This is a genomic window from Bacillus cereus group sp. MYBK108-1 (genome assembly GCF_051917185.1).
GTDB lineage: Bacteria > Bacillota > Bacilli > Bacillales > Bacillaceae_G > Bacillus_A > Bacillus_A cereus.
On the sequence record NZ_JBQAHZ010000014.1, the window covers coordinates 57,672 to 115,342 of the forward strand.

Here is a 57,671-nt window from a genome sequence, read left to right on the forward strand (position 1 = left end):
AGTTCACTAGAATCACGAACATACCCATTCACAATAATTCCTGCTAGCTTTCTTTCTTCCGCAATAGCTGCCAAATTATCACCAAGTAACGCACAATTCGTAGACGCTCCTCCATCAACAACTAATACTGTTCCTTCTGGTAATGTTTGCAATCCTTCCTTCACTAGTACATTATCATCTTTCACTTTTACAGTTGCAATTTTCCCGTGGAATTGTTCTTTCTTCCCAAAAGACCGAAAAGACTGGCGACATATTTGTAATTCCTTTTCAAATTCATCACATAGATCAGTAGTTTTCCACATCTTGTTCCCTCTTTTCCTTTTTCTTTCTACATAACATATTCTTGGCTTATTATCGTTTCCCTGTCTAATATTGCAATAATTTGTACGTGCGGGAAAAGGATACAAAAACTATTGCCTTAAGAAGCTACCTTTATTATAATCTATTTCACAGATTAAATTCAGAATATTAAAAATTAACCAAGTGAAGAAGGAGGGATTTTATGCAAATACAAACTGAGGCAAAAAAACAACCTAGTAAACCAAAGTTTAAAATGCCTGATGCGTACGTACTGCTATTTTTTATTGCCTTACTTTGCGCCATTGCTACTTATTTCGTTCCTGCTGGAGAATTTAAAAGGGTTACAAACGGGACCGTTACAACGACAATACCAGGTAGCTACCATTCTGTTCCGCAATCACCTGTAGGATTTGTTTCTTTTTTTACCGCTATTGAAAAAGGAATGACACTTGCTGCTCCTATTATCTTTCTAATTTTATTTACAGGTGGAGCCATTGCAATTCTTGAAAAGACAGGTGCCCTTGACGGTTTAATCTATCATGTTATTAACAAATTTCGTAATCAGCAATTACTTTTCATATGTATTGTCGCCGCACTCTTTTCCATTCTCGGAACGACTGGCATTATCGTTAACTCAGTTATCGGCTTTATCCCTATCGGCATCATCGTTGCCCGCACATTAAAATGGGACGCTATCGTTGGCGTAGCAATTATTTATTTAGGCACTTATGCTGGTTTTAATGCTACTATTTTATCCCCCTCACCTTTAGGCATTTCACAAAAGATCGCAGAACTTCCGATGTTTTCGGGAATTGGTTTACGCACAGCAATTTATATATCTTTTTTACTTGCTACCATTCTATATATAAATTGGTATGTAAAGCGCTTGAAAAAATCGAATAAAGGAAGCATCCTTGGCGACAACTGGTTTCCAAGTAACGCTCTTTCAAGCGAAAAAGAAGCAGAGAAAAAGGAAGTTCCTTGGACGATACGTCATAAATTAATTTTACTCGTTTCAGCTTTATCATTAATTGCATTTTTAATAGGCGCTTTTCGTCTGCATTGGACGGACGCAGAAATGACCGCTACTTTTATTTTCATAGCAATTACAGCCGGAATAATAGGTGGCATGAAAGCAAACGATATCGCTTCTACTTTTCTAACTGGCTGCCAAAACCTTATCTATGGTGCTTTAATTGTCGGAATGGCTCGCTGTATTTCAGTCATTTTAGAACAAGGCAAATTACTTGATACTATCGTTAACCAGCTCGCACAGTCTCTTGAAGGACAAAGCCCTGTATTTGGCGTTATCGGTATGTACGTAAGTAGTGCTGCATTACATTTCCTTATTTCATCCGGGACAGGAGAATCGGTTATTTTTATTCCGATATTAGCTCCATTAGCTGATTTCATGCACATTACACGCCAAGTTACAGTACAGGCTGTTATGCTCGGAGAAGGTGTAGTAAACTGCTTAAATCCAACTTCCGGTGTTTTAATGGGCGTTCTCGCAGCAAGCGGGATTTCTTATGGAAAATGGATTCGTTTCATGGCTCCACTTGCACTCATTTGGTTTATCATTGGACTTGTTTTTCTTATTGTTGGGGTGAATATTGAGTGGGGACCTTACTAAATACTTAACTAGATAAATAAGTACTATCGTTCCATATAAATATCTATTCTATTTCCCTCACTAGTCCTATAAAAATCATTTATTCTAGTAAAAATATAAGAAGGGATTGATCATAATGATCAATCCCTTTTATCAAAATATAATACCTTTAAAAATCTTAGTTCCAGATTTTATTTACCCATTCTGGATGATCAATAAAGGGGTTGCGGTTATGTTGATATTTTGTAAAAATCACTTCATTACGCTTTCGCTCTAAATCATCGACCGGGTCTTGTTCATTCCATTTTAATAAGACAGATAGTTTCCCCATGTATGGATCTTTATTGTTATTCACTTTTTCATTTAGTTCTAAATCTATTTCGCCGTTGTCTCCCTCGTAACGAACAGCCATATAAAACAGCATTCTAGCAATATCTCCTTTTACACTATCACGAGGTTCCCAAGAATCACTATCATATTTACATTCTGTCGCTTCAGAATGATTTACACCACCGTTATCAAAATCTAGATTTCCACGTGAACTATTTACAGATACATCCGTCGCTCTTAAATGATGTAGATCTGTTCCAGGTCCTGCAGTCGTTCCAAAGTCACCGTGAGATTTTGCCCAAACATGCTCTCGGTTCCAGTTATTTACTCCTGATCCATTCGTAAGTTTCCCTTGCGAACGACCAGTATATAAGAGTATCACATTATTTTTATTATTTGGATCTTCATCAGTATCTCTTAACGCGTCCCAAACCGCACTGTATGATAACTTTGTATGATTATCAATAATATTATGCAATTCCTTCTTTAATTCTAACCCCGTTTTTCCTATTGCGTTATTATAATATGTATCGTCATAATTTTTTACAATAATCTCCTGTGCTGATGCAGGAACCACTTCACCGTGTATAGTATCTGTGAATGATAGAGATGCAGAACCTAAAATAAAAAATGAAGATAGTGTAACCATAGCAATCTTTGTATTTCGAAACTTCATATACCCATTCCCCTTTAAAATATAATTTAAAGCTATTAACTAAAAAGTGCTTTCTAACCCCCGAAACCTTTTAGAAACCCATTCCCCTTTTCTGTTTATTTAATACAAGACTCTATCCAGTCTGTATCACTTCTAAACTTTTTGTTTATTCACATTCCAAACAATTTCACTTTTTACAAGGAATATCCTTTTCTTATAAAGATTATTAACATATTCTTTACAACTAAAAAGTAGTTTAATATTAACTTATAAATTTAAATTTATTTATGCAATAATGCATATTTGATAATTTGTTCAAAAGCATTTAAAGAAAACTGTGCTCAAATATATAAAATTTAATATAGAAATTAAAAATCCGATGCTAATATGAATTCTTTTCTCTACAAATAAAAAAAGAATGTGTCTCACACATCCCTTTTTTCATTCCCATTTGTAAAAGGATTCTAAATCCCTTCAAGTCTCACTATTTACTTCGTTACCTCACCAAACTGCGCTCTCGTCACTTTCGCCAAGTCATCTACTTTAAGCTCAATTTGTATACCAATTTTCCCGCCACTTACTATCATCGTTTCAAGTGATTGGGCACTTTCATCAATACATGTAGAAAATAACTTCTTCATTCCGACTGGTGAACAACCACCACGAATATATCCTGACACTTTCGTAATATCTTTAACAGGAATCATTTCAATTTTCTTTTCACTTACTGCTTTTGCGGCAGCTTTTAAATTCAGTTCCTCATCTACCGGAATAATAAACACATGATAATTTTTACTATTTCCTTGAGCGATTAGCGTTTTATATACTTCTCTCACTTCTCGTCCAATTTTCTCGGCTACTGATACGCCATCAATTTTCCCATCATCTGGATCATATGACATCATCGAATATTCAATTTTTTCTTTATCTAATATTCGCATCGCATTTGTTTTATCTTTTTTCATAGTGATCTCCTTAAAAGGTTATTTCATATTATTAAGTTTTATTATACACCCTTTTCCATTTCTCCTACATAACTTCACGTATATTTCAAAACTAAAAATATTGATAATTCAAAAATCATCTGATATAATTTGGAAAAACTTACGTTAAGGAGAGATTTGCAATGCTAAATTTTAATACTTCTTTCCAACTTCATCATCATACGTAACGCCGTGTATCCGAAGAAAAATTTTTCTTCGTGGGTACAGGGCTTTTCCTGTTGACCCACGAAGCGTCCATAAAGCTATGTGGGTATTTTTATACCTGCATAGCTTTTTTTAATTTGAAAAAGGAGTGATTATGATGGAAATGAGAAATGTAAAGGGAACGAAAGACTATTTACCAGAGGAGCAAGTGCTGCGAAATAAAATTAAAAGAGCATGTGAGGATACGTTTGAACGTTATGGCTGTAAACCGTTAGAGACACCAACGTTAAATATGTATGAGCTTATGTCATACAAGTACGGCGGTGGTGATGAAATATTAAAAGAAATATATACACTTCAGGATCAAGGAAAACGCGAACTTGCCCTACGATACGATTTGACAATTCCATTCGCAAAAGTCGTGGCGATGAATCCAAATATTCGCCTCCCTTTTAAACGGTATGAAATTGGGAAAGTATTTCGAGATGGCCCTATTAAACAAGGAAGATTTCGTGAATTTATACAATGCGACGTTGATATAGTTGGTGTTGAGTCTGTCATGGCAGAAGCTGAGCTTATGAGTATGGCGTTTGAGCTGTTCCAAACGTTAAACTTAGAAGTAACGATCCAATATAATAACCGAAAATTATTAAACGGTATTCTCGAGTCTATTAACATCCCTACTGAGTTAACAAGTGACGTCATTTTATCATTAGATAAAATCGAAAAGATTGGGATTGATGGTGTACGAAAAGATGTATTAGAGCGCGGAATTTCTGAAGAAATGGCTGATACGATATGTAATACCGTATTATCTTGTCTAAAGCTTACTATCGCTGACTTTAAAGAAGCTTTCAATAATCCACTCGTTGCCGATGGAGTAAACGAACTACAACAATTACAGCAATATTTAATCGCCCTTGGAATAAATGAAAATACGATATTCAACCCGTTTTTAGCGCGAGGACTCACAATGTATACAGGTACTGTATATGAAATCTTTTTAAAAGATAGATCGATTACATCTAGCATCGGTAGCGGCGGCCGTTACGATAACATTATCGGAGCATTCCGTGGTGATAATATGAACTATCCAACAGTCGGTATTTCATTCGGTTTAGACGTTATTTATACAGCACTATCGCAGAAAGAAACAATCTCATCTACAGCGGATCTATTTATCATCCCACTCGGGACAGAGTTACAATGCTTACAAATTGCCCAGCAATTACGTTCTACCACTTCCTTAAAAGTCGAACTAGAACTAGCAGGACGCAAATTAAAACGTGCCCTTAATTATGCCAATAAAGAGAATATCCCTTATGTGCTTATTATTGGGGAAGACGAACTTAGTACAAACACTGTTGTGTTGCGGAATATGAAGGAAGGTAGTGAGGTGAAGGTTCCGATTTCTTCTTTAAGTAATTATTTATAATACGAACCACCCTCCTTTGGGTGGTTTTTCTATTTTATAGATACCTAACAATTAGTTTACATAAAATTATTATAATCTATTAAAAATACAAATAAACAATATCCAATTACCTATTATTTTTGGTAATATATAGATACGAATTGTTTTAGGAGGATTAACTTTGAAAACCTACATTCAAGCACTAAAGTGGACTACAGGGATCTATCATCTTTTATTACTTCCTTGTTATTATGTATTTCCAAGTCTTGTTAACCTATATGGGATACCTTTACTACTATTGATTGTTTTACATATCAATACTATTTTATTAGCTAAAAAAGAAGGCATGAATACGTCCCCTCATTATATCGGTATTATCGTTACTCTAGTTGCCTTTTTCCCTTATATAGAAATCGTTCTACATATGATAGCAGCCATTTTCCTTTTATTAGATGCTGCTTCTACGAATGCAAAAGAAGTGTATGATTCATAGATGGATAAAATGAAACTTTCATCCATTAAGTTTTGAAATAGGTCAGCAAAAAGGATTTACTTTTTAAGTAAATCCTTTTTTAAATTCCCCTCCTTACTCCAGAATAATAAAAGAATATTCTGTTTAACTTTTATAAATTTCTAAATATTTATAAAACATTCAAATTAACATACATTTTAGTTATGTAAAAAATCTAAGTTTTAAGGAGATGAATCCATGCTGAAAAAGTTGGTAGCAGGTGCATTATTAACTGTTTCGTCGTTAACTGGAGGACTGGGATCAGTATCAGCTAGTACCGAAAAAGATTATACGATTTCCTCTTTCGAATATGTAACTGTAGATGAAAAGACTGTTGATTCGTTTAACAAATTGAGTGCTCCATCAAAGGAAGACATAAAAATAACGTTAGTTCTACCGAAACAAAATCAAAATGGAGACTGGTTATCTTATGGATTTTCGAGCAAAGAAAGTTTAGAGTCTTTTATTGAAAAAGATAAACAAAGGTTGAATCATTCAATCACTCCCCTTGGTGTTGGAGGAAGCGGACCTGGTAGTACAGACTTCTATAAACTCACAAATCAAGGTAGCGAGTATTTTTCTCTAAGTAGCGGTTATAAAAACTTGTCTGCTAGTTGGCAAAATCAAATTGTTTCTGTACGTACAGCAGCTCCTACTGCTAGCTATTCAACAACACTATGGGAACGTACTTCAACTGACGGATATGGAAAAGGTGTTGTTTTTAAACATGCTGATTGGTATGGTCAAACTGCAAACTTAAATAACTTTCCAACTTCAGCAGTTGAAGTTAAAAAGTAAAAAACATAGATATAAAAGGTGTTTTCACGTATGGAAACACCTTTTATTTCTACAACTATTTCACATAACTCGTCTATACCAATTTCAACTCTTAACTATTATTTTTCGTATTCCTACTCTCCAAAACTTTCTCCATATTATGAGTTGCCCATTCCATCATTAATAGAATCACTGGACGTAGTGATTCACCAAGCTCAGTTAACGAATATTCAACTTTAGGTGGCACTTCACGGTATACTTCACGATGTATAATGCCATCAGCTTCAAGTTCTCTCAGCTGCAGTGTTAACATTCTTTGTGTGATATTTGGTTTTAATCTTTTTAATTCATTAAACCGCTTTGTACCATCTAATAAATGATACAAAATTACCCCTTTCCATTTCCCTCCAATCACCTCAACCATAGCTTCAACTGGACAAGAATATTTATTTAAAAATGGATAATTTATATTATTTTCGTTTGGACAATCCATAATAAATCCCTTCCCTTAACATTAGTATCTTTTTTGATACTATACCACATAAATGTGCGTACTTGTATCTATGTTACTTTAAAAATATAATTTACTTACAAAAATAAATTCATGAAAAGAGGAACTTTTATGACAAATACAAACGAAATTACAAAAGAAAAGATTATGGAGGCTTTTCATTTCAGACATGCATGTAAAGAATTCGATCCTATGCACAAAATTTCAGAAGAGGATTTTAAATTTATTTTAGAAACAGGCAGATTATCTCCTTCTTCTTTTGGATATGAGCCTTGGAAATTTATTGTCGTACAAAATAAAGAATTAAGAGAAAAACTACAACCGTATTCATGGGGCGCTGGTGGGCAACTTGCAACAGCTAGTCATTTTGTTATTGTTCTTTCAAGAAACATTAAAGATATGCATTATGATGCAGAGTATATTAAATATATGATGAACGATATTATTGGATTGCCTGAAGACACTCAAAAAATTAGATATGAATTCTTCAAAAAGTTCCAGGAAACAGATTTTAACTTATTACAATCCGATCGTGCTGTATTTGATTGGGCATCCAAGCAATCTTATATCGCTTTAGGTAATATGATGACGAGCGCAGCTCAAATCGGTATTGATTCTTGTCCAATAGAAGGATTTGATAAAGAGGAAGTAGATTCTTTACTTCGTCAAGAAGGCATTATACAAGGCGATAATCTTGAAGTATCAGTTATGGTTGCCTTTGGTTACCGTAAAGAAGAGCCAAAGCGTGATAAAACAAGACAGACTATGGATACAATTGTTGAATGGATTAAGTAATATAGCACAGACAAATAATGCTCCTAATAGCTGTATACTCATACTAAAGAAGAATGAATTGTTTTCTTACGTATGAATTTGGTTTTTCATGGAAAGATATGTTAGTATGTATACAGTTTGAGTGCTCTATTTTTTAGAGTCGAACAGGAGGAGAATGAATATGTCTGATATTGAAGTTGGCGAAGTGTTTACTCTTAGTGATGAGAATAACGAAGAGCAAGAAGTAGAAGTACTTGGAGCGATGGATGTCGAAGGTGCAGAATATATTGCAGTTGCCTTTGTTGAAGATATCCAAACAGAAACTGAGGAAGACATTGATATTTTCTTTTTAAAAGTAGAAGAAGATAATGAGTTTTCATACATTGAAAATGATGAAGAGTTTGATAAAGTATCTGCTGCGTTTGAAAAGATTTTGGATGAGCAAGAGCAAGAATAGTATGAATGAAAAACACGAGGGCGGATGCATATCCGCCCTCGTGTTTTTATTCATCACTCATTCAGTGATTTATGCAGTAACTCCAGTACATCTTTCATCGCAAAAGGTCCATCTTTTTTAACATGTTCCGCAAATTCTGAAACGAGACGTAATGTTCTCACACTTTCGATTGGATGTTCTCCTGATGCACTTTCAGCTGAAAGCATAACTGCATTCGTCCCGTCCAGTACAGCTTGAAACACATCAGTCACCTCTGCCCTTGTTGGAATAGAATGATCTACCATAGATTGAAGCATTTGTGTTGCTGTAATGACATATGTATTCGTTCGATTACATTCCTGAATCATCATTTTCTGTAAAAGCGGAATGCATTGATACGGTAACTCTACTCCTAAATCGCCCCTTGCAATCATAATTCCATCTGCTTCTTTACATATATCTTGAAAATTCTCGATTGCTTCCATCGTTTCTATTTTTGCAATTACATTAGGTGACGTTTCTTTATACTGTTGTATAAAATCTCGTATTTCTTTTATATGACTAGGTTTTCTTACGAAAGAACACGCGATAAAATCAACATTCTCCTCTAAAAGAAACTGAATATCTTTTTTATCTTTCTCTGTAATAGCTGGTAAACGAACAGCCGCATCTGGTAAATTAACTCCTTTATGAGATGAGATATTGCCACCTGTTTTTACCTTCGTTTCTATTTTGTCCGTACTTATCTTTTCAACAATTAATTCAACTTCTCCATCATTAATTAAAATTCTACTGCCTGCTTTCACATCATTCGCAATTCCTTCATAATCAACACTCGCTTCTGTATTACTCCCTGTAACTGGTTGTGTATGTAAAATAAAAGAATCTCCTGCCTGAAGTGTAATTTGCTCTCCCTTCACTTCACCTAATCTTATTTTAGGACCTTGTACATCACCCAAAAATTTAATAGAGTCATCTAATGATTTCACTAAACGAATGATGTCTTTATGACTTTCATGCGTGCCATGCGATAAATTCAGTCGAACAATTTTCATACCATTCTTTATTAACTGTGCTAATGTTTCTTTATTATTACTTGCGGGTCCAATTGTACAAATTCGATCGATTGTCATTTTTGTCACCATCCTTTTTTTAATAAGTTTCCCATATGAACTTAAAAATAACAGAGATTCTGACATGAATAGATTTAAATTTACATGAATTTCATAAAATTAAACCTGTATCCCTTGCTGGCTAAGCATTAGAAGATATATTCGCTTTTTTGCAAATGAAGACATGTTGAATCGAAAGTAAAAGAAAAATTAAGTATGGGATAAACCATTGAGAGTTTCGAAATTTTCATATATTGTATGAATTGAGTTCGAACTCAAAAATTTAAAAAGGTGGGAAAATTAGTGAATATGAAAAAATCTTTATCGGTGACAACTTTAGGGTTAGCGGTTTTAGGTTTTGGTTTTACTAATAACGCAAGTGCTTCAGAGGTCGATACTGTAGACAAGCAGCCCGTTTTAGTTGACTTTGATACAATTCAATCAACAAAAACATCTAGTGTTCCTAGTTTGACTATTGCAGCTGCACCTAAGAATGACTCTAACATTAGCGTATATACTCCCTTTTTTGGTAACCCCTATGCAGTTGCTAAATCGAAATCAACTACGACCGAAGACTATATTTATGCAAAAGCAAGAACTTTCAATGGCGATGGCTCATTAGTAAATACGAAAAGTAATAGTGCAAAAAAATCATCCTTTGTAAGTGCTACAGCGACCAACACAAGCATTTATTATGGAGATGATTACGCTATCGGTAATCATACCTATAAATTAAGTGGTTATAATGATGTGAATCACGAAACAAAAGCTTTCTGGTAAGAAAGAGAAAAAAGATATGCATCTTGCATATCTTTTTTCTATAATATTTTACATATATTGAGGTGCTATTTATGAAACAAATATATATTATTAGCGGTGTTTTACTTATTTCATTACTTACAATTTATATTTTGTTCAATACTTCATTCATACAACCTCATCCACCTTCCATAGAAAATAAACGAGAGCAACAAACCAATACTATTTCTTACGGATTGAAGGATAATCAAGGCCAACATATTAACAATGGTAGTACAATTACTAGTGAGGATAATAAAATTAATGTAACATTATCATTCGTACATACTATTAATGAAAACCGAAAATATGGATTAATTGTTCTAGAAGATTACGAACAAAAACCTTTTAAAATAGAAGATACTACTACTGAAATATCACACTATTTTTTTGATATGAAACCAAACAGTTCAATTACTACGAAAATCTCTTTACACACTTCTCCTAATGCAAGTGAATTAACCTTTTTAATAATTAAAAAACCTGAATACAAATTAAAAGATAATAACTTAAATAAAGCAGCTATTTTAGAAGATATTCTAAGTATGCGATATTCAATGCATCCTCTTCAGAAAGAAAACGAAAAAATAAAACTCTCCCTTATAGATCCAGATGCTATTTTAAAAGATGGTCTTTACGAACCATTATTTGTTACGAACCATTATTTGTTACGAACCGTGAAGAGAACTTACAAACTGTCTTCTTTGAAAAGGAAGGCAAGCAATTAATTTTATCAAACGGTAATGAAACAAATGATGAAATGACTTACGCAATCGTGGCTTTTAAAGATTGGAAACAAGTTGAAATATTTAACAATAGAAAAGTCGTTTATACTAAGGTTGCACCTGAAACGAGGCAAATCTTTAATTTCACATTGCCTTCAGTGGATCAGGAAAGTAATTTGCAACTCGTCGCTTTTCCATTTCCTTATAAAGTTAGCGAAGAAGATTATATCAGTCAACAAGCATTCAGTTCCTTTCGCATCGTAATTGAAAATGAAAATAAATAAGTTATACTATGCACATTACAACAACCTAAAAAAGGCCTACTCACACGAGTAGGCTTTTGAAACTATGAAAGTTTCGTCAATAACTGATTTAAATCTTTTTTCGTTTTCGTCGTTAATGATTTCATTTTATTAATATCGATTTTTTCTTTCTCCGCTCCTACAATTAACGGATACATACTTTGACCGATTGTTTTAGAATCCGTCGGATGTGATGCTTCTAGCTCTTTTTCAATCACATCCCACTTTTCATTAATTTGTTTGCCAAGCTTATTCACTGTTTCCAATTTTGGATTAGCAGCTAACTGCTTGTCCAAGCTATCAATTAATGCTACAACTTCTTTAACATTCGTTTTCACAGCAACACTTTTCTTCGGATCTTTCGTTGTCTTTCCGTTATTGTTTGTGCTTGTACTTGTGCTTTGATCTGTTGTTTTCCCGCTAGTCGTTTGATCATTCGTTTTTCCTGTCGTCTCTTTTTCTTTTGTTTTTACATTTTCGTTTTGAGTTGACGTTTTGCCGTTACTTTCTGTCCCTGATGATTCTTTCGTATTTTTTGCATCCTTATCTGTTTTTTCATTTGAAGAAGTATTTGTTTCTTTTTCAGTATCTTTCGTTGTTTTTGACGCTTCATCTGCACTTGTCGTTTTTGCTTCTCCATCATTTTGCGCAGTTACTTGCTCTTTCTTTTCCGTTTCTTTATCTGCTGAAGGACTACAAGCTGCCATAGTAAGCATTGTACCAATTGTTATCGATGCGATAGCGACCTTTTTCATTTTCATATAAATCCCCCTATGTTTTACATAATTTATCCTCCCCTTTACGATTCGATTCCCCCTTAAAAAATCCCTTTTCATACGAATTATCATCTTTCCGACAGTAATCTTCATAATAATACGTACAAAAACTGATAAACTCATTTTAATATTCGAGTTTCTTCTACTTCATTTTTCTACTCGCAAGTAAAAGAAAAAGAGTATATTGTCACATTAAGAATTACTATCTTCATATGACGATATACTCTTCTATCAAATTTTTATCTTTCTTGACATTTTATTTATACAAAAAAATAAAATTTTCTTTCGTTTTTTGTTTCTCAACATTTGTTAACATAATATTTTTATGAATAACCACCATTCGAGTGAATGACTTGCCCAGTAACCCATTTCGCTTCTTCACTTACTAAAAAAGAAATTAAGCGCGCAGCATCCACCGGTTCTCCTACTTTACCTTGCGGGAACTTCCATACTAAATGATGCTTCAGCTCCTCTGTAATCCATCCTGTATTCGTCGGTCCTGGATCTACAGCATTCACTGTAATCCCCTTCTCCATCGCAACTGGTGCTACTGACTTTGTAAATGCTTCAATTGCCCCTTTCGTTGCTGCATATGCTAGTTCATCTGGCATTGGACCTACTGACTGTCCTGAAGTAAGATTAATAATACTCCCGCCCGTTTTAAGTGAATAATGTTTTATAAACAATGAACTTAATAGCATAGTAGCTCGAACATTAACTGTATAATGTTTATCCAACTGCTCTACATCTAATTCCTCAATCCTCGTATGAGTAGAATATACTGCATTATTAACTAGAATAGATGGATCACCTAACCGTTCTGATACCATATAAAACAAACGATTTGGCGAATAAGACTGCGATAAATTAATTTCTGCCATTTCACATCGAACATCGTAACTTTCAATTTCCTTTTTCAGCAAAAAGGGTTCTTGATCACTCATTCCCCATGGCATCGCTTTATCATACTTTGGCCAGTACGTGAAAAAAATGTCTATCCCCTTTTGAGCAAGCACCTTGCATACAGCTGCACCAATTCCATTCAGACGAGTTGCCCCTGTTACAATTGCTATTTTCTTCACCTTTTTCTCCTCCATCTATACACAGATCCCCTGCATGAATACAGAGGATCTATCTTCTTATTGAATATTTGACAGTATACGTTCAGCACCTAATTTTAACATTTTAATAAAGATATAATTTACAATCGTAAACATTACAAATAAAACGATAAACATAACCCACAGTCCGACATGAAGGAAGAAGTATAATACACTTACTCCCCCCACAATAATTAAAGCTATTAAAATATTAGCTAAAAAATTCCACAAAGTTGTATATCGACTTTTAAATAATTTCTGCTCTGTATCCCAATGAATATCTGCAGTTTGTGCGTCCCAACGTGTTCCAATTAAATTAATTAACAGTAACCCGTTCGCACTTAGTAAAAACCACAGTATCATGAAGACTGGAGAAATCCCAGCTACAACTGCCATCGTAATACCGAATACTGCTAAAATGATTACATTAATTAACCAAGCAGTGATTGCTTTCGCAAAAAAGATATCCGAAGCCTTTACTGGTAAATAACGATTCACAAACCAAGAGCTTCCATCACGTGAGAATGAAGTTGTTGCGATGACGTTACTTCCCATTAAAAATAGAGAGGCACAAAGGCCAACACCAATTGCAAGTCCTGCTGATTTTGGATTATCAATATATCCCGTGATCCATTTTAAATTCCCATCTTGCACAAATAAAATAAAGAACAACATAATTGGCATAACGAAAGTTTGTACAATGCAATTTAAGAAAAATTGTGGTGTACGGAATAACGTTTTAAATTCTTTTTTCACATACGCTTTTAAATGCGAACTTTGTACTGTTGATTTCTGTAAACCTTCCGCCGAAATAACTTGTTTCTTTGCTGTACTCGTTGAAAGTCCAATAACCCCTTTTAAATATGTACGCTCTGCTATGTAATAAAACAACACAAAGAAGACAAATGAAATAACTGCAAAGATTATTACATATAAAGGTCCCTTCCAATTTGCATTTTCTACTAATGCTACTGCTCCAAAATATGTAGTTGGAAAATAGTTTGTCATTTGTACTAAAAGAGAAGACTGGTTGTTTGCAAGGTAATCCGCAATTGCATCTTCAGAAAACGAACTTTTATTTTTCCACTGCAAAAATACGTTAATTCCTACAATAAATAGTATACTTACGATTCCAATAAATATATTTCCTCGGTCTTTATTTTTCGCTATATTTGTATACCTCATAATAACTGTCATCAGTAACGAAGCTAGTACTAACGGCACAATTGGGAAGAGTAAGTAAATGAAAATCATATATATGTAATATGTAATAAATGCGCCATTTTTTAAACCATACGTAATAAAGATCGGTAATAAAATAAATGAACTCATTACGTATTGTGTAATTAATACTGTTAAAAATTTGGCTGAAATAATTTGCGCTGGTTTTAATGGTAATGGTAATAACATTTCAATGTCATTGCTGTAGTAAAATACAGTTAAAATGTTCGTAATACTCATTAAAAATACCCATATACTCGCAATCGCAAGTCCCATTGCGATAATCATTCCTGGATCTTGCCCTAAATGTATCATTCCCTCATACATTGCATGCGTGATAGAACCAAACAGTAAAAAGCCGACAAATAAAATAGCTGCAAATGAAAATACATACGCCCATCGCTTCTTCTTATCTGTTATAAAATCTGCATAATTTAATTTCAATAATACTTTCGTTAACGTCCAAATTTTACTCATTGCCCGTCATCTCCAAGAACATTTTTTCAAGTGATTCATTGGATTTAAAATGATCTCTCATTTCATCTAAATTCCCTTTAAACTGAAGGTTTCCCTTATTAATAATCGCGACGCGGTCACATAATTTTTCTGCCACTTCTAATACGTGTGTAGAGAAAAATACAATCTTTCCTTTATCCGCATGTTCTCTCATCATTTCTTTTAAAATATATGCAGATTTCGGATCAAGCCCAGTTAATGGTTCATCTAAAATCCATACATCTGGCTCATGTACGAGCACACCAATAATAACGATTTTTTGTCTCATACCGTGCGAATAACTTTGAATTTGATCAGATAAAGCATTATAAAGATCAAACTTCTTCGCTAAAGACTCTATTCGTTCTTGTCGTACTTCTTTCGGCACTTCATACATATCGGCCATAAAGTTTAAATATTCAATTCCTTTTAATCGTAAAAACATATCTGGACTATCTGGTACATAACCAAACGTCTTCTTCGCTTCCATCGGCTCTTCCATAATATTTTTTCCGTTAATCGTAATAGTCCCTTTGTCCACCCCGTGAATACCAGTAATCATCTTAATTGTCGTTGATTTACCCGCACCATTCGGTCCTAAAAATCCAAAGATTTCGCCGCTAGGTACAGATAAACTTAAGTCTTTTACTGCATAGGTAGACCCATTATAACTTTTTGACACATTCGTAATTTCAATCATTCCATCCAATCCTTTCCTTAATTACCAAATAACTATATTGATATTATAGCATACTTCTATTTTAAGATTTTTACATTTTTCAGTTTATTTAACCTTTAAAATAAATATACACCCCTAATCCAACAACTAAAACGACAGCTAGTATAATATAAATCATTGTTAAGCGTTTAATATTCCCCTTTGTCGCTTTGCTATAATTTGCATCACCATTCCGCCCAATTAACACCGTCGCAATGACAGTAATCACTACAAGTAACACAACGATCATGATCCAAGTTAGCATTTCTTCCTCCCCCTCCTTACAACCATTTTACAATATTATCCTCTTTGTTTCGCAGCATATTTCCTCTTTTTACTATTATTATGAAGCAAACTGGAAAACTATTATTACCATTCCTATCCATATGTGATATATTTATAACATAATGTGATTTATTTCTAACATGATTAGGAGGAACTATCGTGAAAACAACTTGGATAAAATATTTAGGATTTCTTGGTTTCTTCGGTTTTCTTGGCTTTTTTTATGAAAAAGGATTGTTTACTATGTTTTGTTTCTTCTCCTTTTTCACCTCATATAGAACGGTTCAACACGATGAACTGTTTGAACAAATCGTTAATAAATCGTGCCGCAATGCCTTTATCGTTACGTTACTAACTACCGCTATCATTATGTTCATTGAAATGTTATTTCCAAACCCGGTGCTACAAGAAATTGATATCGCTCTTATTTTCGGCACCCTTATTCTTACGTTCGGATTCTCTATGTTCTTTTACGATAAACCAGTTGATGAAATGGAAGATGCACCATGGCGTTCGTAACGAAAATAAAAGAATACCGCACCAAATTGAACATGACGCAAGAAGATTTAGCGAAACAAGTTAGTGTACGTCGTGAAACAATTAGCCATCTCGAAAAAGGTAAATACAATCCTTCCTTGCAGCTTGCTCACGATATTGCGAGGGCACTTCATAGTACGATTGATGAGATTTTTATTTTTGAGGATTGATTAAAGACGTCCAGTCACAAGAATCACATAAAAAAATACCGTCATTCTTTCCAAGAAGAATGACGGTATTTCTCATTGATTATCCATATAAAACCGCATGAAATACGCCTAATAGTAAGTATTGATCCTGCATGTAATCTTCATCATATACATTCATCTCAATGTAATACATATCTTCCTCAAGACGAATATTCCAATCTACAATTACATAGCCCTTTCGTAATAACTTTCCCATTCCAAATGAAGTTTTATGAACAACATATTCTTCTGCCTTATATGTAAAGGTAAATAAGAAATTTGCATCCAATAACTTTCCGTCACATACAAGTATTTCATGCTCTGCATCATGATTATCTTTGTACATTACTAAAATCCTTCTTTGGCGCTGCCTACTTACATCCTTTGCAATGACGCGAATATTGTCCTTACTATCCTTTATTTCATAAATAATATTACTACCAATTTTCGGAATAAAATCCAGCACTCTCATCAGCGTATTTTTATAATAGCCCCTTACTACGCCTACTTGCTCACTTCCATTATAAACCTCTATCGGTGTCGTATCTGCTTTGCTATCACACGGTCGTTTGTAAGAGAGCTGCATCATTCGCTCTCCTCTTAAGTACTGATCAAACGTCACAGGATATTCTATCATGCGCAGTTCTTTATTTAACTCATACAAATAGCGTTGAACACTCTCTATTAATGTTGTAGTAGCTATACGCTCTTGAAGTTCAAATTCTTGCCAGCTGGAAAAAGCATTCCATTGATTATGATCCTCTTCGTAGAAGAAACTAAGAATTACCTCTTCACGGTCAGCCGTTTCATATTTCATAGGCACGTTCTGCCCATGTTGAACTTGTTCCATCCACTGACCTAAATAAATCCCCAGCTCTGCAACCTTCATACATGATTTTTGAAAAAATACGCTGTCACTCGCGCAAATCGTTACATCTCCTTCGATAAAGCCCTTTGAATAAGCATCATACCGTGGCTCATCCTTCTGCGGGAGATTCTTGTCTAACTCAAATAAAAACGTTAACATCCTTTATTCACCTCTAGTTGTTACACTAATCATACATGACATCGCATCACGCTAGGAAACTATTTATATACGCATATTTAATTCACGCATTATAACACGTGAATGACCTTGTATAGTAGCTCTATTTTTTTGTTCTATATCTTAGTATATGAATTTATATGAGCGATTTTTCAAATATATCTATCGCAACTTACAATATATCAACGATTTTTCAAATATATCTATCACAACTTACAATATATCAACGATTTTTTCAATATATCTATCACAACTTACAATATATCAACGATTTTTTCAATATATCGATTTTTCGACAAATATCAGCATGATTAAAATGAAGCTACCTTTTCTTCCGCCACTTCTACAATTTCTAAAATTTGTAGCAGACTCTCCACTTCATAAGTCGGGTTAACATCTGTCCCGTTTTCTTTCAAACTCGGATTATACCAACACGTATCAATGCCGTAATCTTCTCCGCCTTTCATATCAGAAGTTAACGAATCTCCAACCATTAGTACGCTTGATTTATCAGTAATCCCAAACTTCTCAAACGCATAATCAAAAATCTCACGTGCTGGTTTTTGATGACCAACTTCTTCAGAAATAATAATGTGATCAAAGAAATTACATAAAGGCGAATTTCCGATTCTTGATTGTTGCACCTTCGTATATCCATTCGTAATAATACCTAACTTGCAATCTTGTAGATTTTCACATAATTGTACTGCGCCTTCTATAAGATGTACTTCCTTCCCTAAATTTTCAAGGTATACATCACTAAATTGCTGCGCATCTACGTCTATATTATGAATTGCAAATAATTGTCTAAATCGCTCTACGGCTAATTCACTTAGCGTAATCATTTTATTTTCTAAATCTCTCCATAATCCATTACTAATCTCTTTATAACTTGCAAGATAATCATTATACCCTGTAGACATACCAAACTGTACAAACGCATTATGTAATGCGTGTCTTTCCGTTTCAGGGAAATCTAATAATGTATCATCTACGTCGAATAATATAACTTTGTATTTCATGATGTTCTCCTCAATTCCTATTTTAAAAGCTTCGTTCTCATTGCTTATAAATTTTTATATATTTCGTGATGAAGCGCTTTAACCCGCTCTTTATAGAATACACCTTTATCTTTTATTTTCAAATGTGCTATAAATAAGTTTGCTAGCATGACTGCTGTATCTAGTCTATAAAATAAACTAACAATATGAGGAGTAACATTAAAGATACTATCATTCTTATATCCATCTTTAAATTCATCCCAACTAACCTCATTTGTTTCAGCTATTCTCATAAGCTCCAGCAATGGATGACCAATTAAAGCGTTATCCCAATCAACTATTGCTTTAACTTCTCCATTATACCCGATTAAATTGGCTGGTCGAATGTCCATATGTAATAAACATTTTACATGATCTGCTGTACTAAGAATATATTCAATTGTTTTTGTATTCGGAAGATTGATTTTACAGTTCGTGATTGTATTAAACCCTTCTATCCGTTTCACAATTCGTTCTGCTATATACTTACTAATGGGCTCTCTAATATTTTGTTTGTAATACAAACCATCAATTGGCATACTATGAAGCTTGCTCACTAACTCCCCTATTTTGCATGCGGAAATTGGCGTACGATCAGCATACACACAATCCGAAATTTAAAAATCAAGTTCGGTTGAAAGATGCAATCCGTGTATCCTTGGTACTGGAATACCTTTTGAATGACAATACTTAGACAGCTCCGCTTCCTTTTGCAACGAAATCCGACTGTTAAATAAGTCTTCATTTATATTTTCCACTTCTCTTTCCCACGGTACTCGAAATGCTAAAGACCCCTTTTCTGAATCTCCTTGAAAAACAATATTTTGCACTCCCGTTCCAATCACCTTTAAATCTTGAATAGCTAGTTCCTTATACTCTTGACTTAGTATTGTTGCCAGCTTTTCTCTTAACCCCTCTGCTTTTACACGTGTATAAATCATTTTATCCCCCGATTCTTAAGTTCTTTTCATCCATTTTCTCCTCGGTGCACAACATCCTCATTAACAAAATTATAGCAACAATAGTAAAAGGAGGCTAATCCGCTCAGCCTCCTTCTCATTATTAATCTTCTAGCAATAACTCTTTCATTTCCTCTAACGACTCTTTCGTAAAGCCAAGGGCCCTTTCAGCGTATGCTTCAACTGATCCGTATTGCTTTTGAATTTCACCAATCGCAGCTTGCAAGTATTCAGCACGCGCTTCAAACATTGCACCTAATATCGCTCTGCTCTCATCGTTTTGTAATTTCGCACCTAAAAAGGCCATCATTTTTTCATTTAGCTTTTCACGGAATCCGTTACTTAGTAAGTAGTCTTCCATTACTGTTTTTTCTGGTACACCTAGTAAAAGTAGTAATAATGCTGAACCAAATCCAGTACGATCTTTTCCAGCTGTACAGTGGTTTACTAACGGTAAGTTTTCCGGGTTTTGCGCTAAGTTTAAGAAGCTCACGAATGCCTCGTTGCCACTTACGAAATCTTGATTCATTTTCACAAGATACTCACCTGGTTTTCCTAACATAGAAAGGTCACCAACTTGGAAAAACTCATTTATATTTAAGTCTTTCGCTAAGTCTTGCATAACTGGTAAGCACACTTGACGAGCACCTGTAATCTCAGGATTTGGCTTATGCTTTACCTCAAAGTCTGTACGATAGTCACAAATTAACTTTAAACCAGACTTTTGTAAATAGTCGATATCCCACTCTGTTAGTCCTGCTAATTCTTCAGAACGGTATAATTTGCCCCATTTCACTTTACGTCCATCTGTCGTTTCATATCCACCCATATCACGGAAGTTAAACGCACCTTGTAATGGCAATCTACGCTCAGCTACTGTCACTGCTTGTCCATTACTTCCTACTAGTCTAAAATATGGACGTTCATTTTCACTCGGGTTTTCAATTGTATATGATAATTCTCCATTTACAGTTGCAAGTAGTTCTCCATTTTCTTCAATATGATCTGGTGAAGTACTCCAATAAATACGAACTTCTTCTATATTATTTTCCCACTTTATTTGTAACGTATTATCTTCAATTCTTTCTACAGTTGCTTGTAGCCAATTTCTTTGCTGCTCCATTCTTTCACCAACGCTTTCTCTTATAATCGAATCTCACTCTATTGTATTATACAAATATCTACTTTGTCGTTCTCATTTTTCTTTTTATCTTACAAACAGGCAAAAAGTTCTTTTACTTGTTCAAAATTTGTACACGGGTTCCCACTAGATGTGTCCCAGGGTATATCTTAAAACTCCCTCACATACCGCTCAGTACAACTAAGCAGCTGACATCCGTTCTTTTCAAAAACATCCTTCATCCACTCATTTTGCATATTTGTCTCACCAATATAATAAGATGCACCTATTTCCTTTAAGACAAACATCGCACCTGCAAATAACGCAGCTTCATATCCCTTATTACGCATATTTGGAGTAACTGCGAAGTACATAAGTTTCCCTTCTTCTAACGCACCTCTTTCAATATGTGGAATTACAATTCCTATCGGCTCTTCACCTACACTCGCTATTAAACAATGTTCTTTCCACTGCTCACCAATTTCTTGTAGCATCATATGCACAAATTGATCATGAGCGACTGGTTCTCCCGTCGCTTCATTCCACAGTGAATAAAAAGCCTCTTCTCCAACTTCTTCAATAAGCTTAAAATCAATTTCACTTTCTACATCTTCTACTTCGTATATATCTTTAAATACAATCATGTTTTCAGTAATATATTCAAATGAATACGTTTCAAAACATTTTTTATACACATCATAATTTGGACTTTTTGAAGAGATTTCAAAATGTAGTTTTTCTAATCCATCTTTTTCAGCTTCAGCAACGTAATATTGCACCATCTCTTCTAATTGCTCTTCTGTAAAAACCTCTGCATTATTTTCTTTTATCATAATAGAAGAAGCACTTCTTCTTATTTTAAAATGTTTTTCTAACTGTTCTATCGTCGTCATATTCTTCCCTCATCTATATCATACTCGAATTTCTAATCGTTCTCCTTGCATGAGCAGGATTGTCCTTGAATATATAGAATACTAGAAAAGATCGCATCTTTAAAGTGCGGAGGAGGTTCTCCATTGGATATTACAGCATTGCAACAACAGTTAGAGCTTATACAACAAAATGACTATACGCAACTGCAACATATAGACGTAAATGAGTTAACTTTGAACATGCTTCAGTATATCGGAACGACTGATAGCTACGTTCGTTACCAACTTATATATAAATGTTTTGCGCATTTCATTCATCATGAATTCCTTATGGACGATCAGCTGAAATTACTTCTGCAAACTTGTTTAAGTGATGAGTATTTATATTGTGACATTTACTCCCCACATACAGATGGGGTTTTCACACGTTCTTACACTGTTTCGTTAATTGCGTTAATACTCCAATTCGCTAATTCGCACTACTTTTGTACAGAGGAGGATCTCGAAGAAATAAAAAATAAACTCATTACATACACAAACTTAGAAACGGATTTTCGGGGCTATATTGAAAATAAAGGATGGGCTCATTGTCTTGCTCATGTATCTGATGCCTTTACTGAAATTGTTCATAATACGTATACAACTTTTGAATGGTACGAAGAATTAATTCATTGTTTATTAAATAAAATCTTTATTCCATCTGACCTTTTTCATAATAACGAAGATGAACGCATTGTTACTCCATTACTAGCAATGCTGTATCATGATTTTCCTCAGAACGATTTAATTTCTATTATTCATAAAAAAATAAAAAGGCTTCCTCAAATTAGAAAACGCCTTTCGCTTAATGAGTATTGTATTTTATGTGCCAATATTAAAACCTTTTTACGCACATTATTTTTCAGAACGAAAGATGACCATAACTTAGCCTTTACAGCACGTAAAACAGAAAGAATGTTAAAAGAACTTCCTAACTATTATTAAATACAAGGAGCAATGACATGGGTTATATTGAAGATATGAGAAATCTAGTAGGAAATCATCCACTTATTCTAATAGGATCACACGCCATTATATTAAATGAAAAAGATGAAGTATTGCTGCAGCTCCGTACAGATTTTAACCGCTGGGGCATTATTGGCGGTGCCTTAGAATATAACGAAACATTAGAAGACGCTTTAAAGCGAGAAGTGTTTGAAGAAACTGGACTTATTATTAAAAATCCAGAACTATTCCGTACATACTCTGGACCAGATTACTTTCAAATCTACCCAAACGGCGATCAAGTACACGGTGTACTCGTTGTTTATATTTGCCGCGAATTCCACGGTGAGCTTGTATGCGACCATACGGAATCGAAAGAACTACGCTTCTTTTCACTTAATGAATTACCTAATAATCTTCCTCCTGTTATCGAGAAGATTATTACAGATTATCTAAAAAAATAAGGGAACGCTTAACGTTCCCTCTCAAATCCAATCCGTTTTTTAATTTCCGCTAAATTCACCTTCGCAATAGCGCGTGCCTTCTCAGCACCGTTTTCTAATGCTTCATATAATAAATCCGGCTCATTCATATACATTGCGTACTTTTCACGAGGTCCAGCTAACTCACGATCTACAACGCGAAACAACTCTTTTTTCACATCGCCCCATCCGATTCCAGTCTCATATTTTTCACGTAATGACTGTACTTCGTCTTCTGTCGCAAACTCTTTATATATCATAAATAATGTTTCTAATTCTTTCGGTTCATTTGGAAGTGAAGAGTCTGTTTTGATTTTAAATATTAACTTTCGAAGTTTTTCTTGCTCTGCAAATAATGGGATTACATTTCCGTAACTTTTACTCATCTTCCTTCCATCAAGATCAGGTAAAATAGCTCCTTCTTCTTGCACTACATACTCCGGTAGTGTAAATGTCGTGCCAAATGTATGATTAAAATACGTCGCAATATCACGCGCAATTTCAATATGCTGAATTTGGTCTTTTCCAACTGGTACATGAGTAGCTTGAAATAATAATATGTCAGCTGCCATTAAAATCGGGTACGTGTATAACCCCATATTCACTCCCGCATCGACCTCTAACCCTGCTTCTTTATTTTGCTCCACCTTCGCTTTATACGCATGAGCACGGTTCATAAGACCTTTCGGAGTTAGGCAAGCTAAAATCCAAGCTACTTCTAGAATTTCCGGTACTTCTGTTTGCCGATAAAAAACAACATCTTCCCCAAGTCCAAGCGATAACCAAGTAGCTGCTACCTCTTTCGTATAACTGCTGAACTTTTCTGAATCATGCACAGCATTTAATGCATGATAATCAGCTATAAAGTACAATGCTCTTCCTTGATTATTCTTTGACATTTGTAATGCAGGTTTAATCGCACCAATATAATTCCCTAAATGCGGATAACCTGTCGGCTTAATTCCTGTTAACATTATTTTTTCACTCACACTAACTCCTCCTTTCTCAAAATAAAAAGAGCCCCTCATCCTTAAAAAAGGACGAGAGACTCCCGCGGTACCACCTTAATTAGCTATTATTAGCTAACTTCATACTTCAATAACGTGAAGTAACCGTCTTTACCTACTCATTTCAGTTAGAAGCTCCAGAGTCCATTCCATATTCATCCCTTACTGATTCTCACCACATATCAGCTCTCTGAAAAGTTTCGAATATGTACTCTTCTCTTTCATTGCTTTTTCGTTATTTTTTACAGTTTATCACATTTCACTTCCAAACAAACCCTAATTTTCTATTTTATATAGCAGGAATTTCCACTTCAATTGTCTAATGTTATATAGGTTTGTTGAAATATTCGAAACAACTTTGGAGGTTTTTTCATGGTAAAATATATATCAATTTTAGGTTCAACAGGATCCATCGGCACATCTGCATTAGATGTCGTTTCAGCTCATCCTGAACATTTTAAAATCGTCGGTTTAACCGCAAATTATAATATCGATCTTCTTGAGCAACAAATCAAAACGTTTCAACCTCGTATTGTAAGCGTTGCGACAAAAGACTTAGCAGACAAGCTTCGTACGCGTATTTCAGCAAATACAAAAATCACACACGGGACTGATGGCTTAATTGCAGTAGCTACTCACCCTGATTCAAATCTTGTATTAAGCTCTATTGTAGGTGTTTCAGGATTACTTCCAACAATTGAAGCATTAAAAGCGAAGAAAGATATCGCTATTGCTAATAAAGAAACTTTGGTTGCAGCTGGACATATCGTAACTGAACTAGCGAAACAAAACGGATGTTGCTTAATTCCAGTAGATAGTGAGCATTCAGCTATTTTCCAATGTTTAAACGGAGAAAATAATAAAGAGATTGAGAAGTTAATTGTAACAGCTTCCGGTGGTGCTTTCCGTGATAAAACACGTGATGAAATGCAAACATTACAAGCAAAAGATGCTTTAAAGCACCCAAACTGGTTAATGGGCGCAAAACTAACGATTGATTCTGCCACATTAATGAATAAAGGGTTCGAAGTAATGGAAGCGAGATGGCTATTTGATATTCCATATGAAAAAATTAATGTAATGATTCATAAAGAAAGTATCATTCATTCTTTAGTAGAATTTATTGATGGATCAGTTATGGCACAGCTCGGTGCTCCTGATATGAGAATGCCGATTCAATATGCGTTTCACTATCCTACTCGGCTACCTTCTTCCTATGAAAAATTAAATTTATTAGAAATCGGTAGTTTACATTTTGAAAAACCAGATTTAGAGAAGTTCCCTTGTCTACAATACGCATATGAATGTGGCAAAATCGGTGGTACTACTCCCGCTGTATTAAATGCAGCAAATGAAATTGCGAATGCGCTATTCTTAAAAAATGAAATTTCCTTTTTCGATATTGAAAAAACAATTTACAAAACAGTTGAAGCTCATCATAACGTAAAAGATCCTTCACTAGATGCTATATTAGAAGCGGATCAATGGGCGCGCCAATATGCAAATGAATTGTTAATAAAAAAGAGCTAAAACAGTTCCCACTGTTTTAGCTCTTTTTTTTCATGTATTCAACTTAACAAATCTATAACCGTGTGTAACTAACACTTTTAATATCGCATATCCTGGAATGGCTAAAATAATGCCCATAATCCCGAATAAGTTTCCGGCAGTTAAAATGATAAAAATGATAGTAATCGGATGAATATCTAACTTTTTACCCATAACTTGCGGAGAAATAAATTTACCTTCTGCTAATTGTACAACCATCATAACGATAATTACTTTTAACACCATTGCTGGCGAGTCGATAAATGCGATAATTAACGCTGGTGTAATCGCGATAATTGGTCCTACGTACGGAACGATATTTACAATCATCGCTAAAATCGCAAGTAATACCGCATATTTAATACCAATAATAAGATAACCAATTAATAGCATAATACCGATAAATAAGCTGACGATAATTTGACCTCTAATATACGAGCTAATCGCATAATGCATATCATCTAGTATTCTCATTGCTGCTGGTTGTCTTTGCTCTGAAATAAACTTTAAAAAGTGATTCGGCAATTGCTCACCATCTTTTAAAAGATAGAACAATATAAATGGAACCATTACAAATGTCAAAACAACCTCTGTAACAGTACTCAAAAATCCAGTTACATTCCCAGTTACTGATGATAATGACTTTGTAAAATCAACTGTGTATTCTTTTACCATATTCGCAACATTAATATTTAAATTCTCCTGAATTTTACCGAGTAAATTACTTTCCCCGAATCTACGTGCTGCTTGTTCAATCTCATGGCCAAAATACGGTAAGTTATCAATTAATGCATCAATTTGATCTTTAATAATAGGGATAACCGTTACAACTAAAAATACAAATAATCCTAGTACGATTAAATATATGGAAGCTATCGATACGATTCTTGAAACACCTTTCTTTTCTAAAAGCGAAACGAATGGATGTAAAATATAGAATAGCACGCCTGCTAATAGTACTGGGAAGAAAATTGTTTTTAAAAATACGATAAACGGTGTAAAAACAAATGATATTTTTGTTAGCAATAAAATATTAATGAACAATAACGCAAATCCAAGTAATACCGCCAAATAATTTTGTTCTCTAAAAAACTTTCTTAACTTATCTCTTTTTCTTATATTTATTTTCTCCAATGAAACCACCTCTTCGAATGATGAAAAGCCCTTATTCAGGGCTCTTCATCATAATCTATATCTCTATTTCCTTGCAGCTTTCACTACAAATGATACAATAAGAATTAACACGATTGCACCTAATAATGCCGGCACGACATGAATCCCACCAAATGATGGCCCAAAGGATCCAAATAATCTACCACCTAACGAAGCACCTAATAAACCTGCGATAATATTTCCGAACATACCACCTGGGAAATTTTTACCTGTTATAGAACTAGCAATTGCACCTATAATAGCACCAACTATTAATGTGATAATCCATCCCATTTTTAGTCCTCCATTTCTATTATAGTTTGTATGATTCAATACAAACATATGTATTTATCATTGCTAATCATATTTCACTATAGAAATATATTTACTACTATTTTACATATGGAGATACATATATTATATGCAAAAAAGAAAAATATTGTCAAACTCACCCATAAAGCAATTATATTCATATACCATATTTAAAGGAGGCTTCATTGTCTATGATTCTTAAGTTAAATTCCACTTCTTTTGAAGTAGCAACATCCATTTTACAGGTTCAAATTCCAGCTTATAAAGTTGAAGCAGACTACTTAAATAGTACTGCCATACCTCGTTTATATGATACTGTAAACGATATTCAAAATTGCGTTGAAACATTCTATGGATATTTTTCTGAAAATAAACTTGTCGGTTTTATTTCTTTTGTACAAGAAGAAAAACTAATCGATATCCACAGGTTAGTTGTATCGCCCGATTTTTTTCAAAAAGGAATCGCAACGAAACTCCTAATTTATATATTTAACATGTTTCCCTCTTCAATGGCATACATTGTACAAACAGGTAAAGCGAATACCCCTGCTATTACTTTATATAAAAAACACGGATTCATTACAGTATCAGATACAATACTTCCTGACGGTATGATTCTTACGCAATTAAAAAAGACAGAATACACAAAATAATTTGACTTGTTTGCTCCTTTATGTTATTTTTTACTTTATAAAACCTTTTGCTGAGTCCAAATTTTGGAGCGGGGGAACCATTTTTGTAGCTATGCTACTTGGGGCGAATCTTTTTTAAGTAGGGAAACTCTCACTTCCCGAGTCCGACAGCTAACCTCGTAAGCGTAATGGGAGAGGAAGGTGCTTTTTGCCTATGTTACACATTTTGCCTCCTTAATTATAAATATGGGATCGATATCAAATAGTCACCTATATTTATAGAAAAGGAGAATGTATTATGTTACGTTTATCTGATCACGCAATTAAAATGATGGAGCAAAGACTTCGAATTGAAAAACAACGCACATATCAAGCAAATAAGGTTGTAGATAACCTACATCACAAATACTTCTTTCAGCATATTTTTCAACCGAAAAGATAAAGAAAATGTTTATTTAATATTAAAAAACACAAGGTGTGTCTTACAAAGACATTCCTTGTGTTTTTTATATTCTTTATAAAATTCTCACTACATTTAAGCTTGCTGTAATCGCACCTGCTATGGTCGTTACATGCCCTACACCTAATGGACCATTTTGTAATACTAACGTTGAATTAGCACTCGTTACATTCACAAGAAGCGTATTTGAAATGGCTGGTTCGATTACTACAGTTGATGTCGTTACATTTTGTATAAAACTCCCTGCTACTTGTGTTCCGTTTAATAGTAATCTTACAGACACCGTTTCATTCCCAGCACTTGCATCCCCTTGAAAATAATAACTTACTAAATATATTCCTGGCGTGGATACAGTAACCGTTGTAGGGCTAGTTAAAGATACTCCTGTTCCATACACTGTAGATCCACTATTAATTGAAATATTGGCATTTGCGGCAATTGCACTCGTTGAGGTAGAAAAGAAATAGCCTCCACCTGTTGATATAGCAGATGATCCTGTTGCTCCAGTTAAACCTGTTGGACCCGTGGCACCTGTTGGGCCTGTTACTCCTGTTCCCCCTGTCGCTCCTGTTATTCCTTGTATGCCTTGTATTCCGGTCGGTCCAGTTGCACCAGTCAATCCCGTCTGGCCCGTTACTCCTGTTGGACCCGTTATCCCTTGTGGACCTTGGATTCCTTGTGGACCTTGAGGACCCGTTGCTCCCGTCTGGCCGGTTGCTCCAGTTGGACCGGTTGCTCCTTGTGGACCTTGGATTCCTTGTGGACCTTGAGGACCCGTTGCTCCCGCCTCGCCGGTTGCTCCAGTTGGACCGGTTGCTCCTTGTGGTCCTTGAATTCCTTGTGGACCTTGAGGACCCGTTGCTCCCGCCTCGCCGGTTGGACCGGTTGGACCGGTTGGACCCGCCTGACCAGTTATTCCTTGTAGACCTTGAGGGCCTGCCTGACCAGTTGGGCCTTGTGGACCTTGCACGCCTTGTATCCCCTGAATTCCTTGGGGGCCGGTTGGACCAATTGGACCTTGTATTCCCTGAATTCCTTGAGGACCCGTTGCTCCCGCCTCGCCGGTTGGGCCTTGTGGACCTTGCACACCTTGTATTCCTTGAGGACCGGTTGGGCCTATACTTCCTTGTGGTCCCTGAATACCTTGTATTCCTTGAGGACCAGTTGGACCTGTTATGCCACTCGGACCTTGTACGCCTTGCACTCCTTGAGGACCGGTTGGACCACTCGGACCTTGGATTCCTTGTAGCCCCTGTAAACCAGTTGGACCGGTCGCTCCCCTTACTCCTTGCTCACCTTGTATGCCTTGTATCCCTTGAGGGCCGGTTGGACCGATTGGCCCCTGTGCCCCTTGCACTCCTTGTGGACCAGTCGGACCGGTTGCTCCTACCGGTCCCTGGATTCCTTGTAGACCTTGCGGACCAGTCGGACCGGTTACTCCTTGTATCCCTTGTGGACCTTGAATGCCTTGGTCACCCGTTGGACCCGTTGCCCCCATTGGTCCCTGTACTCCTTGCAAACCTGTTACACCAGTTGCTCCGGTCGGTCCCTGTATTCCTTGTACCCCTTGAATTCCAGTCGCTCCTGTTGCTCCGGTCGCTCCTGTTGCCCCTGTTGCTCCAGTCGGACCAGTTGGACCCCCTGGTGATCCTGCTGGACCGGTTGGACCAGTTGGACCTCCTGGTGGACCAGTTGGACCGGTTGCTCCAGTCGGGCCAGTTGCAGAACCTGTCGGACCAGTTATCCCAGTGGCTCCTGTTGGGCCGGTTGGACCTGGATCACCTTGTAAACCGGTTGGACCAGTCGGACCGATTACACCTTGCACTCCTTGTATTCCTTGTATTCCTGTTGGACCTACCTGCCCCATTTCTCCCTGGGGACCTTGTAAACCTTGAACACCAGTTTCCCCTTGTGGACCCATTGGTCCTTGCTCCCCTTGAATTCCTTGAGAACCAGTTGGCCCTGTTGGACCAATCGGACCCTGTATTCCTTGTATTCCGGTTACACCTTGTAAACCACTACCTCCTAAATTACCTTGCACACCTTGTATACCAGTATTTCCAGTTGGTCCAGTCGGACCAATTTCCCCTTGCACTCCTTGTATGCCTTGTATTCCTGTTGGGCCGGTTGGACCGATTTCTCCTTGCATTCCTTGTATGCCCTGTATTCCTGTTGGACCGGTCGGACCGATTGGGCCAGGAATTCCTTGTATCCCTTGAATTCCAGTTGGGCCAGTCGGACCTCTTTCTCCTTGTATTCCTTGAACACCTTGTATTCCCTGTGGGCCTCGTTCTCCCATAGGTCCTTGATTACCTTGAGAACCTTGTGGTCCTGTTAAACCAGTTGGACCCGTTGGACCAATTTCTCCCTGTACCCCTTGCACTCCTTGAATTCCAGTTGGACCCGTTGGACCGATTGGACCTTGTACGCCTTGTATTCCTTGCGGGCCAGTCGGTCCACCTAAAGAACCTGTCGGCCCCGTTGGACCAGTCGGTCCCGTAATACCTGACGCTGGAAAAGGAATAGGTGCTTGAAACTTACTACACTTATCTTGATCCTTCACAAGCATCTCCCCCGTTATAACTAGCGTATCAAACTATTTTTAATACATTTAAACTAGCTGTTATCACACCAGATAATGTCGTTACATGGCCGATAGCTAATGGACCATTTTGTAAAGACAAAGTTGCATTTGAAGAAGTAACTTCAATAACCATCGTATTCGAAACTGCTGGTTCTAATATAAAAACACCTCCTGTAACATAAAAAATAAAACTCCCTGCTACTTGTGTTCCATTTAAAGTAAGCCTCACGGAAATCGTTTCATTCCCCCCATTTGGATCACCTTGAAAATAATAGCTTACTAAATAGATTCCCGGCGTACTTAACGTTACAGTTGTTGCATTTGTTAAACTTACACCAGAACCAAAAACTGTAGATCCGGAATTAATTGGTATTAACGCATTCGCTGCAATTGTACTCGTTGAAGTAGAAAAGAAATAACCGCCCCCGCTTGGTAAGCCAGTCGCTCCAGTCGCTCCCGCTATTCCCAAGAAACCTATTGAACCTGCACTACCAGTGGCTCCGGTAGGTCCCACAGCTCCAATAGGTCCTTGACTACCTTGCGCTCCGGCCGGTCCTACACTACCGCTAACCCCTGTCGCTCCCCTTGCTCCAGTTGGTCCTTGTGGGCCTTGTATACCTTGAGAACCTTGTATCCCGGTTACTCCCGTTGCTCCAGTTGGTCCGGTCATTCCTGTACTTCCTTGTATCCCCATAATCCCTTGAACGCCTTGTATTCCTTGTGCTCCTGTCGCCCCTACTTCTCCTGTCGCTCCTGTTTCTCCAGTTACGCCCGTAGCCCCAATATTTCCTTGTGGTCCCTCGGGTCCCTCAATACCTTGTGCACCTTGCACCCCTTGAGGACCTGTTATCCCGTTTTCTCCTAGATTCCCTTGGGGACCTCTAATTCCTTGCGCACCTGTCGGACCGGTTATTCCTTGTATGCCTTGCATTCCTTGAGAGCCTTGTGCTCCTGTTGGGCCTACTATACCTTGTATTCCTTGAGGTCCTTGCAAACCAATAGCTCCAGTCGGCCCTATTATTCCTTGCACTCCTTGAGGACCTTGTGCACCTTGAGGACCGGTCAATCCCGTTATCCCTTGTATCCCTTGAACTCCTTGGATTCCTTGTACTCCAGCTGTCCCTGTTTCTCCTCGGATTCCTTGTGCACCTTGTATGCCTTGTGCTCCAGCTGGCCCGGTTGCGCCTTGTATGCCTTGTGCACCTTGAGCTCCTGCAGCTCCTGCCACTCCTGTTGGACCTTGTATACCTTGTAACCCTTGCATTCCTTGTGCTCCTGTTGGACCTGTTACTCCTTGTATACCTTGCACTCCTTTAGGACCTTCTGCACCCGTTGGACCGATTTCTCCCTGCGGACCTTGTATTCCTTGTGGACCTTCTACACCAGTTGCCCCTGTTATGCCTTGGTTACCTTGAGAACCTTGTGCACCTTGTACTCCAACTGCTCCCACTACACCTTGAGCTCCTTGTGCGCCTCTTACACCTTGAGGACCAGTTGGACCAGTTATTCCTTGTAACCCTTGTGCTCCTATCGCACCAGTTCCCCCTGTTACACCCCGCGCACCAGTTTCGCCCGTTGGACCTGTTGGCCCCCCAGGTGGACCGGGTGGACCTGATGGACCAGTCACTCCACTAGATGGACCAATTGGACCGGTTGTTCCTGTTGGTCCACCAGGCGGACCTACTGGACCTTGTGTACCAGTAGGTCCGGTTGCTCCTGTTATCCCTCGTATTCCTTTTGCTCCTTGAAAACCTGTGGATCCGTTTATCCCTTGTATTCCTTGAATACCTGATGGACCTTGAGGCCCTATTACACCTGTTATTCCCTTTATTCCGCTTATACCTTGAGAGCCTTGTGGACCAGTAGAACCGGTTGGGCCTACTATACCTTGTATCCCTTGATCACCTTGATGTCCTTGCTCTCCAGTAATTCCTTGTATTCCTTGTGGACCTTCTTCTCCTTGTATACCTGTAGTTCCATCCTCCCCTTGCATTCCTTGCGCTCCTTGGGAACCTTGAGGACCTGTTACACCTGTAATACCAGCTTCACCTATCACACCTTGCATTCCTTGTGCTCCCGTTTGTCCTCGCTCACCTATTTCCCCTTGTATTCCTTGTATACCTTGTATTCCTTGACTACCAGCAGGACCCGTAGCTCCTTGTATTCCTTCTAATCCTTGTACTCCAATATCACCAATTAGACCTTGGTTTCCGATTAATCCTTGAGCACCTTGGAGACCAGTTGGGCCAGTTATACCTTGCTCTCCTGTATCACCAATAACTCCTTGTATTCCTTGTGCTCCTGTTGCCCCTCGGGGACCTTGTATCCCCCTGATACCTTGAGGACCTTGGGGCCCAGTTGCTCCCGTCGGTCCAGTCACCCCTGTAGGACCAACAGGACCTTCATGCCCTCCAGTTGGACCGATTGGACCACTATTACCTGTCGGACCCGTTGCTCCTATAAGCGGAAGAGGCAGTGCCACTCCAAATTTTTTGCACTTTCTATGATGACGCACAACAATCCCCCTTCCCCAAAATAATTACACCTTTTATATGAAATGCATTTTTATAAGAAAAGTACACCTTTGACCTCATTTTTTAAAATAAAGAAGCCTATCATTTCATCTATTTGAAATCATAGGCTTCTTTTATAAAAACACTTTACTTTCTAGCTTTAATAATAAAAGTAGTCGGCACCATTCTAGCTTTATATAAAGAATAATACTTCGTAGACGGCTCAGCTAGTTCTCCATCAAACGAGCTTGATGGTTCAGGCTCTTCTATTCTCTCAATTTTAAATCCCACTCTATTTAACTCATTTATGTATGTACTTATTTTTCTCTTATATAATGTCGCTTGTACATTTTCTCCTTTAAATGTTTCAAACGTAATGGGCGTTTCCTCATGATAAGAAGACTTTATAGCAACTTCTTCCGTACCATACTGTAAGTTTAAATATACCGGGTGCTCCCAACTAAAAATAAAACTTCCCCCTGGCTTTACATATGAATAAATCAGTTCCAACGTTTTTCTTAAATCCGAAGTCCAACCTAATGCATAAATGGAATATACAATATCAAAATATCCTTTCGGAATATCGCCTTCTTCTTCCATTGCTCCGCATACTAACTTTGGATTCCAATCCTTTAACGTCTTATTCGCTATTTCAATTTGTGTACTCGAAAGATCAAGCCCCCATAATTCCTCTGCCCCTTGTTCCGCCATATATTGCAACGAATGCCCACTTCCACAGCCAATATCAAGAACCTTTTTCTTTCTGATTGAATCGAACAAACGAATCTCATCTTCAGACGCCGTATACGGACCATATTTAGGTAAACAATCCACTTGAAAGAAATAAGGTGCAACTGTATCCCAACACTTTTTATTTAAAGCTAACATTTGCGTACCTTTCATATTCTACATTCCCCCATCCATTTTTCTTTCTCTAATATTAATTACATATCATAACCAGATCGCCCTTTTCTCTTCGCCCGGTAGTTTTTCACTTTCGCAATCGTACCGCATGCTCTTCCTCCTTCTTCTCCAGCATACATACCGCACCATCTTTTACTTCCATTTCGCGAATGATCATAAAATACCCAGCGACAATCTGGACATGCTTTTAACCTTCCCCATACATTTTCTTGAATTGACATTAACACAATGCTTAACACTTTTGTATACACATTCTCTTCATATACCGGTTCATATGTAATACCTTTCATATCATCCTTTATATGTACATGAAATGGGTATTTCTCTAACCATTTTTGCAATGATCCTTCGCCTTCAATTGTCATCCGAATATCTTCTCGAAAACCTCTTAATTCCTCTATCGTATGAAATGGAAACTCTTCATCAAAATATTCTTTCATAAAAAGCTTTATGTCTTCTTCTGTTTGCAGCAAATCAATTGGCTCTCTCGTATCGTTTGGTATTCTCCATGTATTTAAAAATCCCCGAATATATTCTAGTTCATTTGGAGCGTTTTGATTCAATTCGATCCACCTTCTTCTTAAAATTTACTTTTTTCTGACTTTATGTATAATTATAGTATAAAATAGTTAACCATCAAATAATTTTACTGGTTACATAATTAGGAGGATTTCTATGAAAAGTTTCTCAACACCGATACGTTTCATGCTTATTTCTTCATTTTTTATGTCTTTTGGGTATTTTGCAGTATACGCATTTTTAGCTATTTATCTATTAACCTTTCTTCATTTTTCTGCTGTCCAAGTAGGAACAGTGTTGACGGTTATGACAATTACATCACGAGTTATCCCATTATTCTCAGGGTTAATTGCTGACAAAATAGGCTATATCATTATGATGATAGCCGGTTTATTTTTGAGAGGAATCGGATTTATCGCTTTAGGAATATGCTCTGATTTCTATACAATTTCTATTTCTTCTGCACTTATTGGCTTCGGAACTGCATTTTACGAACCTGCTGCGCGCGCCATATTCGGTTCACAACCAGCTCATTTGAGAAAAAATTTATTTACATATTTAAACCTTAGCTTTAATTGCGGTGCAATAATCGGACCAATTGCAGGAGGGTTCTTACTCTTACTTGATCCAATCTATGCCTTCTCTCTAACAGGATCACTTATGCTGTTATTCGCTTTTATCTTTTACTTACTTAAAAATCACTTCCAAGTCACTACTGAAAACACGTCTATTACATTAGGAATACAGGCCATCTTACAAAACAAGTCTTTCCTTCTGTTTTCCTTTATCATGATTTTCTTCTATATTATGTTTACTCAACTTACTGTCGCACTTCCACTTCATATGAAAAACATTAGTAGTAGCAATCAACTTGCTACACTCATTATTACGATAAATGCGATAACAGGCGTCATATTTATGGTATTATTCCGAAAATTATTCCACAAATACAACACACTTTCAATTATTAAATACGGTGTTTTATTAATGAGTATTTCCTTTTTACTCATTCCTTTATTTCAACACCCATATTGGCTCTTTATTTGTGTAATTTTATTTACAATCGGTGAAACACTCGTATTACCTAACGCTGATATCACTATTGCAAATTACAGTAATGAATCATATACAGCCACTTTCTTCGGATTTTATCAACTATCACTCGCATTTGGTTTTATCATTGGTAATTATACCGGTACATCTTTTACATCCAACTTAAGCGGAATGTATACACCATGGCTTATTTTTGGCGGAATAGGACTTATTGGTTTTATTTCACTACATATTTTGAATATAAAAAAAGTGGCCTCTAAAGAGGATATACACCTATGTAATACAAGCGACCTATAACGAAAAAGATTCGACCATCATCTTTGACAGTCGAATCTTTTTATTTTTCATATTCAAGGTGATTATGTCTTTTACAACCAAATAAATAGCAAGCCCCTATATAATCAGTTTCAAACTCTAATCCTGGAACGTATCCAGATTTGATACGTTCTACCATTGTTTTATAACAATTATTCTCTTCTGTATATTCCTCAATTAACTCTTTCTTATCTTTTTCTGTCCAGTTTTCTTCTACTTCTTCATTCTGGACATCTTCTATTTCTGCTGTTTTCGCTTCGATAGATTCCCGTATAACTTCATTTATACGGGAGAAATTATTCGTTTTATATAGAGCATACACAAATCTACCAATCCAATTAGGACTTTTCCAGCATTCTTTATACCCCTTTTCGAACCATTCAATTGCTTCTTTATAGCAATTCAACTCAACATATAAATCTGCTACATTAATTTCCCCTAAAAAATTATCAGATTCCCTGTTAAAAGTATCTAACTTCTCTTTTGCTTCTGTCGTTCGTTCTAAATCAATTAAACATTTTACATAGCTATACATGATATAGTCCGAATCCCCTGCAACTCGCAAGAAAAAGTCTGAAGCTTTTTCCAGCTCTCCAAGGTTATAATGCGCTACAGCTACATTATGATATGCTTCATCTGATGGTTGAATCGAAATAGACTTTTGTAATGCTTCTTTCGCTTCTGTCCATTTTTCTTGTTTCATGTAAATGTCCCCTAAGATGTTATAAGGAAAGTATGAAGAAGGATTAAACTTAACAACTTCTCTTATTAATTCAAGAGCTTTATCATCATTCTCTTCCTCATAAAAGTACATCCAAGCCAGATTATTGAGAGATTGTACGTCTCTAGATTCATGTACTGCTTGTTGAAACAGTTCCATTGCTTCCTCATATTTATTTTGTTCAAACATTTCAATTGCCTTCTCATTAATGTTCAAATAACTACCTCCGAAGTAAATGAATTCATCTATTCCCTATCATTATTGTAAAATGTAAAAATTATAATTTCTATAAAAAAATTTCTTTCTCTCGTCTACATTTCGATTGAAATAGAAGCTAAAACATACGAATTTACAACAATCAGTAAATTTTTCATTCTCCCTTAAATTGGATATACATCCTGTTTCATTTTACATATTATGGTACAATTAAGAGGGTACTAACTAAACATTTACGCTCCACACTAGTAATCTAGCAATACCAAAATCAAAAATCACATGGAATTGAGGGATGTTATGAAACAGAAATTAGCTGTTCTTCTATTCACTGGAATCATATTATCAGGATGTTCAACTATAGCAGAGAATTCTTTAGAAAGCGGGAAAGGCAGTATGGAATTATTAACACCAACGATCACAGCAAAAGATAATGAATTAGAAATTAAAACTAAAGGCATTGATGAAAATAAAGTAACTTTTATTTATGTTGCTAATAAAAAAGTGTTGGAACAAAAACTAAAAAATGGTGAATCCTACAAACTTAACATTAAAGATATCGAACACGCTCATAGGACGGACTACAAACCAAAAGTTCAACTTTTACAAACGAAAGACGATGATGATGATGGAGAAATAGTAACCTTCAAACAAGTTAGATATACAGTTAAAAACTGATTTTAAAGTTGTTTCATTATAAATGTAACAAAAGAAAATATACTTTTAACAGTAGATAAATGTAGGGGGTGCTAACATGAAAAAACGATGGATTTCTTGGTGGATTGGTAACCTATTTTGGATTATCGTTTTTGGAATATGGGCCGCTATTATTTGGCTACGAGATGTTGATGGTGCTGGTGTTATTCAAACACCTGAAATTAAATCAATATCACTTATCGTTTTATTAATCACGTTTATCATACCGGTATTTTTTCAAATTATATGGCTAATCATTAATTTGAGAATGAGTAAAAAACATAATTATACGATTTAGTTTTTTTGAATTAACAGATGAATATTTTTCATAAAAAAAGAGAGGAATCTACATCAAAATAGATTCCTCCCTTTTACATTTGGACTTATACTGCACTTTTAATGCAGCACTACTCCTCTTTTTTACGATGCATGTTCATCTTTCTTTTTCATTAACGCTCTTTTCTTCATCGCCTTCGTTAAATATCCACCCTTAAACGAGCGAATTTCATACGAAGACATAAACGCTTTCGGTGCAATTTCATTAATGATTTCTAAAAGCTCTTTCTCTCTAGAACGCTTTGCAACGATATCTAAGCGATAACGTATCGAATTAATACCTTCGCCTTCAAATACAGTAACGCCAAATCCAGAGTGACGTAACTCATCTACTAATTCATTACAACGGTCTAGTAAACTAACTTGATACGTAATATAACCAATTGCTAATTTATTCTCTATATAACCGCCTAATAACAGTCCCGCACTAAAGCCAATGACATAGGCAACGATGTTCATCCAATTTGATAAATCTTGAAACACAATACCTAAACTGACAATGTAAATAGCTCCTTCTAACAATCCAACACCAGCAGCGGATCTTGTTTGATTCTTTACAAGCAAAATCGTACGGATTGTTAAAATTGGAACGTAAATAATTTGAAGCACAAAAATAAGTAGCGCTTGTAACATTGGTATCCACCTCTTTCAAAAAGTCTTTTGTCATAATAACATACATAACCTTTAGAAATCGATGGGTTTTTTAAAATTTTTTTATTATTTTTCATACTATTGAAAAACGCAAAAAAGAAGCGTATTATATTTGTCATTAATTTGATTACTTGTATCATATCGCTAAACTAAAAAAGGAACCCGATTAGGTCCCTTTCATCATAGCTCTATATCTTTCGAAGCATGTTCCCTTTGCTTCTCTTCTTCTTTCACTAATTGCATATTTGCATAAGCTAAATTTGCAATCATTAAAAAGTGACCACCTAAAATACCTGTACCGAATGCCCACATTTCCATTTCATGCTCAATTTCATACATGATGATAGCTCCTAAAATAGCAGCTGCAAATCGGTTTAAAACTCCTAATCCAGGAGCCTTTTCCTTCATTACGATACTTTTCCCGAGTTTCTCCACTCTGCGAGCTAATAACCAAAGACAATAGGCGCTTACTGCTAATCCAATACCGAACCCTGTCACTTGTTTTCCAAACGGAGTAATCGTCCACATAAGTAGTAAACCACTAAAGATCACATACAATTGTAATCGATATACACGTAAGGCTTCTTGAATCAAAATATCCGCTCCTAAGTTCTCATTTTTTGTACTTTAGAAGAAAAGCAGCAACTTACACAGTTGCTGCTTTCTCTTCTTCTTGTTCTTGTTCCATCTTACGAATTTCAACACGTTTAATTTGGTAAGCGTCTTTTTCTAACACTTTAAATTCATAACCTTCTGCCTCAACGTGTTGTCCTTCTTCGATTTCATGATTTTGCATCATAATCCATCCACCGATTGTATCCACATCATCTTCTTCGATGTGTAATCCAAATAAATCTTTCACTTCTGAGATAAGCACTTTTCCATCAACAATGATATGTTGCTCGTTCACATGTTGAATTGGCGGTGCTTCATCTTCATCATATTCGTCACGAATTTCGCCGACGATTTCCTCCAAGATATCTTCAAGCGTTACAATTCCGGCTGTTCCTCCGTACTCATCATATAAAACAGCCATCGGAATTCGCTTCTTCTGCATTTGAAGTAATAAATCGTGAATTGGAGTCGTTTCCATCACTTCAATAATCGGACGCATATACGAGCGAATAGATGATAAATCTTTTTGATCCTCGGTCATATATCGAATAAAGAAATCTTTTACGTTGACCATACCGATAATATCATCTTTATCTTCTCCAAAAATCGGATAACGTGTATATCGCTCATTTTGGATTACTTTCATGTGTTCTTCTACTGAATCTTCCAGGTAGAAACCAACGATTTCTGTTCGCGGTACCATAATCTCTTTTGCAATACGATTATCAAATTCAAAAATGTTATTTACATACTTGTATTCAGCTTGATTAATTTCGCCACTTTCATAGCTATCTGAAAGGATAAGACGTAATTCTTCTTCTGTATGAGCTACTTCATGTTCTGAAGCTGGCTTTAAACCAAATAAACCAGTTATCACACGAGCTGAACCATTCAATACCCAAATAAATGGATACATGATTTTATAGAACATCATTAATGGACCTGCCAATAATAACGTTACCCTTTCAGCCTTTTGAATTGCCATCGTTTTTGGAGCTAATTCTCCTACTACAACGTGTAAATACGTCATAATCATAAAAGCAAGACCAAATGTTAATACTGATGAAATAGAAGGATTTAAGTTCCATTTCTCAAATAACGGGTGTAATAACTTTTCAATTGTCGGTTCACCTAACCAACCTAATCCCATAGCTGTAACTGTAATACCTAATTGACAAGCAGATAAATATTCATCTAAATTTGTTGTTACCTTTTTCGCTGCTAAAGCACCGCGTTTTCCTTCCGCAACAAGCTGATCGATACGGCTTGAACGTATCTTTACAATCGCAAACTCTGCTGCTACGAAAAATCCAGTAAATGCGATTAAAATCGCAACCATGACTAAATTAAATATTTCCAATGAATCCCCTTAGTTAAAAAACTAAGGTGTCCACCTCCTGTATACTATAATGTTTTCTTATTTGTTTGTTAGAAAACATAGCCCGATACAAAAATTAAAGAGGTCGGATTTCACTTATTCTATAATAATAGAGCAAGTGTCTGTATTAAAGCTGTCGTTTGACCTGATAAAGATTTCGATATTTTTTCACGTTGTGAATCAGTCAATTCATCTAAAAGCGGTTTTAACTCAGTAAGCTCCACTTCTAATCGATGAATATGGTCTGTCACTTCATTCACTTGTTTCGAAACGTGTTCATTGATACCGAGCAGCTTCTTCTTCTCCTCGATTTTCTCTTTAATCTCACAAAGCGGCATATGCATTTCTTTGCACTTCTCAATAAATTGTAATGTCTCAAATGCTGTTTCGTCGTAATAGCGATAATTAGATTGAGATCGCTCCGCTTTTAAGATACCTAGATTCGTATAATAATCAATCGTTCGTTTCGACACGTGAGCCATGAGAGCCAACTGTCCGATTCGATACACCTTCCCAACGATCTTCCCCCCTTGTTTATATTACTTACATCATACAACACATAAACTGTACAGTCAAACGTGACGGTTTATTATTCACAATTTATACAAAATTCCAATCTCCTCCTATGATGATTCAATACGAGTAATCTACACTTATACAATAAAATTACTAAACTACTACCTAACCACTACATTGTCTACCACTTTTAACCTTTCTTATTTAAAAGCATATCCTACTAATAATGATTGCTTGTATAGGAGGGAATTAATATGAAAAAGACAATCATTTCTCATTTTTATAATGAAGAATACCTACTTCCATGGTGGCTTATGCATCACACGAAAATATTCGATCACGGCATTTTAATTAATAGGGGGTCTACAGATCGTTCCGTAGAGATTTGTAAACTATTAGCACCCCACTGGGAAGTACGAAATTCAAGATTTCTTGAGTTTGATCCAACTAATACTGATATTGAAGTGATGGAAATTGAAAGAGAAGTTTCAGGTTGGAAAATCGTTTTAAATACTACTGAATTCTTTTGTTGTAATAATACTGAAGAATTTTTTTCATCTCTTCATACACTAGGCCAAAACATGTATGCGATTAGAATGATTTTAATGATAGATAATCATAATTATAATTATTCAAAGCCTAGATATTCTATCCCCTTAGTAGAACAGCGATACCACGGTGTCTTCCCTTATAACCCAAATCTCGGATGTGCTTGGAGATTTATTCACAATCATCTAGACGGTGCATATTTACCTGGTAGACATCATTCGCGGCACGGATATATAATTTATGACTATCCTTCATTTATTTTAAAATTTTATTTTAGCCCTTGGAATGAACAATCAAAGGCAAGAAAATTACAAATTACACCTACCCTTTCAAAAAGGGGTGTTCAAATGGGACTTCAAACACATTACGGTCAATCTCCCGAAGTACTGGACATACGTTTTTTAGAGCTTAGTAACCTAACACAAGACCTCCGTCATAACCCTGAATATCAAGAATTATTTCCAAAATTCAAACCGTAATATTTTCTGCATCGTCATTACCTCAAACATTTTCATTCACTTAATCAAAAACAATTTCATTTGCATAAAACATGAATACTATATAAATAATAAATTTTTATTTTAGGAGGAAAAAATGAAAGCTGTTATTCTTGCTGGTGGGTACGGTACAAGAATTGGGGAAGAAACACATTTAAAACCGAAACCTATGATTGAAATTGGAACAAAACCTATTCTATGGCACATTATGAGTTTGTATAGTCATTACGGGATTACTGAGTTTATTATTTGCTTAGGCTATAAAGGATATGCAATTAAAGAGTTCTTTCTAAATTACAACTTACACATGTCTGATTTCACAATACAGTTAAACGATAATACAATTACTAGCCATTCTCATCGTGTAGAACCATGGGAAGTTACACTAATCGATACTGGTGTAAATACCGAAACGGGTGGTCGAGTGAAAAAGATTCAAAATTATGTCGGAGACGAACCTTTCTGCCTCACTTATGGTGATGGATTAAGTAATGTAAATATAAAAGAACTTATTACATTCCATAAAAAACATGGAAAAATGGCTACTGTTACTGCCGTACAACCTCCTGGTAGATTTGGTTCTCTCATATTAGATAAACAGTCTGTAACATCTTTTCAAGAAAAACCATTAGGTGATGGCGGATGGGTTAACGGTGGATTTTTCGTTTTAAATCCTGAAGTTTTCAATTACATTAGTGGAGATAAGTCTGTTTTTGAAACAGACACTTTAGTTCAGTTAGTAAACAAAAATGAATTGGCCGCATATCAACATTCTGGTTTTTGGCATCCGATGGATACATTGCGCGATAAAAATAAATTAGTCGAGCTATGGGAAAGTAATAACGCTCCGTGGAAGGTTTGGTAATATGGCTTCATCATCTTTTTGGAATAAGAAAAAAGTATTTATTACGGGACATACTGGATTTAAAGGCTCCTGGCTCACCCTTTTCTTAAGTTCTTTAGGTGCAGAAGTAGTAGGCTTTTCTTCTCATCCCCCATCCATTCCTAACATTTTTGAACAAGGTAACGTAGCAAAAGAGTGCACGACAATGAAAGGCGATATTACAGATTACCATTCTTTATTTCATGCCATGAAGCAACATAAACCTGACATAATATTTCATTTAGCAGCTCAGCCAATCGTAACCGCTTCATACCAAAATCCTATCGATACATTCAAAACGAATGTTTTAGGTACTGTCCACGTGCTAGAAGCAGCAAAGTCCGTCGAAAGCGTACGTGCCATTATTAATGTGACAAGCGATAAATGTTATGAGAATGACGGTAGTGGCGACCGAGCGTTCGTGGAAAATGACCGACTAGGAGGTTTCGACCCTTATAGCGCTAGTAAAGCTTGCGCTGAAATAGTGGCAACATCCTATCAAAAATCATTCTTCCGCACTAATACCCAGAAACTCACCTCAGTCAGAGCTGGTAACGTCATCGGCGGTGGTGATTGGGCAAAAGATCGATTATTCCCTGATATCATTCGGGCATATTTGCACAATCATACTTTGTGTATTCGAAACAAATATGCCGTCCGTCCGTGGCAACATGTTTTAGATCCTCTACATGGCTATATCCTTTTAGCTGAGAAACTTTGGAATGATGCTAAATATGCAGAAGCGTGGAATTTCGGCCCAATGAATGAACCTAACAGAACCGTTCATGATGTCATTGAATCTGTAATAAAATTATGGAATAACCCACTAACAATCATTTCCTCCTCTACAAATACTCCTTATGAATCATCTGTTTTAACACTCGATAGTACAAAAGCAGTAAACAAACTCGGCTGGACTCCTAAGTTATCAACAGATGATGCTATCGCTTGGACTGTTGATTGGTACAAAAAATATGCATCTGGTGAAAATATAGAATCTTTCACACGACAACAAATCGATGCATTCAAAAATTTATAAGGGGGCTATAAAATGGAACAGAAAAAATGCCGTTTTTGCCACTCATTACTAACCAACACTTTTTTAGATTTGGGCGTTTCCCCTCTTGCTAATTCATTTGTAGCTCCTGAAAGCTCATATAAAATGGAACCTTTTTATCCGCTGCACACATTTGTTTGTAACTCTTGTTTACTCGTACAGCTAGATGAATTTGAATCCCCACAAAATATTTTTCATAACTATTTATACTTCAGCTCTTACTCCTCAAGTTGGCTACTACACGCTAAACAATATGTAGAAATGGCGATTAAGCGTTTCAACTTAACGAAACATTCAAAAGTGATTGAAATCGCAAGTAACGATGGGTACTTATTACAATACTTTAAAAAAGAAAATATCGAGACATTGGGAATTGAACCCGCGAAAAACGTAGCAGAAATTGCTATCAAAAAAGGAATTCCTACTCATGTGAATTTTTTCAGTAATGACTTAGCAAAAAAATTGCCACAAGCTGATTTAATCGTCGCAAATAACGTATTAGCACACGTTCCAAACTTGCATGATTTTGTTGCTGGTTTAAAAACGTTATTAAAACAAGATGGCACGATAACAATTGAATTCCCACACTTATTAAACCTCATATCCTTTAAACAGTTCGATACTATCTACCATGAGCACTTTTCCTACTTCTCACTTATAAGCCTTCAAAAAGTTTTAAGTTATCATCATTTACAAATTGTTGATGTAGAAGAACTATCAACGCATGGTGGTTCCTTACGGATTTTTGTAAACCATCTAAGTGCCCAATCAACTATCCATTCCAATGTTACAAAATTAATTCAAAAAGAAGTCGACCACGGGTTAGATACTTTAGATTGCTATCTCCTTTTTTCTAAACGCATCGAACAATTGAAAATAAATATTTTAAAGTTTTTTATTGAAGCGAAAGATTTAAACAAACAAATTATCGGTTACGGTGCTCCAGCTAAGGGAAACACCCTTTTGAATTATTGCGGGATAGGTAAAGAATTTCTAGCTTGTACAGTAGATAACAATCCTCACAAACAAAATCTCCTTTTACCAGGAACTCGTATTCCAATAAAATCTCCAGCAGAAATTAAACGTACAAAACCGGATTACATTTTCATACTTCCTTGGAATTTGAAAGACGAAATTATGAAAGAATGCTCTTTCATTCGTGAATGGGGCGGTAAATTTTTAGTGACGGTTCCAGAAGTTGAGGTGATCGAGCCATGAAGAAAGTTGTTGTAACAGGTGGTAGTGGCTGGATAGGTAAATATGTTGTACATTCACTTATACAAAAGGGATATGAAGTGCACGCCACGTATAATAAAAATAAACCCTCTCACCTCCCTTGCCATTGGCATAAAGTAAACTTGCTTCGCGATGACGAAGTAAAACAATTCATTTCGGACGTTCAGCCTAGCCATCTCATTCACCTTGCTTGGGAAGCAGTGCCACCAGCATGCTATGTATCTATTAATAATTACTATTGGCTAAAGTCTAGTATTTCATTGATTCAACACTTCACAACATGCGGCGGAAAGCGTGTTGTCGTTGCAGGTACTGGCGCAGAATACGAATGGTTTAACGGCGTATTATTTGAAGATTCACCGCTCCTTTCCTATAAAACCCCATATTCTTTATGTAAAAATGCACTGCACTCCTGGCTAGAAACGTATGCACAACAAACAGGCCTCAGCATGTGTTGGGGCCGCATTTTTCATATGTATGGCCCTCACGAACAAGGTAATCGGCTCGTTTCTAACATTATCACTTCCTTATTAAAAAACGAGGAAGCACTATGTACACATGGAAAACAATCGAGAGATTTCCTCCATGTGAGTGACGTCGCTGACGCTCTCGTAACAATATTAGAACACGGCGTTACAGGCACCATCAATATCGCTTCTGGTCAATCTGTACAAATTAAAGAGTTAGCTTCTATCATTGCTAAAAAGATAAGAAAAGAACATTTAATTAAACTAGGTGCAATCCCTTTCTCTAAAGATGAACCTTTATTTGTCGGGGTTAATGTAGAACGTTTAAAAACTGAAGTAAACTGGAAACCAACATACGATCTAAATACAGGAATTGAAGAAACAATTTTATGGTGGAAATCATTTATACAAAAACATAACGATATGCATCATTAAAACGTAAATCCTTCGTTCCTCTCGCTAATTCCTTATACCATTCTTCTAATGTTTCCGGCGTAACAATATGATGCGTACCCATTCCCCCATGCTTACTAGCTTCAGAAAGAGTCGGACCAATTTGTAATTTTCTCTTTCTCATCGCATCGTTCCACGGACTAAACCCAAACCATAATATACAGGCGAGAGGTGGATAAATCATCGATTCATGCGCAGATAAATGTCTTCCAACCGTATAACTTCCATGCTCATGATTATGAATAAATCTACCTCTTCTCCATAACGGCCAATCTTCTGGTAAATAACCATGAAACCGCTGTTTCATTAAAGGTATTCCAAAGTTAAGGTCCGGATAGTTGTAGTTAGGATCATCAACCATAATAAGCCCGTCCAGCCAATACATCCTCCCTCCCAATTCATCTAATGATTTCCAAAACTGATTTTTATCTTGCATGCAAAGAAACTCAGTCGTATTTAAAACCATTTTCCATCCTTGTACTTCTTGTTCTATCCTCATCACTTCATGATCTGTCGTATATGCATCAAACTCTGGATTTACAGAATCTCGCACTTCCGGTGCGAATTTTTCACAAATCTCAACCGAACGATCTGTTGAACCTTTATTAATTAAAATACCATGATCAAAAAGTTTCGTATGATGTATAAGCCACCATGGCAATAAATACTCTTCATTGTAAAAATGCGAAATAACGGTTGTAGTTATAATAATCTCCTCCTCTTTCTCTATTAATCTACTTTTTATCCTACAACCAATATACTCATAAGCAAAAATATGTTTCCTAATTATTGATCAAATATTATTATTAATATTTTTGTAAGTTTTCCTTTGGTACCCAGCCCTTCTCACCATCTCTTCCTTCGCACCAAACCCATCCATTCAATTCTTCTAATCCGATCACTCTTTCTCCAATACTCACATTTAATTCTTTCGCAGTATATTGTTTTATAATAATTCCTGTTCCATTCATATCTTTTCTTATAATTTGCTCCGGAACCCATCCTTTCCGGTCATATTTCTCTTCGTGACAAAATATCCAGTTTTCCCAATTTTCAGGACCAGCGTAACTCTCTATCCTTTTCACTACATTCCCCTCTTCTAAGCGAATTGGATTAGGATAATTGCTAACATGTGATTTTATAACGATATATTTCATAACACCCTCCAATAATCAGAAAATTAAGTTATAATATCATTATAACTTAAAGAGGAGGAATGCACTCATGTACTACAACACTTCATTCGAAAACGATCAACCTGTAGGCCGTCTATAAACTAAGACGGGCATTCATTTAGCACATACACTATGCCTCGTCTTAGGGAGCACATATTACCCTAAAAATAGACGGAGGTATTTCAAATGAAACAAACAATTTTAGGAGCTATATACTTATCACTAGCAGCAAGTATATGGGGCGGTATGTATGTTGTTAGCAAATACGTACTCGATTTTATCCCACCACTAACACTCGTTTGGCTACGCTTTATTATCGCTTTTGTTGTTTTATATGGCATTTTGAAACTAGCTGAGAAAAAGCAAAAGAAAAAAGTAACCATTCTCAAAAAAGATTGGCTCCTATTCGCTTGGATTGGATTTATCGGCTATTTCATTTCGATCACATGCCAATTTATCGGAACAAAATTATCCGACGCTCATACAGGCTCGTTAGTTACATCAGCTACACCTGCATTTATGGTTATATTTGCAGCGCTCATTTTGAAAGAAAAACTAACTGCTCGTAGACTTTTATCTACTATAATAGCGACAATCGGTGTCATTATCGTAATCGGATGGGATATTGAAATTGGCTCCTATTTTATCGGAACAATCATTTTAGTTGGAGCCGCTATTACGTGGGCTTTACTATCTATTTATGTAAAAATCGCTTCAATCCAATTTTCATCCTTAGTTATTACAACGTACGCAATTTTCTTTTCACTCTTTTTTATTACACCTTTTATGATATGGGAGCTACAAGCGGCCTCTATCGGAACAGTAAATACGTACGTAATATTAGGCGTATTATACTTAGGAATCGTCTCAACAGCAGGTGCCTTTTTCCTTTGGAATAAAGGATTAGAATTACTGGATGCAAGCATAGGTTCCTTATTTTTCTTCTTCCAACCTATCGTTGGATCGTTACTTGGTTGGCTCTTATTAAATGAAACATTAAATAGTAACTTTTTTATTGGTGGTATTCTTATTATATGTAGCGTTTTAATTACTACTTTTGAAAAGAAATAAAAAGCAGGCAGAGATTCTTAGTCTCTGCCTGTTCGCATTATTGGATCTTGGTCGTGAAAACCAATACAAATCGGTATATTATTTTGCACTTCACTACGTACACTTATAAAACTACACAGCGTTTTAGCAATTAAATATAAAGTGATACCGATTGCTTTTTCACTTGTGTCAAAGCCATTTTCATTATACATATCCGCTAATTCTACAGACTCCGGTCCCTCAACATCATATGTCCATTCAGAAGCCCAATCATCATCCTCTTCTTCAAGTGGAGCATACTCCTCACAAATATAAAACTGACTAGTCCACTCGTTATCAAGGTCATACTCAAAATAAATCGCTTTTGCTTCTTCATTAGTAGCCATTTCTACAGCTGCATCCAAACCTACTCGCATACTTACCTTATATGACTCTACATCAATTACTTTAATTCGTTCTGCATATTCTGTAGACGCCAACATGCAACAAATATCATAATACTTCGCTTCTATTTGCTCTACTGCTAACGAAAAGACATCCTCTTGCATCTCTTCTAAATACTGAAATATATCCACACTAAATACTCCTCACTCTTTACGCACTCCAATGCGATGGACGAGACAATAATTTCGGTAATTTCGTATGTTTGTCCCCTCTAGCAGCATTAACTTGAACTTGCGTCAGAAAAATACTATTAGTAAAATCAGCCCCGCGAATATCTGCATCTCGCAAATCTGCTCCGATGAGATCTGCTCCTCTTAAATCTGCACCATTTAAGTTAGCTGCAATTAAGTAAGCTCCTCTTAAATTTGCACCTTGTAAATTTTTCTTTTTCAGATTCGCTCCCATAAGGTCTGCTCCGCGGTGAATGATTCGTTTCTTACGCGCAGTATCCATTTCCTTCCATACTAATTCGCTCGTTTCTAAAAGAAGAATGTTCACCTCTGCCCTATGCATTGGAACATTTATTTTCATTAACTCATCTGGATTTAAATTCGAAAGTCGCTCTGTCTCCTCAATTGCGGTCTCCAGCTCTTTATGAATTGGCTGTGTTGCCTTTAAAAGAATCGCTTCATTCAAATACCAAAGCATTTCATGAAGTTGATGCATAACCGGAAAAGCATCGTACATTTTTCTTGCATGCTTTGCATCTTTCCTCCAATCAATCCCTTTAAACGTACCCTGAGAAATCTTCTGCCCAGCACCGAAACACTCAAATACTGTACAACCTTTATAACCTTTTCCTCTAAGATTTTTATGTATACTACATTTAAAATCTGATTGTAAGTTGGAACATGGTTTACCACCATCTTTATTCACTGCAAAATCTACCGATGCTGCAAACGGTAATGCAACGCAACATAGACCGAAGCATTTTTCGCAGTTTGCTTTTAAATGATCGTTATGATTAGTCAAAATCTATACCCCCTGTTGTCTTTGACTATTTCATAATATTCCAACTGTAATAAATAATCAATTTTAAAATAAACCAGCATCTTTCGTTTCAATTCATAACTTTATCATTCGATTTCCTTTCAATTGAAAAGGACTATTTCTATTTAATGAATTATAATTAAATTATAAATTTTCTAACTAAAAAGGAGACTTATTATGGCACTAGAAATGAAAATAAACTGTCAAATTTGCGATCAATCGCTCGAACAAGATTCTGAAGCATACATTTGTGTATATGAATGTACATTTTGCGCACCATGTACAGAAGAAAGACATAACGTTTGTCCAAACTGCGGCGGCGAATTAGTACGTAGGCCGAAAAAGAAACAATAAAAAGCAAAGCGATATCGCTTTGCTTTTGTTTAGGCATCTGAAATTATATATTTAAAAACTTCACACAAACAGGCTCTGGCACAACAACATCAGATTGTAAAAGTGTTAACTTACCTGTAGATTCATCTCTTGAAAATAACACAAGATTATGTGACTTTTCATTTGTAGCAACAAGGAACTTTTCAGTAGGATCTAATACAAAGTCTCTTGGCCAATTTCCTTCTGTAGATGTATGTTCAACGAATGTAAGCTGACCTGAATTTTGATCTACGCTATAAACAGCGATACTATTATGACCACGATTACCTGCATATACAAAACAGCCGTCAGAAGAAATATGAATCGCACTTCCTTGATTATTTTCATCAAACTCTTCTGGAACAGTAGAAATATACTGTAATTCTGTAAAGGATCCTTCTGTAGGATTATATGTTAACACAATAACCTCTGAACTAAGCTCCGTCATCACATACGCATACTTTCCATTCGGATGAAAAGTAATATGTCTTGGACCACTTCCTGGATTTACAGATAAACGATTCACTTCTATTAATGTACTATCTTTTACTTCATACGTAATTATTTTATCTATCCCTAAATCAACGCCCACTACATATTTTTCATCAGGAGTGTACCCCGCGTAATGTGCATGTGGTTTTTCTTGTCTTTCTTTATTCGGACCTGAACCTTCATGTGCCATAATAGATGAAGCAGGATTTACAGTTCCATTTTCTTCATTTATTTCAAAAGACTCAATCGTTCCTTTATGGTAATTCGCTGTAACTACTGTATGATTTCCACTATCAACACTAATATGACAAGGAGAAGCCCCTTCTACTACTTGTCTATTTTTCGCTTTTAGTTCTCCAGTATGACTATCAATGGAATACGCAGCTACACCGCCAGATTCGCCTTCCTTAACAACGGAATAGAGATATTCATTATTTCGGTTAATCGTTACATATGTAGGGTTATCCAACTTAGCGGCAAGTGTTACATTACTAATTTTTTTTGCTTCTACATCTAGCGTAAATTTATATATTCCTTCGCTATTTTCTTTCGTGTAAGTTCCAACATATCCAATAAACTCTTTGTTATCCTTCATTTTCATAACCCTCTCTCCCTATATTTTTCGTTCATCATGCTTCTTAAAATATTTTATGTTGAAAGAGTATCCTAAAAAATCGGAGTACCTCTTTATACGTTACCATATTTTCTTGGTAAATAGCTTTTAAACCCACTTTTTTTGATACGCTGCTATACTTTCATATTCTTCTTCCAATTGACGGGACAGACGGATATAGATTGGCGTTAAATCTTTATATTTTTCCACACTTTCCATGTTTGGCTCATGATGGAAATCTGCACCTACCATTTCAGAAACTACAGATAATGTATCTATTTCACCTAAACTATATAAACCGAGGATTGCAGCTCCTAAGCAAGAGCTTTCGAAACTTTCCGGAACATATACGTCTTGATGGAAGATGTCCGCCATCATCTGTCTCCAAAGCTCCGACCTTGCAAAGCCGCCTGTCGCTTGAATTTTTTTCGGTTCGCCAATTAACTCTTTTAAAGCGAGAAGAACCGTATATAAATTATAAATTACTCCTTCTAAAACAGCACGGATAAGATGTTCTTTCTTATGATGCAATCCGAGTCCAAAGAAAGATCCTCGTGCATTTGCATTCCATAAAGGAGCTCTTTCCCCTGCTAAATACGGGTGAAACAATAAACCGTCAGATCCAGGATTCACTTTTGCTGCTATTTCAGTAAGTACTTCATATGGATCTTTCCCTAAACGCTTTGCAAGCTCAATCTCTGAAGTACCCAATTGATCACGAGCCCATCTAAAAATCATACCGCCGTTATTCACTGGTCCACCGATTACCCAATGGTCTTCAGTTAACGCATAACAAAAAATTCTACCTTTTGGATCTGTTACAGGACGATTTGTTACAGCACGTATCGCACCGCTTGTACCAATTGTAACAGCCACAACGCCAGGATCTATTGCATTTACACCTAAATTAGATAGTACTCCATCACTCGCTCCTACTACAAAAGGCGTAGAAACAAGTACATTCATCTCTTTGGCAAGCTCTTCATCTAATCCTGTTAAACTGTGCGTTGTTGGAACAAGTTTAGAAAGCTTTTCATCTGTAATTCCCGCAACATGTAAAGCCTCTTCATCCCATTTTAAAGATTTCAAATTAAACATCCCTGTTGCTGACGCTATAGAATAATCAATTACATACTCTTTATATAACTTGTAAAAAACATATTCTTTAATAGAAATGAATTTATAACTTTTTGCGAATAACTCTGCCTGCTCATTCTGTAGCCAAACTAATTTCGAAAGTGGTGACATCGGATGAATTGGTGTCCCAGTACGAAGGTAAATTTCATGACCATTCATATCATTCTTTATTTTCTCCGCCCAGCTTGCACTTCTATTATCTGCCCAAGTAATACATCCCGTTAATGGATTCCCCTTTTCATCTACAGCAATGAGACTATGCATTGCCGAACTAAAAGAGACACAAAGAATATCACTTGGCTGTACACTACTTAATCGTACAGTTTCTTTAATCGTATGTATTACTGCACGAAAAATTTCTTCTGGGTCTTGTTCTGCTGTTTCAGGTGTAGGAGAATATAAAGGATATTCAATTCCATGACTAGCAATAACAGATCCATCAGTAGAAAATAGAACTGATTTTGTACTAGTTGTCCCAATGTCTACACCAATCATATATTTTGAGCTCACCATTTCTTCCTCCTAACAAAAAATTGTTACAGTATCCCACCATAAAAATACATTCCTTTTATCTATTGATAACGTTGTATGCCACAATTATCTAAATAGAAACATCTTTATCTTAAACAAACATATCGAGTAGTAAAACTCCTCCAAAAGCGATAAATGAAAGTAACGTTTCTAATACTGTCCATGTTTTAAATGTTTCTTTCACTGTTAACCCTAGGTATTCTTTTACCATCCAAAAACCAGCATCGTTTACGTGTGAAAACATTAATGCTCCTGCACCTGTTGCAATAACGAGTAACTCTAAATTCACACCTGTCGTATTTTCAACGATTGGTGAAACGATGCCCGCCGCTGTTGTTAAAGCGACTGTCGCTGACCCTGTCGCAATTCGAATTAATCCAGCTACTATAAATGCTAATACAATTGGAGATAGTGCTAAATGCTCAGACATTTGAGCAATAGCATTGCCTACACCACTATCGATAAGAATTTGCTTAAATCCCCCGCCGGCACCAATAATCGCAACAATTGAACCGATTGGTAATAAGCTATCTTCTGTTACCTTCTTAATAGCCTTTTTATCGATACCTTGGCGAAATCCCAGAAAATAAAACGCTGCAAAACATGCAATCAATAGTGCAATGATAGGACTACCGATTAATGTGACAGTCTTCATCAAAGTAGTAGAAAGAGGCACATAAGGAGCTGCTGCAGCTAAAACCATTAACATAACAGGTAACAAAATAACTAAAAATGAAACTCCTATTCCTGGTAATTTCGTTGATTTTGTATTTACACGAATCAATTCTGGCTCATTTTCAGGAATTACACGTTTGTGAATCCATTTCGCAAATATAGGACCTGCAATAATCGCTGCAAAAAATGTAATAATGAGTGAATACAATAGTACCTTCCCAAGATTCGCTTTATAAATACCAATTGCTACAATTGCCCCTGGATGCGGAGGAACAAGGCCGTGTACGACAGATAGCCCAGCAATTGCTGGTAATGCTATCAATAAAATATTTTGTTTCGTTGTTTTATGAATTGAAATTACTAACGGTAGTAATATTAAAATACCTACTTCAAAAAACACCGGAATTCCAATAATAAAACCTGCAATTAACATAGCCCATGGTAAGTTTTTTATCCCAAAGGATTTAATAAAGAACTCTGCCACTTGCATTCCAGCACCTGACTCTGCCATCATTTTCCCTAAAATTGTACCTAATACTAAAATACCTACTAAATGCCCGAGAACACTTCCAACTCCCGTTTCATAAGCACTCACTATTTTATCCATTGGCATTCCAGACATAATTGCTAAAAACAAACTTGCAACCGTTAAACTAATAAACGCATGCCATCTCCACCACGATACCCCTAAAATAACAATTACAATTGATAATAATGTAATAATTAAAAGGTACATATTCATACTCAATCCCCCTTTATGTAAACCCTTTCATAATTACTATATAATGAAAAGAACCTATATAGTTCTTACTTGAGTAAAAGATAGCTTTACATAATGATTTATACAAAAAGAATCTCCCTTATCAGAGATATACTTTAACTCATCTCTCTGATAAGGGGATTTCTCTTTCATCATTATAATGTTATTGTGATAAACGCTTCGCGCGATCAATTTTTCCTTTTTTAAAAGTGAATGACACTTTCATCTCTGCTTTTTGCACGTAGTAAGACTACAAAATCAGGATCCAGTTTAAACGATGAAGTTACTTAGGATTTGTCCTCTCATGAAAAGCAATTTTCGGAAAGCACCTTCACTTTCATGCATTATAATTTAGGAGCTTTCGCCCAATCCGCAGCAAATTTCTCAATACCTTGGTCTGTTAATGGGTGCATAGCAAGTTGCTCGATTACTTTATAAGGGATTGTTGCAATGTGAGCACCTGCCATCGCTACACGAGTTACATGATCTGGATGTCTGACAGAAGCCGCAATAATTTGTGTATCTAATTGATGAACATCGAATAATTCAGCAATTTTAGCAACTAATAGTACACCATCTTCAGAAATATCATCTAAACGTCCTAAAAATGGAGAAACGTACGTTGCACCTGCTCGAGCAGCTAAAAGTGCTTGGTTCACAGTGAAAATAAGTGTAACGTTCGTTTTCACACCTTTTTCAGTAAGATAGCGACAAGCTTCTAATCCTGCTAGCGTCATTGGAAGTTTTATCGTGACGTTTTTATCGCCACCGTTAATTTTAATTAATTCTTCTGCTTGAGCAATCATTTCTTCAGCTGTAACAGCATCTGGCGTTACTTCTGCCGAAACAGACTCAACTTTAGGTACTGCCTGACAAATTTCTGCGATACGGTCTTCAAACTTAACGCCCTCTTTTGCTACTAAAGAAGGATTCGTTGTAACACCAGCTAAAACTCCAAGTTTATATGCTTTTTTTATGTCCTCAAGATTTGCAGTATCAATAAAAAATTTCATGATCAATTCCCTCCAGTTTTTAAACGTTGATGATTTACATGTTTAATATGCTTATCCCGTAAAAGCCCGATTGATGTGGAATAAAGCCCCTACTTATTAAAGTTTCACTTTATTTCTTTTCTACTGCATGTCCGCCAAATTCATTACGCAGAGCTGCTACAACTTTTCCTGTAAATGTATCATTGTCTAATGAGCGATAGCGCATTAATAGAGACATTGCGATAACAGGAGTTGCTGTTTGAAGGTCTAATGCTGTTTCTACTGTCCATTTTCCTTCACCAGAAGAATGCATAACACCCTTAATTTCATCCAGTTTTGCATCTTTAGAAAATGCATTTTCTGTTAATTCCATTAACCAAGAACGAATGACTGAACCGTTGTTCCATACTCTTGATACTTTTTCATAATCGTAGTCAAATTCACTTTTCTCTAGAATCTCAAATCCTTCACCAATAGCAGCCATCATACCGTATTCAATTCCGTTATGAACCATTTTTAAGAAGTGACCACTACCAGCTTTTCCAGCATATAAGAATCCATTTTCTACAGAAGTATCGCGGAAGATAGGTTCAACGATGTCCCAAGCTTCTTGATCTCCTCCAATCATGTAACAAGCACCATTACGAGCGCCTTCCATTCCGCCAGAAGTTCCTGCATCCATAAAGTGAATGCCATCTTTCTTTAATTGTTCATATCGGCGGATAGACTCTTTATAATGTGAATTACCTGCTTCAATTAAAATATCTCCTTTTGATAAAAGTGGTGTAACCTCATCAATAACAGAATCAACAACAGCGTGTGGTACCATTACCCAAAGAATTCTTGGTGTTTGTAATGACTGAACAAGTTCACTTAAACTAGATGTACCTGTAGCCCCGTACTCTTTCATTTCTTCCACTGCACTTGCATTTAAATCAAATGCTGCTACTTCATGTTTATGATCCATTAAATTTTTCCCTAAATTTAATCCCATTTTACCTAACCCAATTAATCCTACTTGCATAATATAATTCCTCCTCAAATTATCTTTTATTAAAAATTCATATCACTACAATCTGGAATACCTTTCAGCACTGAAATGTTAGTATGTACAGAAAGGTATTCACAGTCATAGCTTAAGAATTCAACACATTTTTTGTAATTTGAACAACATTTTCTGTCGTAAATCCAAATAGATTCATGACTTCAGTTCCAGTTCCTGAAGCTCCAAATGTTTCAATTGATAGTACTTTTCCTTCTTGTCCTACATAACGTTCCCACCCGAGAGATACACCCATCTCAAGAGATACTCGTTTCGTTATAGAAGACGGAAGAACGGATTCTTTATATTCGTTCGATTGGCGATCGAATAACTCCCAGCTCGGCATTGCAACGATGCGAACAGAAACTTGTTCTTCTTCTAATTTTGCTTTCGCACTAGCAGCTAAGGATACTTCAGAACCTGTCGCAATTAAAATTACATCCGGATTTTCATTTGTTTGTGTTAATACGTAAGCTCCTTTAGAGAGATTATCTATGTTCGCTTTCGTTTCATTAAACACCGGTAAATTTTGACGGCTCAGTACTAAAACGACTGGACCATCCGTTTGCTGTAAAGCATACGCCCAAGCACTTGCTGTTTCATTTGCATCTGACGGACGGATAACTGTTAAACCAGGAATTGCTCGAAGCGCTGCCAATTGTTCAATTGGTTCATGCGTTGGACCATCTTCTCCTACAGCAATCGAATCATGTGTAAATACGTAAGTAACAGGTAAATTTTGCAGTGCAGCCAGTCGAATCGATGGACGAAGGTAATCATTAAATACAAAGAATGTACTTACGAAAGGTTTTACTCCTCCGTGGAGAGCCAGTCCATTCGCTGCCGCGCCCATTGCATGTTCACGTACACCGAAGTATATATTT

Annotated in this window: 60 protein-coding genes, 2 pseudogenes, 1 riboswitch and 1 other annotated feature (2 of these 64 cut by a window edge); of the genes and pseudogenes, 25 read left to right on the forward strand and 37 right to left on the reverse strand. The window is 36.2% G+C overall.

From position 1 onward, the window contains the following. Positions 1-302: the 5' portion of a ribonuclease E activity regulator RraA gene (gene rraA, locus ACTFSL_RS18930; RefSeq protein ID WP_000266037.1), read on the reverse strand. It extends 178 nt beyond the left edge of the window; 302 of the gene's 480 nt are visible here — the first part of the coding sequence; it begins with the start codon at positions 300-302; its stop codon lies beyond the left edge, outside the window. A 200-nt stretch (positions 303-502) separates the two neighbouring features. On the opposite strand from rraA, the gene ACTFSL_RS18935 reads away from it, so the two are divergent. Further along, positions 503-1,933 (forward strand): YfcC family protein, encoded by a 1,431-nt coding sequence (locus ACTFSL_RS18935; RefSeq protein WP_001166966.1) that lies wholly within the window; start codon positions 503-505, stop codon positions 1,931-1,933. 157 nt (positions 1,934-2,090) lie between these two features. Here ACTFSL_RS18935 and ACTFSL_RS18940 read toward each other — a convergent pair whose 3' ends face one another. Both ACTFSL_RS18940 and ybaK read right to left on the reverse strand, forming a co-directional pair. Then, entirely contained in the window at positions 2,091-2,918 is an 828-nt protein-coding gene (locus tag ACTFSL_RS18940; protein WP_000672192.1) for an endonuclease I family protein, read from the reverse strand. A gap of 467 nt (positions 2,919-3,385) precedes the next feature. Continuing rightward, a complete protein-coding gene (gene ybaK / locus ACTFSL_RS18945; protein WP_000710860.1) occupies positions 3,386-3,862 on the reverse strand; it encodes a Cys-tRNA(Pro) deacylase in 477 nt (158 codons plus the stop codon). Between the two features lie 340 nt (positions 3,863-4,202). Here ybaK and ACTFSL_RS18950 point away from each other — a divergent pair, with 340 nt between their 5' ends. The 3 genes from ACTFSL_RS18950 (at position 4,203) to ACTFSL_RS18960 (ending at position 6,768) form a co-directional block, all read left to right on the forward strand. Next, positions 4,203-5,480, forward strand: a complete 1,278-nt coding sequence (locus tag ACTFSL_RS18950) for a histidine--tRNA ligase (RefSeq protein ID WP_440042212.1) — start codon at positions 4,203-4,205, stop codon at positions 5,478-5,480. 160 nt (positions 5,481-5,640) lie between these two features. Continuing rightward, the gene (locus ACTFSL_RS18955; protein WP_000860717.1) at positions 5,641-5,952 is read left to right on the forward strand and encodes a hypothetical protein; all 312 of its coding nucleotides are present in this window, start codon (positions 5,641-5,643) and stop codon (positions 5,950-5,952) included. A gap of 216 nt (positions 5,953-6,168) precedes the next feature. Then, entirely contained in the window at positions 6,169-6,768 is a 600-nt protein-coding gene (locus tag ACTFSL_RS18960; protein WP_440042214.1) for a hypothetical protein, read from the forward strand. 91 nt (positions 6,769-6,859) lie between these two features. Here ACTFSL_RS18960 and ACTFSL_RS18965 read toward each other — a convergent pair whose 3' ends face one another. Next, positions 6,860-7,240, reverse strand: coding sequence for a winged helix-turn-helix transcriptional regulator (locus ACTFSL_RS18965; RefSeq protein WP_000340581.1), 381 nt, complete (start codon positions 7,238-7,240; stop codon positions 6,860-6,862). A gap of 129 nt (positions 7,241-7,369) precedes the next feature. Here ACTFSL_RS18965 and ACTFSL_RS18970 point away from each other — a divergent pair, with 129 nt between their 5' ends. Both ACTFSL_RS18970 and ACTFSL_RS18975 read left to right on the forward strand, forming a co-directional pair. Continuing rightward, positions 7,370-8,053 (forward strand): NAD(P)H-dependent oxidoreductase, encoded by a 684-nt coding sequence (locus ACTFSL_RS18970; RefSeq protein WP_000185712.1) that lies wholly within the window; start codon positions 7,370-7,372, stop codon positions 8,051-8,053. 154 nt (positions 8,054-8,207) lie between these two features. Then, positions 8,208-8,489, forward strand: coding sequence for a DUF1292 domain-containing protein (locus ACTFSL_RS18975; protein ID WP_002005464.1), 282 nt, complete (start codon positions 8,208-8,210; stop codon positions 8,487-8,489). A 53-nt stretch (positions 8,490-8,542) separates the two neighbouring features. Here ACTFSL_RS18975 and ACTFSL_RS18980 read toward each other — a convergent pair whose 3' ends face one another. Next, positions 8,543-9,601: a pyruvate kinase gene (locus tag ACTFSL_RS18980; RefSeq protein WP_440042215.1), complete on the reverse strand. Its 1,059-nt coding sequence runs from the start codon at positions 9,599-9,601 to the stop codon at positions 8,543-8,545. A gap of 282 nt (positions 9,602-9,883) precedes the next feature. On the opposite strand from ACTFSL_RS18980, the gene ACTFSL_RS18985 reads away from it, so the two are divergent. Both ACTFSL_RS18985 and ACTFSL_RS18990 read left to right on the forward strand, forming a co-directional pair. Further along, positions 9,884-10,360, forward strand: a complete 477-nt coding sequence (locus ACTFSL_RS18985; RefSeq protein WP_440042216.1) for a XoxI protein — start codon at positions 9,884-9,886, stop codon at positions 10,358-10,360. A 71-nt stretch (positions 10,361-10,431) separates the two neighbouring features. Further along, positions 10,432-11,387 (forward strand): annotated as a pseudogene (locus ACTFSL_RS18990) (hypothetical protein). 62 nt (positions 11,388-11,449) lie between these two features. On the opposite strand, the gene ACTFSL_RS18995 reads toward ACTFSL_RS18990, so the two are convergent. The 5 genes from ACTFSL_RS18995 to ACTFSL_RS19015 all read right to left on the reverse strand — a co-directional run bounded on the left by ACTFSL_RS18995 (position 11,450) and on the right by ACTFSL_RS19015 (position 15,980). Continuing rightward, positions 11,450-12,166 (reverse strand): hypothetical protein, encoded by a 717-nt coding sequence (locus ACTFSL_RS18995; protein ID WP_000782545.1) that lies wholly within the window; start codon positions 12,164-12,166, stop codon positions 11,450-11,452. 338 nt (positions 12,167-12,504) lie between these two features. Continuing rightward, the gene (locus ACTFSL_RS19000; RefSeq protein WP_000716965.1) at positions 12,505-13,263 is read right to left on the reverse strand and encodes an SDR family oxidoreductase; all 759 of its coding nucleotides are present in this window, start codon (positions 13,261-13,263) and stop codon (positions 12,505-12,507) included. Positions 13,264-13,320: 57 nt separating this feature from the next. After that, on the reverse strand, positions 13,321-14,979 hold the full coding sequence (locus ACTFSL_RS19005; protein ID WP_440042217.1) for a putative ABC transporter permease subunit: 1,659 nt from the start codon (positions 14,977-14,979) through the stop codon (positions 13,321-13,323). After that, complete coding sequence (locus ACTFSL_RS19010) at positions 14,972-15,697, reverse strand: ABC transporter ATP-binding protein (protein WP_000570206.1); 726 nt, start codon at positions 15,695-15,697, stop codon at positions 14,972-14,974. The genes ACTFSL_RS19005 and ACTFSL_RS19010 overlap by 8 nt, the downstream gene beginning before the upstream one ends. 88 nt (positions 15,698-15,785) lie before the next feature. Further along, entirely contained in the window at positions 15,786-15,980 is a 195-nt protein-coding gene (locus tag ACTFSL_RS19015; RefSeq protein ID WP_000958863.1) for a hypothetical protein, read from the reverse strand. Between the two features lie 179 nt (positions 15,981-16,159). Between ACTFSL_RS19015 and ACTFSL_RS19020 the strand changes: the two genes are divergently transcribed. Together ACTFSL_RS19020 and ACTFSL_RS19025 are read left to right on the forward strand one after the other, a co-directional pair. Then, positions 16,160-16,519: a DUF3796 domain-containing protein gene (locus ACTFSL_RS19020; protein WP_000859221.1), complete on the forward strand. Its 360-nt coding sequence runs from the start codon at positions 16,160-16,162 to the stop codon at positions 16,517-16,519. After that, on the forward strand, positions 16,507-16,707 hold the full coding sequence (locus ACTFSL_RS19025) for a helix-turn-helix transcriptional regulator (RefSeq protein ID WP_113302986.1): 201 nt from the start codon (positions 16,507-16,509) through the stop codon (positions 16,705-16,707). The genes ACTFSL_RS19020 and ACTFSL_RS19025 overlap by 13 nt, the downstream gene beginning before the upstream one ends. 79 nt (positions 16,708-16,786) lie before the next feature. Here ACTFSL_RS19025 and ACTFSL_RS19030 read toward each other — a convergent pair whose 3' ends face one another. The 5 genes and pseudogenes from ACTFSL_RS19030 to ACTFSL_RS19050 all read right to left on the reverse strand — a co-directional run bounded on the left by ACTFSL_RS19030 (position 16,787) and on the right by ACTFSL_RS19050 (position 21,782). Further along, a complete protein-coding gene (locus ACTFSL_RS19030; protein ID WP_440042219.1) occupies positions 16,787-17,752 on the reverse strand; it encodes a tubby C-terminal domain-like protein in 966 nt (321 codons plus the stop codon). Positions 17,753-18,081: 329 nt separating this feature from the next. Further along, the gene (locus ACTFSL_RS19035) at positions 18,082-18,792 is read right to left on the reverse strand and encodes a YjjG family noncanonical pyrimidine nucleotidase (protein WP_078438847.1); all 711 of its coding nucleotides are present in this window, start codon (positions 18,790-18,792) and stop codon (positions 18,082-18,084) included. Between the two features lie 44 nt (positions 18,793-18,836). Continuing rightward, a pseudogene (locus ACTFSL_RS19040) lies at positions 18,837-19,751 on the reverse strand (phosphotransferase family protein). Positions 19,752-19,872: 121 nt separating this feature from the next. Continuing rightward, complete coding sequence (locus ACTFSL_RS19045; RefSeq protein ID WP_000437802.1) at positions 19,873-20,892, reverse strand: tyrosine-protein phosphatase; 1,020 nt, start codon at positions 20,890-20,892, stop codon at positions 19,873-19,875. Positions 20,893-21,059: 167 nt separating this feature from the next. Beyond that, positions 21,060-21,782: a GNAT family N-acetyltransferase gene (locus ACTFSL_RS19050; RefSeq protein WP_440042221.1), complete on the reverse strand. Its 723-nt coding sequence runs from the start codon at positions 21,780-21,782 to the stop codon at positions 21,060-21,062. A gap of 123 nt (positions 21,783-21,905) precedes the next feature. Between ACTFSL_RS19050 and ACTFSL_RS19055 the strand changes: the two genes are divergently transcribed. Then, positions 21,906-22,745, forward strand: coding sequence for a DUF2785 domain-containing protein (locus ACTFSL_RS19055; RefSeq protein WP_440042222.1), 840 nt, complete (start codon positions 21,906-21,908; stop codon positions 22,743-22,745). 17 nt (positions 22,746-22,762) lie between these two features. Next, the gene (locus ACTFSL_RS19060) at positions 22,763-23,209 is read left to right on the forward strand and encodes an NUDIX hydrolase (protein ID WP_440042223.1); all 447 of its coding nucleotides are present in this window, start codon (positions 22,763-22,765) and stop codon (positions 23,207-23,209) included. Between the two features lie 8 nt (positions 23,210-23,217). Here ACTFSL_RS19060 and ACTFSL_RS19065 read toward each other — a convergent pair whose 3' ends face one another. Next, the gene (locus ACTFSL_RS19065; RefSeq protein WP_440042224.1) at positions 23,218-24,216 is read right to left on the reverse strand and encodes a tryptophan--tRNA ligase; all 999 of its coding nucleotides are present in this window, start codon (positions 24,214-24,216) and stop codon (positions 23,218-23,220) included. 44 nt (positions 24,217-24,260) lie between these two features. Then, positions 24,261-24,468, reverse strand: a binding site (T-box leader). 138 nt (positions 24,469-24,606) lie between these two features. On the opposite strand from ACTFSL_RS19065, the gene ACTFSL_RS19070 reads away from it, so the two are divergent. Next, complete coding sequence (locus tag ACTFSL_RS19070; RefSeq protein WP_440042225.1) at positions 24,607-25,764, forward strand: 1-deoxy-D-xylulose-5-phosphate reductoisomerase; 1,158 nt, start codon at positions 24,607-24,609, stop codon at positions 25,762-25,764. 30 nt (positions 25,765-25,794) lie between these two features. Here ACTFSL_RS19070 and ACTFSL_RS19075 read toward each other — a convergent pair whose 3' ends face one another. Both ACTFSL_RS19075 and ACTFSL_RS19080 read right to left on the reverse strand, forming a co-directional pair. Beyond that, a complete protein-coding gene (locus ACTFSL_RS19075; protein ID WP_000411484.1) occupies positions 25,795-26,916 on the reverse strand; it encodes an AI-2E family transporter in 1,122 nt (373 codons plus the stop codon). Between the two features lie 63 nt (positions 26,917-26,979). Continuing rightward, positions 26,980-27,228 (reverse strand): GlsB/YeaQ/YmgE family stress response membrane protein, encoded by a 249-nt coding sequence (locus tag ACTFSL_RS19080; RefSeq protein ID WP_000539733.1) that lies wholly within the window; start codon positions 27,226-27,228, stop codon positions 26,980-26,982. 209 nt (positions 27,229-27,437) lie between these two features. Between ACTFSL_RS19080 and ACTFSL_RS19085 the strand changes: the two genes are divergently transcribed. Together ACTFSL_RS19085 and ACTFSL_RS19090 are read left to right on the forward strand one after the other, a co-directional pair. Next, positions 27,438-27,899, forward strand: a complete 462-nt coding sequence (locus ACTFSL_RS19085; RefSeq protein WP_000601228.1) for a GNAT family N-acetyltransferase — start codon at positions 27,438-27,440, stop codon at positions 27,897-27,899. Positions 27,900-27,937: 38 nt separating this feature from the next. Continuing rightward, a riboswitch (cyclic di-AMP (ydaO/yuaA leader) is annotated at positions 27,938-28,080 on the forward strand. Between the two features lie 96 nt (positions 28,081-28,176). Continuing rightward, the gene (locus ACTFSL_RS19090; protein WP_000945243.1) at positions 28,177-28,320 is read left to right on the forward strand and encodes a hypothetical protein; all 144 of its coding nucleotides are present in this window, start codon (positions 28,177-28,179) and stop codon (positions 28,318-28,320) included. 73 nt (positions 28,321-28,393) lie between these two features. Here the strand turns inward: ACTFSL_RS19090 and ACTFSL_RS19095 are convergent, their stop codons facing one another. The 4 genes from ACTFSL_RS19095 to ACTFSL_RS19110 form a co-directional block, all read right to left on the reverse strand. Continuing rightward, complete coding sequence (locus ACTFSL_RS19095) at positions 28,394-30,907, reverse strand: BC_3345 family exosporium-associated protein (protein WP_440042226.1); 2,514 nt, start codon at positions 30,905-30,907, stop codon at positions 28,394-28,396. A 22-nt stretch (positions 30,908-30,929) separates the two neighbouring features. After that, complete coding sequence (locus tag ACTFSL_RS19100) at positions 30,930-33,437, reverse strand: collagen-like protein (RefSeq protein WP_440042227.1); 2,508 nt, start codon at positions 33,435-33,437, stop codon at positions 30,930-30,932. 145 nt (positions 33,438-33,582) lie between these two features. Further along, positions 33,583-34,338, reverse strand: coding sequence for a class I SAM-dependent methyltransferase (locus ACTFSL_RS19105; protein WP_440042228.1), 756 nt, complete (start codon positions 34,336-34,338; stop codon positions 33,583-33,585). 41 nt (positions 34,339-34,379) lie between these two features. Next, positions 34,380-34,922: a CGNR zinc finger domain-containing protein gene (locus ACTFSL_RS19110; RefSeq protein WP_440042229.1), complete on the reverse strand. Its 543-nt coding sequence runs from the start codon at positions 34,920-34,922 to the stop codon at positions 34,380-34,382. Positions 34,923-35,034: 112 nt separating this feature from the next. On the opposite strand from ACTFSL_RS19110, the gene ACTFSL_RS19115 reads away from it, so the two are divergent. Then, positions 35,035-36,228, forward strand: a complete 1,194-nt coding sequence (locus ACTFSL_RS19115) for an MDR family MFS transporter (protein WP_440042230.1) — start codon at positions 35,035-35,037, stop codon at positions 36,226-36,228. A 40-nt stretch (positions 36,229-36,268) separates the two neighbouring features. On the opposite strand, the gene ACTFSL_RS19120 is transcribed toward ACTFSL_RS19115, so the two are convergent. Further along, positions 36,269-37,183 (reverse strand): tetratricopeptide repeat protein, encoded by a 915-nt coding sequence (locus ACTFSL_RS19120; RefSeq protein WP_440042231.1) that lies wholly within the window; start codon positions 37,181-37,183, stop codon positions 36,269-36,271. A 279-nt stretch (positions 37,184-37,462) separates the two neighbouring features. On the opposite strand from ACTFSL_RS19120, the gene ACTFSL_RS19125 reads away from it, so the two are divergent. Next, a complete protein-coding gene (locus ACTFSL_RS19125; protein WP_002041528.1) occupies positions 37,463-37,858 on the forward strand; it encodes a hypothetical protein in 396 nt (131 codons plus the stop codon). A gap of 76 nt (positions 37,859-37,934) precedes the next feature. Further along, positions 37,935-38,174, forward strand: a complete 240-nt coding sequence (locus ACTFSL_RS19130) for a DUF3923 family protein (protein ID WP_119683743.1) — start codon at positions 37,935-37,937, stop codon at positions 38,172-38,174. A 122-nt stretch (positions 38,175-38,296) separates the two neighbouring features. On the opposite strand, the gene ACTFSL_RS19135 is transcribed toward ACTFSL_RS19130, so the two are convergent. From ACTFSL_RS19135 to ACTFSL_RS19150, 4 genes are all read right to left on the reverse strand, one after another. Beyond that, on the reverse strand, positions 38,297-38,845 hold the full coding sequence (locus ACTFSL_RS19135; protein ID WP_000938438.1) for a DUF2179 domain-containing protein: 549 nt from the start codon (positions 38,843-38,845) through the stop codon (positions 38,297-38,299). A 198-nt stretch (positions 38,846-39,043) separates the two neighbouring features. Continuing rightward, entirely contained in the window at positions 39,044-39,457 is a 414-nt protein-coding gene (locus tag ACTFSL_RS19140) for an ATP synthase subunit I (RefSeq protein ID WP_000613875.1), read from the reverse strand. A gap of 52 nt (positions 39,458-39,509) precedes the next feature. Further along, positions 39,510-40,838 (reverse strand): hemolysin family protein, encoded by a 1,329-nt coding sequence (locus ACTFSL_RS19145; RefSeq protein ID WP_002183782.1) that lies wholly within the window; start codon positions 40,836-40,838, stop codon positions 39,510-39,512. Between the two features lie 119 nt (positions 40,839-40,957). Next, positions 40,958-41,365 carry a MerR family transcriptional regulator gene (locus ACTFSL_RS19150; RefSeq protein ID WP_000285639.1) on the reverse strand — a complete coding sequence of 136 codons (408 nt, stop codon included), beginning with the start codon at positions 41,363-41,365 and terminating at the stop codon, positions 40,958-40,960. Between the two features lie 261 nt (positions 41,366-41,626). On the opposite strand from ACTFSL_RS19150, the gene ACTFSL_RS19155 reads away from it, so the two are divergent. The 5 genes from ACTFSL_RS19155 (at position 41,627) to ACTFSL_RS19175 (ending at position 46,496) form a co-directional block, all read left to right on the forward strand. Then, complete coding sequence (locus tag ACTFSL_RS19155; protein ID WP_000750973.1) at positions 41,627-42,400, forward strand: glycosyltransferase family 2 protein; 774 nt, start codon at positions 41,627-41,629, stop codon at positions 42,398-42,400. 115 nt (positions 42,401-42,515) lie between these two features. Continuing rightward, complete coding sequence (gene rfbF, locus ACTFSL_RS19160; protein WP_440042232.1) at positions 42,516-43,283, forward strand: glucose-1-phosphate cytidylyltransferase; 768 nt, start codon at positions 42,516-42,518, stop codon at positions 43,281-43,283. Position 43,284: 1 nt separating this feature from the next. Beyond that, positions 43,285-44,340 carry a CDP-glucose 4,6-dehydratase gene (gene rfbG, locus ACTFSL_RS19165; protein ID WP_440042234.1) on the forward strand — a complete coding sequence of 352 codons (1,056 nt, stop codon included), beginning with the start codon at positions 43,285-43,287 and terminating at the stop codon, positions 44,338-44,340. Between the two features lie 12 nt (positions 44,341-44,352). Then, positions 44,353-45,576: a methyltransferase domain-containing protein gene (locus tag ACTFSL_RS19170; protein ID WP_440042235.1), complete on the forward strand. Its 1,224-nt coding sequence runs from the start codon at positions 44,353-44,355 to the stop codon at positions 45,574-45,576. Next, complete coding sequence (locus ACTFSL_RS19175) at positions 45,573-46,496, forward strand: NAD-dependent epimerase/dehydratase family protein (RefSeq protein ID WP_000758367.1); 924 nt, start codon at positions 45,573-45,575, stop codon at positions 46,494-46,496. The genes ACTFSL_RS19170 and ACTFSL_RS19175 overlap by 4 nt, the downstream gene beginning before the upstream one ends. Here ACTFSL_RS19175 and ACTFSL_RS19180 read toward each other — a convergent pair. Both ACTFSL_RS19180 and ACTFSL_RS19185 read right to left on the reverse strand, forming a co-directional pair. Next, entirely contained in the window at positions 46,465-47,259 is a 795-nt protein-coding gene (locus tag ACTFSL_RS19180) for a glycosyltransferase family 2 protein (protein WP_440042238.1), read from the reverse strand. The two genes, ACTFSL_RS19175 and ACTFSL_RS19180, sit on opposite strands and share 32 nt — an antisense overlap. 61 nt (positions 47,260-47,320) lie before the next feature. Beyond that, complete coding sequence (locus tag ACTFSL_RS19185; RefSeq protein WP_400154765.1) at positions 47,321-47,671, reverse strand: SH3 domain-containing protein; 351 nt, start codon at positions 47,669-47,671, stop codon at positions 47,321-47,323. A 204-nt stretch (positions 47,672-47,875) separates the two neighbouring features. On the opposite strand from ACTFSL_RS19185, the gene ACTFSL_RS19190 reads away from it, so the two are divergent. Further along, positions 47,876-48,760, forward strand: a complete 885-nt coding sequence (locus ACTFSL_RS19190; RefSeq protein ID WP_400154764.1) for a DMT family transporter — start codon at positions 47,876-47,878, stop codon at positions 48,758-48,760. Positions 48,761-48,777: 17 nt separating this feature from the next. On the opposite strand, the gene ACTFSL_RS19195 is transcribed toward ACTFSL_RS19190, so the two are convergent. Both ACTFSL_RS19195 and ACTFSL_RS19200 read right to left on the reverse strand, forming a co-directional pair. Beyond that, on the reverse strand, positions 48,778-49,314 hold the full coding sequence (locus ACTFSL_RS19195) for a hypothetical protein (RefSeq protein WP_400154763.1): 537 nt from the start codon (positions 49,312-49,314) through the stop codon (positions 48,778-48,780). Between the two features lie 19 nt (positions 49,315-49,333). Continuing rightward, a complete protein-coding gene (locus tag ACTFSL_RS19200) occupies positions 49,334-50,155 on the reverse strand; it encodes a pentapeptide repeat-containing protein (RefSeq protein WP_400154762.1) in 822 nt (273 codons plus the stop codon). A 195-nt stretch (positions 50,156-50,350) separates the two neighbouring features. Between ACTFSL_RS19200 and ACTFSL_RS19205 the strand changes: the two genes are divergently transcribed. Then, complete coding sequence (locus ACTFSL_RS19205; RefSeq protein WP_400154761.1) at positions 50,351-50,527, forward strand: DUF1272 domain-containing protein; 177 nt, start codon at positions 50,351-50,353, stop codon at positions 50,525-50,527. 43 nt (positions 50,528-50,570) lie between these two features. Here the strand turns inward: ACTFSL_RS19205 and ACTFSL_RS19210 are convergent, their stop codons facing one another. The 6 genes from ACTFSL_RS19210 to tkt form a co-directional block, all read right to left on the reverse strand. Continuing rightward, on the reverse strand, positions 50,571-51,638 hold the full coding sequence (locus tag ACTFSL_RS19210; RefSeq protein WP_440042237.1) for a lactonase family protein: 1,068 nt from the start codon (positions 51,636-51,638) through the stop codon (positions 50,571-50,573). 120 nt (positions 51,639-51,758) lie between these two features. Beyond that, positions 51,759-53,300 carry a gluconokinase gene (gene gntK, locus ACTFSL_RS19215; RefSeq protein ID WP_119683750.1) on the reverse strand — a complete coding sequence of 514 codons (1,542 nt, stop codon included), beginning with the start codon at positions 53,298-53,300 and terminating at the stop codon, positions 51,759-51,761. A gap of 109 nt (positions 53,301-53,409) precedes the next feature. Continuing rightward, on the reverse strand, positions 53,410-54,735 hold the full coding sequence (gene gntP / locus ACTFSL_RS19220; protein WP_001057601.1) for a gluconate permease GntP: 1,326 nt from the start codon (positions 54,733-54,735) through the stop codon (positions 53,410-53,412). 362 nt (positions 54,736-55,097) lie between these two features. Then, complete coding sequence (gene fsa, locus ACTFSL_RS19225) at positions 55,098-55,766, reverse strand: fructose-6-phosphate aldolase (RefSeq protein WP_000667692.1); 669 nt, start codon at positions 55,764-55,766, stop codon at positions 55,098-55,100. Between the two features lie 109 nt (positions 55,767-55,875). Then, positions 55,876-56,769: a phosphogluconate dehydrogenase (NAD(+)-dependent, decarboxylating) gene (gene gnd / locus ACTFSL_RS19230; protein ID WP_001195914.1), complete on the reverse strand. Its 894-nt coding sequence runs from the start codon at positions 56,767-56,769 to the stop codon at positions 55,876-55,878. 112 nt (positions 56,770-56,881) lie between these two features. Beyond that, a protein-coding gene (gene tkt, locus ACTFSL_RS19235; protein WP_135277558.1) for a transketolase crosses the window boundary here: on the reverse strand, positions 56,882-57,671 show its end. It continues 1,205 nt past the right edge of the window; the window shows 790 of its 1,995 coding nt (coding positions 1,206-1,995); its start codon lies beyond the right edge, outside the window; it ends in the stop codon at positions 56,882-56,884.

Coding starts and splice junctions, on each gene's coding strand:
- ybaK (WP_000710860.1), bottom strand. CDS start 3,862: ATGAAAAAAGATAAAACAAATGCGATGCGAATATTAGATAAAGAAAAA.
- ACTFSL_RS19060 (WP_440042223.1), top strand. CDS start 22,763: ATGGGTTATATTGAAGATATGAGAAATCTAGTAGGAAATCATCCACTT.
- ACTFSL_RS19080 (WP_000539733.1), bottom strand. CDS start 27,228: ATGGGATGGATTATCACATTAATAGTTGGTGCTATTATAGGTGCAATT.
- ACTFSL_RS19190 (WP_400154764.1), top strand. CDS start 47,876: ATGAAACAAACAATTTTAGGAGCTATATACTTATCACTAGCAGCAAGT.
- fsa (WP_000667692.1), bottom strand. CDS start 55,766: ATGAAATTTTTTATTGATACTGCAAATCTTGAGGACATAAAAAAAGCA.
- ACTFSL_RS19025 (WP_113302986.1), top strand. CDS start 16,507: ATGGCGTTCGTAACGAAAATAAAAGAATACCGCACCAAATTGAACATG.
- ACTFSL_RS19210 (WP_440042237.1), bottom strand. CDS start 51,638: ATGAAAATGAAGGATAACAAAGAGTTTATTGGATATGTTGGAACTTAC.
- ACTFSL_RS19035 (WP_078438847.1), bottom strand. CDS start 18,792: ATGAAATACAAAGTTATATTATTCGACGTAGATGATACATTATTAGAT.
- ACTFSL_RS18975 (WP_002005464.1), top strand. CDS start 8,208: ATGAATATGTCTGATATTGAAGTTGGCGAAGTGTTTACTCTTAGTGAT.
- ACTFSL_RS18970 (WP_000185712.1), top strand. CDS start 7,370: ATGACAAATACAAACGAAATTACAAAAGAAAAGATTATGGAGGCTTTT.
- ACTFSL_RS19125 (WP_002041528.1), top strand. CDS start 37,463: ATGGAATTGAGGGATGTTATGAAACAGAAATTAGCTGTTCTTCTATTC.
- ACTFSL_RS19175 (WP_000758367.1), top strand. CDS start 45,573: ATGAAGAAAGTTGTTGTAACAGGTGGTAGTGGCTGGATAGGTAAATAT.
- ACTFSL_RS19170 (WP_440042235.1), top strand. CDS start 44,353: ATGGAACAGAAAAAATGCCGTTTTTGCCACTCATTACTAACCAACACT.
- ACTFSL_RS19010 (WP_000570206.1), bottom strand. CDS start 15,697: ATGATTGAAATTACGAATGTGTCAAAAAGTTATAATGGGTCTACCTAT.
- ACTFSL_RS18995 (WP_000782545.1), bottom strand. CDS start 12,166: ATGAAAATGAAAAAGGTCGCTATCGCATCGATAACAATTGGTACAATG.
- ACTFSL_RS19015 (WP_000958863.1), bottom strand. CDS start 15,980: ATGCTAACTTGGATCATGATCGTTGTGTTACTTGTAGTGATTACTGTC.
- rfbG (WP_440042234.1), top strand. CDS start 43,285: ATGGCTTCATCATCTTTTTGGAATAAGAAAAAAGTATTTATTACGGGA.
- ACTFSL_RS18980 (WP_440042215.1), bottom strand. CDS start 9,601: ATGACAATCGATCGAATTTGTACAATTGGACCCGCAAGTAATAATAAA.
- ACTFSL_RS19085 (WP_000601228.1), top strand. CDS start 27,438: ATGATTCTTAAGTTAAATTCCACTTCTTTTGAAGTAGCAACATCCATT.
- ACTFSL_RS19070 (WP_440042225.1), top strand. CDS start 24,607: ATGGTAAAATATATATCAATTTTAGGTTCAACAGGATCCATCGGCACA.
- ACTFSL_RS18965 (WP_000340581.1), bottom strand. CDS start 7,240: ATGGATTGTCCAAACGAAAATAATATAAATTATCCATTTTTAAATAAA.
- ACTFSL_RS19005 (WP_440042217.1), bottom strand. CDS start 14,979: ATGAGTAAAATTTGGACGTTAACGAAAGTATTATTGAAATTAAATTAT.
- ACTFSL_RS19090 (WP_000945243.1), top strand. CDS start 28,177: ATGTTACGTTTATCTGATCACGCAATTAAAATGATGGAGCAAAGACTT.
- ACTFSL_RS19095 (WP_440042226.1), bottom strand. CDS start 30,907: ATGCTTGTGAAGGATCAAGATAAGTGTAGTAAGTTTCAAGCACCTATT.
- gnd (WP_001195914.1), bottom strand. CDS start 56,769: ATGCAAGTAGGATTAATTGGGTTAGGTAAAATGGGATTAAATTTAGGG.
- ACTFSL_RS19105 (WP_440042228.1), bottom strand. CDS start 34,338: ATGAAAGGTACGCAAATGTTAGCTTTAAATAAAAAGTGTTGGGATACA.
- ACTFSL_RS19155 (WP_000750973.1), top strand. CDS start 41,627: ATGAAAAAGACAATCATTTCTCATTTTTATAATGAAGAATACCTACTT.
- rfbF (WP_440042232.1), top strand. CDS start 42,516: ATGAAAGCTGTTATTCTTGCTGGTGGGTACGGTACAAGAATTGGGGAA.
- ACTFSL_RS18935 (WP_001166966.1), top strand. CDS start 503: ATGCAAATACAAACTGAGGCAAAAAAACAACCTAGTAAACCAAAGTTT.
- ACTFSL_RS19115 (WP_440042230.1), top strand. CDS start 35,035: ATGAAAAGTTTCTCAACACCGATACGTTTCATGCTTATTTCTTCATTT.
- ACTFSL_RS19045 (WP_000437802.1), bottom strand. CDS start 20,892: ATGGAGCAGCAAAGAAATTGGCTACAAGCAACTGTAGAAAGAATTGAA.
- ACTFSL_RS19185 (WP_400154765.1), bottom strand. CDS start 47,671: ATGAAATATATCGTTATAAAATCACATGTTAGCAATTATCCTAATCCA.
- ACTFSL_RS19130 (WP_119683743.1), top strand. CDS start 37,935: ATGAAAAAACGATGGATTTCTTGGTGGATTGGTAACCTATTTTGGATT.
- ACTFSL_RS18940 (WP_000672192.1), bottom strand. CDS start 2,918: ATGAAGTTTCGAAATACAAAGATTGCTATGGTTACACTATCTTCATTT.
- ACTFSL_RS19135 (WP_000938438.1), bottom strand. CDS start 38,845: ATGTTACAAGCGCTACTTATTTTTGTGCTTCAAATTATTTACGTTCCA.
- ACTFSL_RS19030 (WP_440042219.1), bottom strand. CDS start 17,752: ATGTTAACGTTTTTATTTGAGTTAGACAAGAATCTCCCGCAGAAGGAT.
- ACTFSL_RS19205 (WP_400154761.1), top strand. CDS start 50,351: ATGGCACTAGAAATGAAAATAAACTGTCAAATTTGCGATCAATCGCTC.
- ACTFSL_RS18950 (WP_440042212.1), top strand. CDS start 4,203: ATGGAAATGAGAAATGTAAAGGGAACGAAAGACTATTTACCAGAGGAG.
- ACTFSL_RS19050 (WP_440042221.1), bottom strand. CDS start 21,782: ATGACGACGATAGAACAGTTAGAAAAACATTTTAAAATAAGAAGAAGT.
- gntP (WP_001057601.1), bottom strand. CDS start 54,735: ATGAATATGTACCTTTTAATTATTACATTATTATCAATTGTAATTGTT.
- ACTFSL_RS18960 (WP_440042214.1), top strand. CDS start 6,169: ATGCTGAAAAAGTTGGTAGCAGGTGCATTATTAACTGTTTCGTCGTTA.
- gntK (WP_119683750.1), bottom strand. CDS start 53,300: ATGGTGAGCTCAAAATATATGATTGGTGTAGACATTGGGACAACTAGT.